Source organism: Streptomyces sp. A0958, assembly GCF_004795035.1.
Lineage (GTDB): Bacteria > Actinomycetota > Actinomycetes > Streptomycetales > Streptomycetaceae > Streptomyces.
Map to the genome: position 1 here is coordinate 1 of NZ_SSBK01000033.1, position 56,844 is coordinate 56,844.

At 71.4% G+C, this 56,844-nt stretch carries 49 protein-coding genes and 2 pseudogenes (1 of these 51 only partly in view); 28 read left to right on the forward strand and 23 right to left on the reverse strand.

Annotated elements, in window-relative coordinates; genetic code table 11:
* Positions 1-330: 330 nt before the first annotated feature.
* A complete protein-coding gene (locus tag E6P78_RS25825; protein ID WP_136206048.1) occupies positions 331-1,734 on the reverse strand; it encodes a hypothetical protein in 1,404 nt (467 codons plus the stop codon).
* Here E6P78_RS25825 and E6P78_RS25830 point away from each other — a divergent pair.
* Both E6P78_RS25830 and E6P78_RS25835 read left to right on the forward strand, forming a co-directional pair.
* Positions 1,733-2,572, forward strand: coding sequence for a radical SAM protein (locus tag E6P78_RS25830; RefSeq protein ID WP_240799378.1), 840 nt, complete (start codon positions 1,733-1,735; stop codon positions 2,570-2,572). The genes E6P78_RS25825 and E6P78_RS25830 overlap by 2 nt on opposite strands.
* Positions 2,573-2,704: 132 nt before the next feature.
* Positions 2,705-4,294: an alpha/beta hydrolase gene (locus tag E6P78_RS25835; RefSeq protein ID WP_136206049.1), complete on the forward strand. Its 1,590-nt coding sequence runs from the start codon at positions 2,705-2,707 to the stop codon at positions 4,292-4,294.
* 54 nt (positions 4,295-4,348) lie between these two features.
* Here the strand turns inward: E6P78_RS25835 and E6P78_RS25840 are convergent, their stop codons facing one another.
* Positions 4,349-4,921: an adenylosuccinate lyase gene (locus E6P78_RS25840; RefSeq protein ID WP_136206050.1), complete on the reverse strand. Its 573-nt coding sequence runs from the start codon at positions 4,919-4,921 to the stop codon at positions 4,349-4,351.
* 370 nt (positions 4,922-5,291) lie between these two features.
* On the opposite strand from E6P78_RS25840, the gene E6P78_RS25845 reads away from it, so the two are divergent.
* The 11 genes from E6P78_RS25845 (at position 5,292) to E6P78_RS25895 (ending at position 19,776) form a co-directional block, all read left to right on the forward strand.
* Complete coding sequence (locus tag E6P78_RS25845) at positions 5,292-7,073, forward strand: 3-hydroxyacyl-CoA dehydrogenase (protein ID WP_136206051.1); 1,782 nt, start codon at positions 5,292-5,294, stop codon at positions 7,071-7,073.
* 91 nt (positions 7,074-7,164) lie between these two features.
* The gene (locus E6P78_RS25850; protein WP_136206052.1) at positions 7,165-7,980 is read left to right on the forward strand and encodes a TetR family transcriptional regulator; all 816 of its coding nucleotides are present in this window, start codon (positions 7,165-7,167) and stop codon (positions 7,978-7,980) included.
* 54 nt (positions 7,981-8,034) lie between these two features.
* Positions 8,035-8,847 (forward strand): GNAT family N-acetyltransferase, encoded by an 813-nt coding sequence (locus E6P78_RS25855; RefSeq protein WP_168712702.1) that lies wholly within the window; start codon positions 8,035-8,037, stop codon positions 8,845-8,847.
* A 407-nt stretch (positions 8,848-9,254) separates the two neighbouring features.
* Positions 9,255-10,631, forward strand: coding sequence for a crotonyl-CoA carboxylase/reductase (ccrA, locus tag E6P78_RS25860; RefSeq protein ID WP_136206106.1), 1,377 nt, complete (start codon positions 9,255-9,257; stop codon positions 10,629-10,631).
* Position 10,632: 1 nt separating this feature from the next.
* Entirely contained in the window at positions 10,633-12,654 is a 2,022-nt protein-coding gene (locus E6P78_RS25865; protein WP_136206053.1) for a protein meaA, read from the forward strand.
* Positions 12,651-13,670: a CoA ester lyase gene (locus E6P78_RS25870; protein WP_136206054.1), complete on the forward strand. Its 1,020-nt coding sequence runs from the start codon at positions 12,651-12,653 to the stop codon at positions 13,668-13,670. The genes E6P78_RS25865 and E6P78_RS25870 overlap by 4 nt, the downstream gene beginning before the upstream one ends.
* A gap of 1 nt (position 13,671) precedes the next feature.
* A complete protein-coding gene (locus E6P78_RS25875) occupies positions 13,672-14,199 on the forward strand; it encodes a MaoC family dehydratase (protein WP_136206055.1) in 528 nt (175 codons plus the stop codon).
* A gap of 2 nt (positions 14,200-14,201) precedes the next feature.
* A complete protein-coding gene (locus tag E6P78_RS25880) occupies positions 14,202-15,407 on the forward strand; it encodes an acyl-CoA dehydrogenase family protein (protein WP_136206056.1) in 1,206 nt (401 codons plus the stop codon).
* Positions 15,408-15,588: 181 nt separating this feature from the next.
* On the forward strand, positions 15,589-16,236 hold the full coding sequence (locus E6P78_RS25885) for a phosphatidylserine decarboxylase (protein WP_136206057.1): 648 nt from the start codon (positions 15,589-15,591) through the stop codon (positions 16,234-16,236).
* Positions 16,237-16,258: 22 nt separating this feature from the next.
* Positions 16,259-17,077, forward strand: coding sequence for a CDP-diacylglycerol--serine O-phosphatidyltransferase (gene pssA, locus E6P78_RS25890; RefSeq protein ID WP_206307914.1), 819 nt, complete (start codon positions 16,259-16,261; stop codon positions 17,075-17,077).
* A gap of 320 nt (positions 17,078-17,397) precedes the next feature.
* The gene (locus E6P78_RS25895) at positions 17,398-19,776 is read left to right on the forward strand and encodes a discoidin domain-containing protein (protein ID WP_136206058.1); all 2,379 of its coding nucleotides are present in this window, start codon (positions 17,398-17,400) and stop codon (positions 19,774-19,776) included.
* 410 nt (positions 19,777-20,186) lie between these two features.
* Here E6P78_RS25895 and E6P78_RS25905 read toward each other — a convergent pair whose 3' ends face one another.
* Positions 20,187-21,302, reverse strand: a complete 1,116-nt coding sequence (locus tag E6P78_RS25905; RefSeq protein ID WP_136206060.1) for a glycerate kinase — start codon at positions 21,300-21,302, stop codon at positions 20,187-20,189.
* Between the two features lie 150 nt (positions 21,303-21,452).
* Between E6P78_RS25905 and E6P78_RS25910 the strand changes: the two are divergent.
* The 3 genes and pseudogenes from E6P78_RS25910 (at position 21,453) to E6P78_RS25920 (ending at position 22,910) form a co-directional block, all read left to right on the forward strand.
* Positions 21,453-21,943: pseudogene (locus E6P78_RS25910) on the forward strand (NUDIX hydrolase).
* A gap of 94 nt (positions 21,944-22,037) precedes the next feature.
* A pseudogene (locus tag E6P78_RS33615) lies at positions 22,038-22,237 on the forward strand (NAD-dependent deacetylase); the annotation flags it as partial.
* Positions 22,238-22,265: 28 nt separating this feature from the next.
* Entirely contained in the window at positions 22,266-22,910 is a 645-nt protein-coding gene (locus E6P78_RS25920; RefSeq protein ID WP_136206061.1) for a class I SAM-dependent methyltransferase, read from the forward strand.
* Here the strand turns inward: E6P78_RS25920 and E6P78_RS25925 are convergent, their stop codons facing one another.
* Positions 22,911-23,501 carry a CGNR zinc finger domain-containing protein gene (locus tag E6P78_RS25925; RefSeq protein ID WP_168712703.1) on the reverse strand — a complete coding sequence of 197 codons (591 nt, stop codon included), beginning with the start codon at positions 23,499-23,501 and terminating at the stop codon, positions 22,911-22,913.
* 86 nt (positions 23,502-23,587) lie between these two features.
* Here E6P78_RS25925 and E6P78_RS25930 point away from each other — a divergent pair, with 86 nt between their 5' ends.
* Together E6P78_RS25930 and E6P78_RS25935 are read left to right on the forward strand one after the other, a co-directional pair.
* Positions 23,588-24,514: an alpha/beta hydrolase gene (locus tag E6P78_RS25930; protein WP_136206062.1), complete on the forward strand. Its 927-nt coding sequence runs from the start codon at positions 23,588-23,590 to the stop codon at positions 24,512-24,514.
* Between the two features lie 236 nt (positions 24,515-24,750).
* Complete coding sequence (locus E6P78_RS25935; RefSeq protein WP_136206063.1) at positions 24,751-25,335, forward strand: TMEM165/GDT1 family protein; 585 nt, start codon at positions 24,751-24,753, stop codon at positions 25,333-25,335.
* A gap of 69 nt (positions 25,336-25,404) precedes the next feature.
* Here E6P78_RS25935 and E6P78_RS25940 read toward each other — a convergent pair whose 3' ends face one another.
* Together E6P78_RS25940 and E6P78_RS25945 are read right to left on the reverse strand one after the other, a co-directional pair.
* A complete protein-coding gene (locus E6P78_RS25940) occupies positions 25,405-25,905 on the reverse strand; it encodes a methylated-DNA--[protein]-cysteine S-methyltransferase (RefSeq protein ID WP_136206064.1) in 501 nt (166 codons plus the stop codon).
* Positions 25,902-27,389: an AlkA N-terminal domain-containing protein gene (locus E6P78_RS25945; RefSeq protein ID WP_136206065.1), complete on the reverse strand. Its 1,488-nt coding sequence runs from the start codon at positions 27,387-27,389 to the stop codon at positions 25,902-25,904. Before E6P78_RS25945 ends, E6P78_RS25940 begins: the two co-directional genes overlap by 4 nt.
* Positions 27,390-27,508: 119 nt before the next feature.
* Between E6P78_RS25945 and E6P78_RS25950 the strand changes: the two genes are divergently transcribed.
* Together E6P78_RS25950 and E6P78_RS25955 are read left to right on the forward strand one after the other, a co-directional pair.
* On the forward strand, positions 27,509-28,129 hold the full coding sequence (locus E6P78_RS25950) for a TetR/AcrR family transcriptional regulator (RefSeq protein ID WP_136206066.1): 621 nt from the start codon (positions 27,509-27,511) through the stop codon (positions 28,127-28,129).
* Positions 28,130-28,164: 35 nt separating this feature from the next.
* A complete protein-coding gene (locus tag E6P78_RS25955; RefSeq protein WP_136206067.1) occupies positions 28,165-29,823 on the forward strand; it encodes an acyl-CoA dehydrogenase family protein in 1,659 nt (552 codons plus the stop codon).
* Between the two features lie 40 nt (positions 29,824-29,863).
* Here the strand turns inward: E6P78_RS25955 and E6P78_RS25960 are convergent, their stop codons facing one another.
* Positions 29,864-31,303, reverse strand: coding sequence for an NAD(P)/FAD-dependent oxidoreductase (locus E6P78_RS25960; protein WP_136206068.1), 1,440 nt, complete (start codon positions 31,301-31,303; stop codon positions 29,864-29,866).
* A gap of 174 nt (positions 31,304-31,477) precedes the next feature.
* Here E6P78_RS25960 and E6P78_RS25965 point away from each other — a divergent pair, with 174 nt between their 5' ends.
* Positions 31,478-32,263: a nucleotidyltransferase domain-containing protein gene (locus E6P78_RS25965; protein WP_240799382.1), complete on the forward strand. Its 786-nt coding sequence runs from the start codon at positions 31,478-31,480 to the stop codon at positions 32,261-32,263.
* A 100-nt stretch (positions 32,264-32,363) separates the two neighbouring features.
* A complete protein-coding gene (locus E6P78_RS25970; RefSeq protein ID WP_136206070.1) occupies positions 32,364-32,759 on the forward strand; it encodes a VOC family protein in 396 nt (131 codons plus the stop codon).
* 149 nt (positions 32,760-32,908) lie between these two features.
* Here E6P78_RS25970 and E6P78_RS25975 read toward each other — a convergent pair whose 3' ends face one another.
* Together E6P78_RS25975 and E6P78_RS25980 are read right to left on the reverse strand one after the other, a co-directional pair.
* On the reverse strand, positions 32,909-33,736 hold the full coding sequence (locus E6P78_RS25975; RefSeq protein WP_136206071.1) for an inositol monophosphatase family protein: 828 nt from the start codon (positions 33,734-33,736) through the stop codon (positions 32,909-32,911).
* 129 nt (positions 33,737-33,865) lie between these two features.
* Positions 33,866-35,143 (reverse strand): glycoside hydrolase family 16 protein, encoded by a 1,278-nt coding sequence (locus tag E6P78_RS25980; RefSeq protein ID WP_136206072.1) that lies wholly within the window; start codon positions 35,141-35,143, stop codon positions 33,866-33,868.
* A gap of 593 nt (positions 35,144-35,736) precedes the next feature.
* Between E6P78_RS25980 and E6P78_RS25985 the strand changes: the two genes are divergently transcribed.
* Positions 35,737-36,801 carry a biotin/lipoate A/B protein ligase family protein gene (locus E6P78_RS25985; protein WP_136206109.1) on the forward strand — a complete coding sequence of 355 codons (1,065 nt, stop codon included), beginning with the start codon at positions 35,737-35,739 and terminating at the stop codon, positions 36,799-36,801.
* Here the strand turns inward: E6P78_RS25985 and E6P78_RS25990 are convergent.
* Positions 36,798-38,315: an amidase gene (locus E6P78_RS25990; RefSeq protein WP_136206073.1), complete on the reverse strand. Its 1,518-nt coding sequence runs from the start codon at positions 38,313-38,315 to the stop codon at positions 36,798-36,800. The two genes, E6P78_RS25985 and E6P78_RS25990, sit on opposite strands and share 4 nt — an antisense overlap.
* 126 nt (positions 38,316-38,441) lie before the next feature.
* Positions 38,442-38,804 carry a hypothetical protein gene (locus E6P78_RS25995; RefSeq protein ID WP_136206074.1) on the reverse strand — a complete coding sequence of 121 codons (363 nt, stop codon included), beginning with the start codon at positions 38,802-38,804 and terminating at the stop codon, positions 38,442-38,444.
* A 270-nt stretch (positions 38,805-39,074) separates the two neighbouring features.
* Between E6P78_RS25995 and E6P78_RS26000 the strand changes: the two genes are divergently transcribed.
* Positions 39,075-39,845, forward strand: a complete 771-nt coding sequence (locus E6P78_RS26000) for a hypothetical protein (RefSeq protein ID WP_136206075.1) — start codon at positions 39,075-39,077, stop codon at positions 39,843-39,845.
* Between the two features lie 114 nt (positions 39,846-39,959).
* On the opposite strand, the gene E6P78_RS26005 is transcribed toward E6P78_RS26000, so the two are convergent.
* From E6P78_RS26005 to E6P78_RS26030, 6 genes are all read right to left on the reverse strand, one after another.
* A complete protein-coding gene (locus tag E6P78_RS26005; protein ID WP_136206076.1) occupies positions 39,960-40,976 on the reverse strand; it encodes a TIGR03842 family LLM class F420-dependent oxidoreductase in 1,017 nt (338 codons plus the stop codon).
* Positions 40,977-40,997: 21 nt separating this feature from the next.
* Entirely contained in the window at positions 40,998-42,398 is a 1,401-nt protein-coding gene (gene hydA, locus E6P78_RS26010) for a dihydropyrimidinase (RefSeq protein WP_136206077.1), read from the reverse strand.
* An 80-nt stretch (positions 42,399-42,478) separates the two neighbouring features.
* Entirely contained in the window at positions 42,479-43,762 is a 1,284-nt protein-coding gene (locus E6P78_RS26015) for an aspartate aminotransferase family protein (RefSeq protein WP_136206078.1), read from the reverse strand.
* The gene (locus tag E6P78_RS26020; RefSeq protein ID WP_136206079.1) at positions 43,759-44,601 is read right to left on the reverse strand and encodes a nitrilase-related carbon-nitrogen hydrolase; all 843 of its coding nucleotides are present in this window, start codon (positions 44,599-44,601) and stop codon (positions 43,759-43,761) included. Before E6P78_RS26020 ends, E6P78_RS26015 begins: the two co-directional genes overlap by 4 nt.
* Before the next feature lie 163 nt (positions 44,602-44,764).
* Complete coding sequence (locus tag E6P78_RS26025) at positions 44,765-45,145, reverse strand: PPOX class F420-dependent oxidoreductase (protein WP_136206080.1); 381 nt, start codon at positions 45,143-45,145, stop codon at positions 44,765-44,767.
* Positions 45,146-45,182: 37 nt separating this feature from the next.
* Complete coding sequence (locus tag E6P78_RS26030; RefSeq protein ID WP_136206081.1) at positions 45,183-45,452, reverse strand: helix-turn-helix transcriptional regulator; 270 nt, start codon at positions 45,450-45,452, stop codon at positions 45,183-45,185.
* A gap of 41 nt (positions 45,453-45,493) precedes the next feature.
* Between E6P78_RS26030 and map the strand changes: the two genes are divergently transcribed.
* On the forward strand, positions 45,494-46,261 hold the full coding sequence (gene map, locus E6P78_RS26035) for a type I methionyl aminopeptidase (protein WP_136206082.1): 768 nt from the start codon (positions 45,494-45,496) through the stop codon (positions 46,259-46,261).
* A 79-nt stretch (positions 46,262-46,340) separates the two neighbouring features.
* Here map and E6P78_RS26040 read toward each other — a convergent pair whose 3' ends face one another.
* Genes E6P78_RS26040 through E6P78_RS26050 form a run of 3 tightly spaced genes read right to left on the reverse strand, consistent with a single transcriptional unit; the run spans position 46,341 to position 50,156 of the window.
* A complete protein-coding gene (locus E6P78_RS26040; protein WP_136206083.1) occupies positions 46,341-47,615 on the reverse strand; it encodes an acyltransferase in 1,275 nt (424 codons plus the stop codon).
* On the reverse strand, positions 47,612-49,786 hold the full coding sequence (locus E6P78_RS26045) for a bifunctional polysaccharide deacetylase/glycosyltransferase family 2 protein (RefSeq protein WP_136206084.1): 2,175 nt from the start codon (positions 49,784-49,786) through the stop codon (positions 47,612-47,614). Before E6P78_RS26045 ends, E6P78_RS26040 begins: the two co-directional genes overlap by 4 nt.
* Before the next feature lie 25 nt (positions 49,787-49,811).
* The gene (locus tag E6P78_RS26050; RefSeq protein ID WP_136206085.1) at positions 49,812-50,156 is read right to left on the reverse strand and encodes a hypothetical protein; all 345 of its coding nucleotides are present in this window, start codon (positions 50,154-50,156) and stop codon (positions 49,812-49,814) included.
* A 219-nt stretch (positions 50,157-50,375) separates the two neighbouring features.
* On the opposite strand from E6P78_RS26050, the gene E6P78_RS26055 reads away from it, so the two are divergent.
* Positions 50,376-51,422, forward strand: coding sequence for a glycosyl hydrolase (locus tag E6P78_RS26055; RefSeq protein WP_168712704.1), 1,047 nt, complete (start codon positions 50,376-50,378; stop codon positions 51,420-51,422).
* A 64-nt stretch (positions 51,423-51,486) separates the two neighbouring features.
* On the opposite strand, the gene E6P78_RS26060 is transcribed toward E6P78_RS26055, so the two are convergent.
* Entirely contained in the window at positions 51,487-51,900 is a 414-nt protein-coding gene (locus tag E6P78_RS26060; protein ID WP_168712705.1) for a hypothetical protein, read from the reverse strand.
* 174 nt (positions 51,901-52,074) lie between these two features.
* Between E6P78_RS26060 and E6P78_RS26065 the strand changes: the two genes are divergently transcribed.
* Entirely contained in the window at positions 52,075-53,490 is a 1,416-nt protein-coding gene (locus tag E6P78_RS26065) for a PQQ-binding-like beta-propeller repeat protein (RefSeq protein WP_346765612.1), read from the forward strand.
* 156 nt (positions 53,491-53,646) lie between these two features.
* Here the strand turns inward: E6P78_RS26065 and E6P78_RS26070 are convergent, their stop codons facing one another.
* Positions 53,647-54,453 carry a glycoside hydrolase family 75 protein gene (locus E6P78_RS26070; protein WP_136206088.1) on the reverse strand — a complete coding sequence of 269 codons (807 nt, stop codon included), beginning with the start codon at positions 54,451-54,453 and terminating at the stop codon, positions 53,647-53,649.
* An 83-nt stretch (positions 54,454-54,536) separates the two neighbouring features.
* Positions 54,537-56,345 (reverse strand): gamma-glutamyltransferase, encoded by a 1,809-nt coding sequence (ggt, locus tag E6P78_RS26075; protein WP_136206089.1) that lies wholly within the window; start codon positions 56,343-56,345, stop codon positions 54,537-54,539.
* Between the two features lie 104 nt (positions 56,346-56,449).
* On the opposite strand from ggt, the gene E6P78_RS26080 reads away from it, so the two are divergent.
* Positions 56,450-56,844: the 5' portion of a hypothetical protein gene (locus tag E6P78_RS26080; protein ID WP_136206090.1), read on the forward strand. The gene runs 349 nt beyond the window's last position; only the first 395 of its 744 coding nucleotides appear in the window; the start codon lies at positions 56,450-56,452; the stop codon falls past the right edge of the window.

Below are 56,844 nucleotides of genomic sequence, written 5' to 3' on the forward strand. Positions count from 1 at the left end.
ATCGCGATCCGGTCCGACAACCGCTCGTCCGTTTCCGGCTTGACCTGTCCAGGGCGTGGCATCCCGGCACCTCCTGAACAGGCACCCTACCAGCCGAGATCCTTAAGTCACTGGTATTGAGGCTAGGCCGCTCGTTGCCGGCAACCGCGTGCTTCGGCAGATCAGCGGCACGCGGCGCAGTCCATGTCTTGGATGGCTCGGGCTCGGGCGCTGCGGCCTTCGAATGCCGGGACGCCGGTGGTGGTCCTGGGCTGTCCTGGCTACAGGAGGCGGCTCCCGCCGCGACGATGACAACGGTCATCAGCACGACGGGAACGCGGAGGGCGCGCCTCACAGGCCACCATCGACGAGGGCGCACGCGCCGGGGTCGGCGCGGTTGAACGGAACGAAGGCGATCGCGTCGAACACCACGTTGTCGTCCCCGGTGCCGCCCTTCTGGATGTTGTCCATCTCGATCCGGCCGCCCCTCCAGAAGCTGAAGGTGCCCATCTCGAACCAGGTCTCCCCGCCCGCACTGCGCGTTCCCTGGTTGATATTGCAGTAGTCGGCCTGGGCGCCGGCCGTATTGTCGCCCGGGATGAAGTCGTACCGGACGGTCGCTTCCGCGCCATGACTGGGCAAGTGGACAAAGACCTTGAAGCGCTCGCCGGACTGGTCGCCGGAAGGCAGCGACGCCGGATGGACCTGCCACCGGCCGGTGACCTGATGGAAGACCTCCCCGTAGTCGTAGCTGTGCGTGAAGTACACGTGGCGGTCGAACCCCGCGCCGAGCTGGTGAAGGTCGATATTGGCGATGTAGGGAGTGGCACGGAAACTGCCGTCATTCCGCCGTGTGGTGATGTTGTCACCTACCTGGAGGGTGAACTTGCCGTCCTGGTACGCCTCGAAGTCTCCGCAATCGTAGGTGTTCTCGTGATCTCCGAGATCATCGACGATGATGGCCCTACTGTAGACGCTCGGGTAGTCGCTGCACGAGCCGTGATCGTACTTGCTCTGGAGTTCGGGTTCCCCCGATCCGAGCGAATAACTGAGTTTCTCGGTGCTGGAGTTACTGCTGCTCTGCGCGCCTATCCATTCCACGCCCTTGCCCCAGTAACACAGGTTGTTCCAGCTGGGGCAGGGGTCCGCCGCGGCCGGATCGCACGCATTGGACGAGTCGCAGAAGGTGTCGTACGGGGGAGTCTTGAGAGCACTCAACGGCATGTCGGGCTTGGCGTACGAGGCTTCGCCGTTCCAGGTCAGCTGCGGGACTTCTGCCCAGCCGAGGATCTTTTCCGGGTAGTTCCACTCGCCGGGGCGCGAGGCGTCGTCATAGCTGTAGCGCAGGAACGCCTTCCGGTCGGCGGGATAGCTCGGGTTAATCGGGTTGTTGAAGAAACCCAGGCCGCCGTTGACACTGCTGGTGTAGACACCGGAATTGTAGCCCCACAGCGCCATGTACCAGTTCTCGATGTAGGCCGAGCTGCCACTGTTGGCGCTCATGCCCATGTCCTTGAGCTGGTTCCACTTCTCGCCCAGGATACGCAGGCCCGCGGCGATGTTCGCCGCGTAGTCCGTAGTGACGGCGCCGGCGTGCAGGGTGTCCAGCGGATCGGGGTACGACCCGTCCATTCCGGTCGTGACCTGGGCGATGCCGTAGCCGCAGTCGGACAAACTCGCGTCGGGATAGCCGTGGATGCCGTTCTCGTTCCCGAACCAGTCGGACTTAGTGACATTACCCGAGTCACCGTTCATGGAGTGCCAGGACGCCTGCGTCTACTGCTTCGCCCGCAAGACCCACAGCTATCTCGACCTCGACACCGGGCTCGGCTTCGACTCGCAGATCGTCGTCAAGGTCAACGCCCCCGAGCTGGTCCGCCGCGAGATCGCCTCGCCGCGCTGGCACGGCGCGCACATCGCGATGGGCACCAACGTCGACTGCTACCAGCGGGCGGAGGGCCGCTACCGGCTGATGCCCGGCATCCTGACCGCCCTGCGCGACCACGCGAACCCCTTCTCCATCCTGACGAAGGGCACCCTGATCCTGCGCGACCTGGAGCTGCTGCGGCAGGCCGCCGAGGTCACGGAGGTCGGCGTCTCGGTCTCGGTGGGCTTCGTCGACCCCGAGCTGTGGCGGACCGTGGAGCCCGGCACGCCCTCGCCGGAGCGCCGCCTCGACGTCGTCCGCGCGCTGAGCGAGCACGGCATCGGCTGCGGGGTGCTGATGGCGCCGGTCATCCCCCACCTCGGCGACAGCCCCGACCAGCTGCGGGCGACGGTCCGGGCGATCGCCGCCGCCGGGGCGACCTCGGTGACCCCGCTCGTCCTGCATCTGCGGCCCGGCGCCCGGGAGTGGTTCATGGAGTGGCTGGGCCACCACCACCCGCACCTGGTGCGGCGCTACGAGCGGCTGTACGCGGACGGCGCCTACGCACCCACCTGGTACCAGCGCCGCATCACCCGGCACGTCCACGAGCTGGCGGCCGAGTACGGCATCGGGCCCTCGCACCGCGGCACCGCCCGCCACCTCCCCCGGCGCGAACCGCGGCCCCCGCTGGACGGCTCGGAGCCCACCCAGCTGACCCTGCTCTGAACCGGCGCCGCCCGAGCGCGGGGGCAAACGGGTCATCTCTCACCCCGACAGGTCCTTCCGTCCCCGAATGCGGGGAACATCCGGCGGGGGCTGCGTCCCGCGCAGCCGTGATCCCCCACCACGGGAGGCCATATGACGAACCGTCCAGGAATGCTGCTCGCCGTCGGGGCGACGGTCGCCGGTCTGGTGACCGCCGCCCCGTCCCCGGCGACGGCGGACACCGGCACGCCGCGCACCGCGCCGGTCGACTGGAAGGACTGCGCGACGAAGTCGTACCCGACGCTCCAGTGCGCGACGGTGCGCTCCCCGCTCGACCACGACGACCCGGCGGGCCGCATGGTCACCCTCGCCCTGACCCGGGTTCCGCACACCTCGAAGACCTTCCAGGGCCCGCTGCTGGTCAATCCGGGCGGCCCCGGCGGCAGCGGCCTGTCGATGGCCGGTTTCGTCGCCGCCTCGCTGCCGAAGGCGGTGGCCGCCCAGTACGACGTGATCGGGTTCGACCCGCGCGGCGTCGGGAAGAGCCGGCCGGCCCTGGACTGCCTGCCCGGGTACTTCGACCCGGTGCGACCCGACCCGGTGCCGCAGTCCCTCGGGGGCGAGCGGGTCAACCGGAACCGCGCCCGTGACTTCGCGGCCGCCTGCGGCGAGAAGTACCCGGACCTGCTCCCGTACATGGACACGGTGAGCGCGGCCAAGGACCTCGACGTGATCCGGCGTGCGACCGGCGCACGGCAGCTCAACTACTTCGGGTACTCCTACGGCACGTATCTCGGCGCGGTCTACGCCAAGCTGTTCCCGGACCGCGTCCGGCGCCTGGTCCTCGACTCGAACGTCGACCCGGACGGCGTCTGGTACGACGACAACCTCGCCCAGGACTACGCGTTCGACACCCGGCACAAGGCGTTCGCCGCCTGGGTCGCGAAGTACGACGGCACCTACCACCTCGGCAGCGACCCGGCGAGGGTCGAGGCCGCCTGGTACCGGATGCGGGACGCGGTGAAGAAGCGTCCGGCGGGCGGGAAGGTCGGCGCGGGCGAGCTGGACGACACCTTCCTGCCGGGCGGCTACTACAACGGCTACTGGCCGGTGCTGGCCGAGGCGTTCGCCGCCTATGCGAACGACAAGGACGAGAAGCCGCTGACCGAGGCGTTCGAGCGGTTCGCCGCGGTGGACGCGGACGGCGACAACGGGTACGCGGTCTACACCGCGGTGCAGTGCCGGGACGCCTCCTGGCCGCGCGACTGGAACGTCTGGCGCAGCGACACCTGGCGGGTGCACGGCAAGGCGCCGTTCATGGCCTGGGGCAACACCTGGTACAACGCGCCGTGCGCCGACTGGCCGGTGGAGCCGCTGAACCCGGTGCGGGTCTCCAACCACGAGCTGCCCCCGGTGCTGCTGTTCCAGGCGACCGACGACGCGGCGACCCCGTACGAGGGCGGCGTGACCCTGCACCGCAAGCTTCGCGGTTCGCGCCTGGTGGTCGAGCAGGGCGGCGCCAACCACGGCATCACACTGAGCGGCAACGCCTGCCTGGACCGGTACCTGGCGGACTACCTGGCCAAGGGCACCGTGCCCCGCGCCGGCCGCGGTGACGTGGACGCGGTCTGCGCGAAGACCCCCGATCCGGAGCCGGAGACCGCCAAGTCGGCCCGGCCGGCGCCCCGGCCGGCCGGGGACCGGGGCAGCGCCCTGCACGGGCTGCTGGGTTTCCGGGGCTGACCGACGGGACAGCCCCGAGGGGCGTGCGCGGAGAGACCGCGTGCGCCCCTTCGCTCATGGCGCCGGCAGCCGGCTGAGCGCGTCGCGGGCCGCGTCCGCCAGGCGGGGGCGAGGCAGCGCGGCCTCCAGGACCGGGCGGGCCCGGTCGTCGCCGAGGCTGCCCAGGCCCTCGACGCAGGCCAGCGCGACCCGCCAGTGCGGTTCGTCCGGGCCCAGCAGCCGGGACAGGGTGGTGACGAGGGCGGGTACGGACTCGGGGGCGCGCAGGGCGGTGAGCAGGCGGACCGGATGCAGGGCGTAGGCGGTGCGCAGGGAGTTGGTGGCGAGCGCGGCGGCGGCGCGCGGCGTGCGGGGGTCGCCGAGGCGGGCCAGGGCGTGGGCGGCGCCGACGCAGCGCTCGGGGTCGCGGTGGTTGAGCAGGAGCACGAGGGTTTCGAAGGCGCGGGGGTCGCCGCCGCAGCCCAGCCGGAACGCGGCGACCTCGCGTGCCCACAGGGGGCGTTCGTGCTCGACGAGCACCCGGGCCAGTTCCTCGTCGTCCTCGGTGGCGAGCAGTCGGCGGTAGGCCGCCGAGTCCCCCGCCTCTTCGGCCAGCCGGTGCGTCAGCGACCGGAACTCCTCATCCATGACCGTCAGCGTACCGGCGGACACGCAGCGTGCCGGCGGGGTCGGCGGATGTGAGGGGGGCCACAACCGGGCGGGGCTGGCGCGCTCGTTACTCGCCGGTTAAGCTCAGGTGAGCGGGACTTACCCCGCCGGCTCCGGTGGCCTGGTGACGCAGCCACCCGGAGTGTCGTCGGTTCGGCAGTTTTGCGAGACGTGACTCCGGGACAGAGTCCGTCGCCCCTTCCCGGTCCCGGCGCGTGCCCCACGCCCGGCGGCCGAGCACCACGACAGGCAACTCCCGCACACCATGCGCCGGTCGGGCCCATCGGCCCTTCTCATCGGCCGCGCGCCGTGCGTCCCCTCAGTCGTCACTCATCCCTGGAGTCCCGTGATGGACACCCCTCTCTCCACCATTGCCGTCGTCGGCCTCGGCACGATGGGCACCGGCATCGCCGAGGTCCTGGCCCGCTCCGGGCGCGAGGTCATCGGCATCGACGTCGACGACGCGGCCACCCGCCGGGCCGTCGCCTCCCTGGAGACGTCGACCGCCCGCGCCGTGGAGCGCGGGCGGATCACCGAGGAGGAGCGGCGCGACGCGCTCGCCCGCTTCCGCACCTTCTGCGACCTCCAGGCCGCCGCCGACGCGGAGCTGGTCATCGAGGTCGTGCCGGAGTCGTACGAGATCAAGCAGCAGGTCTTCCGGGAGCTCGACGCGATCGTCTCCCCCACCACCATCCTCGCGACCGGCACCAACGCCCTGTCGGTGACCCGGCTGGCTGCCGAGTCGCAGCACCCGGAGCGGGTGCTCGGCCTGCACTTCTTCAACCCGGCGCCCGCGATGAAGCTGGTCGAGGTGGTCTCCTCGGTGCTGACCGCGCCGCCGGCCGTCGCGGCCGTCACCGAACTCGCCCGCCGGCTGGGCAAGGAGCCGGTCTCGATCGGCGACCGGCCGGGGTTCGTCGCCGACGGTCTGCTCTTCGGCTACCTCAACCAGGCCGCCGCGATGTACGAGGCGAACTACGCCTCCCGCGAGGACATCGACGCGGCGATGAAGCTGGGCTGCGGTCTGCCGATGGGCCCGCTGGCCCTGCTGGACCTGATCGGCATCGACACGGCCCGCACGGTCCTGGAGGCGATGTACTCCGCCTCGCACGACCGGCTGCACGCCCCGGCGCCGATCCTCGGCCAGCTCGGCGCGGCCGGGCTGACCGGCCGCAAGGCGGGCCGCGGCTTCTACACGTACGCCGGGCCGGGCAGCCAGACCGTGGTGCCGGACGCGCTGACGCCCGCCCCCCGCGGCGGGGAGTCCGCCGGGCGCACCGTGCGGTCGGTGGGCGTCGCGGGCTCGGGGACGATGGCCTCGGGCATCGCGGAGGTCTTCGCGAAGGCCGGTTACGACGTGGTGCTCGCCGCCCGCGGCCAGGAGAAGGCGGACATCGCCAAGGGCCGGATCGCCAAGTCGCTGAACCGGTCGGTCACCAAGGGGCGGCTGACCGAGGAGGCGCGGGACGAGACGCTGGCCAGGATCTCGGCGGCCGGCTCGCTGGACGCCTTCGCCGGGGTGGACCTCGCCGTGGAGGCGGTCGCCGAGGACCTGGCGGTCAAGCAGCAGCTGTTCGCCACGCTCGACAAGGTGTGCCGGCCGGGCGCGGTGCTCGCCACCACCACCTCCTCGCTGCCGGTCGTGGCCATTGCCAGGGCCACCGGGCGGCCCGAGGACGTCATCGGGATGCACTTCTTCAACCCGGCGCCCGCGATGAAGCTGGTCGAGGTCGTGCGTACGGTGCTCACCGCCGACGACGTGCACGCGACGGTCCACGAGGTGTGCCTGAAGGTGCGCAAGCACCCGGTGGACTGCGGGGACCGGGCCGGTTTCATCGTGAACGCGCTGCTGTTCCCGTACCTCAACAACGCGATCAAGATGGTCGAGGAGCACTACGCGTCCCTCGACGACATCGACGCCGCGATGAAGCTGGGCGGCGGCTACCCGATGGGCCCGTTCGAACTGCTGGACGTGGTCGGCCTCGATGTCTCGCTGGCGATCGAGAAGGTGCTGCACAGCGAGTTCCGCGACCCGGGCCTGGCGCCGGCGCCGCTCCTGGAGCATCTGGTGGCCGCGGGCTGCCTCGGCCGCAAGACGGGGCGCGGCTTCCGCGAATATGCCCGGCGCTGATCAGGGGGCCGGCTGGGGCGGGTTGCTCGGCCCTCCGGGCGGCCCGCCCCCGCAGGCGCGCTCTCCTGCACCGATGCAGTACGTTCACAGCATGTCCCAGCCCGCCAGGTCCTCCCGTGTGTCCGCCGCGCCCGACGTGCCGGAAAGTGCCGCAGGCACCCGAGCCGCCGCCCAGCGGCTCAAAATGCGCCGTGAGCTGGCCGCCGCGGCGATGGAACTCTTCGCGACGAAGGGGTACGAAGCCACCACGGTCGACGAGATCGCGGGTGCGGCGGGCGTGGCCCGGCGGACCTTCTTCCGGCACTTCCGCTCCAAGGAAGAGGCGATCTTCCCGGACCACGACGACACCCTCGTGCGGGCCGAGGCGGTCCTCAACGCCGCCCCCGCGCACGAGCATCCGCTCGACACGGTGTGCCGGGGCATCAAGGAAGTCATGCGGATGTACGCGGCCAAGCCCGCCGTCTCCGTGGCCCGTTACAAGCTGACCCGCGAGGTGCCGACCCTGCGGCAGGCGGAGATCGCCTCGGTGGCCCGCTACGAGCGGCTGTTCACCCGTTATCTGCTGGGCCACTTCGACGAGCGCGACCACCACCCCGGCAACGACGACCCGCTGCTGGCCGAGGTCGCCGCGTCCGCCGTCGTCACCGCGCACAACCACGTGCTGCGCCGCTGGCTGCGGGCGGACGGGCAGGGCGATGTGGAGGCGCAGCTCGACCAGGCCTTCGCCATCGTCCGCGACACGTTCGGGACGGGGATCGGCGCGGGCCGGACAGCCGGGGCCGAGCCCGCGAAGCCGCCGGCCGCCTCGGTGCAGACCCAGGGCGAGGTGCTGGTCGCGGTGGCCCGTACGGACGCGCCCCTGGACGAAGTGATGCGGACGATCCAGCAGGCCCTGAAGGAGCGCTGAGCCGGGCCGGGAAACCCGGTTGCCGGGGCGGGGCCCCGGTGCTGGGGTGTGCGGATGAACGATCATGTGACATCCGACCGCGCCCGGCTCCTCGCCGTCTTCGACCGCGAGATGCGCGAGCACGCCCGGCCCGACGGCCCCGGCGTCCGCGTCGAACGCGCCGGTGACGTCGTACGGCAGGTGGGGGCCGCCCACGACTGGAACGGGGTGGTGTGGTCCTCGCCGGATCTGGACGCCTCCCGGGCGGACGCGGCGATCGCCTCCCAGGTGGCGCACTGCGAGCGGCTGGGCCGCGAGGAGTTCGAGTGGAAACTCTACGGGCACGACCGGCCCGACGACCTCGGGGCGCGGCTGCTGGCGGCCGGCTTCGAGGCGCGGGAGCCGGAGACCCTGCTCGTGGCGCCGGTGGCGGACCTGGCCGCGGCCGTACGGCTCCCGGAGGGGATCAGGCTGCGGGCCGTGCGCGACGAGGCCGATGTGGAGCTGATGGCGCGCGCCCATGAGCGGGCCTTCGGCTCCGACTGGTCGCGGCTGCGCCACCAGGTGCTGGCCCGGCTGAGGGAGGACCCGGCGCATTTCGTGGGGGTGCTGGCCATGGCGGGCGACGAGCCGGTGAGCTCGGCCCGGATGGAGCTGTACCCAGGCACGGGCTTCGCGGGGCTGTGGGGCGGGGGCACGGTGGCGGCGTGGCGCGGGCGGGGCGTCTACCGGGCGCTGGTGGCCTTCCGGGCGGGCGTGGCGGCGGAGCGCGGCTATCGGTATCTCCAGGTCGACGCGACCGAGGACAGCCGCCCCATTCTCCAGCGGCTCGGATTCACGGCGCTGACCACCACGACCCCGTACGTGTATCGCCCCGTCCGCCCCTGACCGAACAGACAGGGGCATACCGCCTCATACCACTCCCCCTGTTGCTCATGCGTGGCGGTCGACTGACAATTGAGGGAAATTACTGGCACCGAGTGCCTTGTCAGCTGTCACGCAGTGCCATACGTTGAAGGCGTCCGGGCGGCCGGCGTGCTGGGATCTCACGTACGCCGGCTGTCCCCGCAAGCCACGTGCCTGCGCGCCCGGGCGCCTGCGTCACCAGGCAACCCTTCTGCTCCACAGAGCAAGCAAGCACCACCCAGCCGAACCGACGGCACACCTCCAGACCCGTCCCCCCTGTTCTCAGGGACCCCTCAGCGTTCCCTCAACGCTTCCCCAAGCTCTCGACTTCGCTCGAGCAGGGGAGACCCCATCCGCCGGAGGCACCCGTGAAGGAAATCCTGGACGCGATCCAGTCACAGACCGAAGCGAAGAGCGGCTCCGCCGCGGTCACCGCCGCGGACTTCGCGGCGCTGCCCATCCCCGAGTCGTACCGCGCGGTCACCGTGCACAAGGACGAGGCGGAGATGTTCGCCGGGGTCGACAGCCGCGAGAAGGACCCGCGCAAGTCCCTCCACGTGGAGGACGTGCCGGTGCCCGAGCTCGGTCCGGGCGAGGCCCTGGTCGCGGTCATGGCCAGCTCGGTGAACTACAACTCCGTCTGGACCTCGATCTTCGAGCCGGTCTCGACCTTCGGCTTCCTGGAGCGGTACGGCAGGGTCAGCGAGCTCACCAAGCGCCACGATCTGCCCTACCACGTCATCGGCTCCGACCTGGCGGGCGTCGTCCTGCGCACCGGCCCCGGCGTCAACGCCTGGAAGCCCGGTGACGAGGTCGTCGCGCACTGCCTCTCGGTCGAACTGGAGTCCTCGGACGGCCACAACGACACGATGCTCGACCCGGAGCAGCGCATCTGGGGCTTCGAGACCAACTTCGGCGGCCTGGCAGAGCTCGCACTCGTCAAGTCCAACCAGCTGATGCCGAAGCCGGACCACCTCAGCTGGGAGGAGGCGGCGGCTCCCGGGCTCGTCAACTCCACCGCGTACCGCCAGCTCGTCTCGCGCAACGGCGCCGGCATGAAGCAGGGCGACAACGTGCTGATCTGGGGCGCGAGCGGCGGCCTCGGCTCCTACGCCACGCAGTTCGCGCTGGCCGGCGGCGCCAACCCGATCTGCGTCGTCTCCAGCGACCAGAAGGCGGAGATCTGCCGGAGGATGGGCGCCGAGGCGATCATCGACCGCAACGCCGAGGGCTACAGGTTCTGGAAGGACGAGCAGAACCAGGACCCGCGCGAGTGGAAGCGGTTCGGCAAGCGCATCCGCGAGCTGACCGGCGGCGAGGACGTGGACATCGTCTTCGAGCACCCGGGCCGCGAGACGTTCGGCGCGAGTGTCTACGTGACCCGCAAGGGCGGCACGATCGTCACCTGCGCCTCGACCTCGGGCTACACCCACGAGTACGACAACCGCTACCTGTGGATGTCGCTCAAGCGCATCATCGGCTCGCACTTCGCCAACTACCGCGAGGCGTGGGAGGCCAACCGCCTGATCGCCAAGGGGAAGATCCACCCGACGCTCTCCAAGGTCTACTCCCTGGACGACACCGGCCAGGCCGCGTACGACGTGCACCGCAACCTCCACCAGGGCAAGGTCGGCGTCCTGGCACTGGCGCCGCGCGAGGGCATGGGCGTGCGCGACGAGGAGACGCGCGAGAAGCACCTCGACGCCATCAACCTGTTCCGTGACGCGCCGGCGGAGCGGACCATCGAGCCCAGCCGGAACGTGTGACATGGGTGGCCGTCAGAAGGACCGCCCCTGGCTCATGCGGACGTACGCCGGGCACTCCACGGCCGAGGCGTCCAACGAGCTCTACCGGCGCAACCTCGCCAAGGGCCAGACGGGTCTGTCGGTCGCCTTCGACCTGCCGACCCAGACGGGGTACGACCCCGACCACATCCTGGCTCGCGGCGAGGTCGGCCGGGTCGGCGTGCCCGTGTCCCACCTCGGCGACATGCGCCGGCTGTTCCAGGACATCCCCCTGGAGCAGATGAACACCTCGATGACGATCAACGCCACCGCCATGTGGCTGCTGGCGCTCTACCAGGTCGTCGCAGAGGAGCAAGGACTTGATGGGGAGGCCCTCGGCAGACTCCAGGGCACCACGCAGAACGACATCGTCAAGGAGTACCTCTCGCGCGGGACGCACGTCTTCCCGCCCGGACCCTCCCTGCGGCTGACCACCGACATGATCACGTACACGGTCAACCACATCCCCAAGTGGAACCCGATCAACATCTGCAGCTACCACCTCCAGGAGGCGGGGGCCACCCCGGTCCAGGAGATCGCGTACGCGATGTCGACGGCCATCGCCGTCCTCGACGCGGTGCGCGACTCAGGGCAGGTGCCCGAGGAGAAGTTCGGGGCCGTGGTCGCGCGGATCTCGTTCTTCGTGAACGCGGGCGTCCGCTTCATCGAGGAGATGTGCAAGATGCGCGCCTTCGGCCGCATCTGGGACCGGGTCACCCGCGAGCGCTACGGCATCACGGAGGCCAAGCAGCGCCGGTTCCGCTACGGCGTCCAGGTCAACTCGCTCGGCCTGACGGAGGCGCAGCCGGAGAACAACGTCCAGCGCATCGTGCTGGAGATGCTGGCCGTGACCCTCTCCAAGGACGCCCGCGCCCGTGCCGTGCAACTGCCCGCCTGGAACGAGGCGCTGGGGCTCCCCCGGCCCTGGGACCAGCAGTGGTCGCTGCGCATCCAGCAGGTCCTGGCCCACGAGAGCGACCTGCTGGAGTACGAGGACATCTTCGCCGGCTCGCACGTCGTCGAGGCCAAGGTCGACGAGTTGGTCACCGACTCGCTCGCCGAGATGGACCGGATCGAGCGGATGGGCGGCGCCATGGCGGCCGTCGAGTCCGGCTACCTCAAGTCGGAGCTGGTCTCCTCGCACGCCGAGCGGCGGGCCCGGATCGAGGGCGGCGACGAGAAGATCGTCGGCGTCAACGTGTACGAGACGACCGAGCCCAACCCGCTCACCGCCGACCTCGACGGGGCGATCATGACGGTCGACCCGGCGAACGAGGCCAGGGTCGTCGCAGCCCTCCACGAGTGGCGCGACAACCGCGACGAGCCCCGCGCCACCGAGGCGCTGGCCGCGCTGAAGAAGGCCGCGGCAGGCACCGAGAACCTGATGGAGGCGACCGTCGAGTGCGCCCGCGCCGGGGTCACCACCGGCGAGTGGTCCTGGGCGCTGCGGGACGTCTTCGGCGAGTTCCGGGCACCGACCGGGGTGTCGTCCGCCCCGGTCGCGGTGACGGCCGAGGAGGGCTCGCCGCTGGCCCTCGTACGCGAGAAGGCCGCGCGGACCGCGGACGACCTGGGTGTCGGCCGGCTGCGTCTGCTGGTCGGCAAGCCCGGCCTGGACGGGCACTCCAACGGCGCCGAGCAGATCGCGGTGCGCGCCCGTGACGCGGGCTTCGAGGTCGTCTACCAGGGCATCCGCCTCACGCCCGAACAGATCGTCTCGGCCGCCGTCGCCGAGGACGTGCACTGCGTCGGCCTGTCCATCCTGTCCGGCTCGCACGCCGAGCTGGTGCCGGACGTGCTGACCCGGCTGCGCCGCACCGGCGCCGGCGACATCCCGGTGATCGCCGGCGGCATCATCCCCCCGGCCGATGCCGAGGCGCTGATCAGGGCGGGTGTCGCCGCCGTGTTCACCCCGAAGGACTTCGGTATCACGGAGATCATCGGCCGTATCGTCGACGAGATCCGGAAAGCGAACAAGCTCGACCCTCTGGAGGTCCCCGCATGACTGCCGCCAACCGCCCGCCCGTCTCCCACCACGACCCTCAAGAGACGTCCCTGCGGGACGGCACCTCCCGCCTGCGCCCGCGCCGCTCGTGTCTGGCCGTGCCCGGCTCGAACCCGCGGTTCCTGGAGAAGGCCCAGGGCCTCCCGGCCGACCAGGTGTTCCTGGACCTGGAGGACGCCTGCGCCCCGCTCGCCAAGGAGGGCGCCCGCCACACCATCGTCGACGCGCTGAACAACGGCGACTGGACGGGCAAGACCCGGGTCGTGCGGGTCAACGACTGGACGACGCACTGGACGTACCGCGACGTCATCACGGTCGTCGAGGGCGCGGGGCAGAACCTCGACTGCATCATGCTGCCGAAGGTGCAGGACGCCCAGCAGGTCGTCGCGCTGGACCTGCTGCTCACCCAGATCGAGAAGACGATGGGCTTCGAGGTCGGGAGGATCGGCATCGAGGCGCAGATCGAGAACGCCAAGGGCCTCGTCAACATCGACGAGATCGGCGCCGCGTCGCCCCGTCTGGAGACGCTGATCTTCGGCCCGGCCGACTTCATGGCGTCGATCAACATGAAGACGCTGGTCGTCGGCCAGCAGCCGCCCGGCTACCCGGCGGACGCCTACCACTACATCCTGATGCGCATCCTGATGGCGGCCCGTACGCACGACCTCCAGGCGATCGACGGCCCCTTCCTGCAGATCCGCGACGTGGACGCCTACCGAGAGGTCGCCGGCCGCGCCGCGGCGCTCGGCTTCGACGGCAAGTGGGTGCTGCACCCGGGTCAGGTCGACGCGGCGAACGAGGTGTTCTCGCCCTCGCAGGAGGACTACGACCACGCCGAGCTGATCCTGGACGCCTACGACTGGTGCACCTCCGAGGAGGGCGGCAAGAAGGGCTCGGCGATGCTCGGCGACGAGATGATCGACGAGGCCAGCCGCAAGATGGCCCTGGTCGTCGCGGGCAAGGGCCGGGCGGCCGGCATGCAGCGCACCTCCAAGTTCGAAGCGCCGGAGGCCTGATATGCAGTTCGGACGCACTTACGAGGAATTCGAGGTCGGTGCGGTCTACAAGCACTGGCCCGGAAAGACCGTCACCGAATACGACGACCACCTCTTCTGCCTGCTGACCATGAATCATCACCCGCTGCACATGGACAGCAACTACGCGGAGAAGACCACCGATTTCGGCAGGAACGTCGTCGTCGGCAACTACATCTACTCGCTGCTGCTCGGCATGTCGGTGCCGGACGTCTCCGGAAAGGCCATCGCCAACCTGGAGGTCGAGTCGCTGAAGCACGTCGCGCCGACCTTCCACGGCGACACCGTCTACGGCGAGACGACCGTCCTGGACAAGACCCCGTCGAGGTCCAAGAGCGACCGCGGAATCGTTTATGTGGAGACCAAGGGCTACAAGCAGGACGGCACGCTGGTCTGCGTGTTCCGCCGCAAGGTCATGGTCCCCACCGGGACGTACATCAAGGAGCGGGGCGGGGAGCAGCCCGGCCGCCCGGAGCTGAACCAGCCTTCGCAGAAGAACGTGGAGAAGTAGCCATGACGCGACTCGCCCAGACGGCCGGCCTCAGCGACGTCCAGCAGGAGATCCTCTCCACGGTCCGGGATTTCGTCGACAAGGAGATCATTCCGGTCGCGACCCAGCTGGAGCACCGCGACGAGTACCCGGCCGAGATCGTGGAAGGGCTCAAGGAACTCGGCCTGTTCGGGCTGATGATTCCCGAGGAGTACGGCGGTCTGGGCGAGTCGCTGCTCACCTACGCACTGTGCGTGGAGGAGATCGCCCGGGGCTGGATGAGCGTGTCGGGCATCATCAACACCCACTTCATCGTGGCCTACATGCTCAAGCAGCACGGCACCCAGGAGCAGAAGGACACCTTCCTGCCCCGGATGGCGCTGGGCGAGGTGCGGGGCGCGTTCTCGATGTCCGAGCCGGCGCTGGGTTCGGACGTCTCGGCGATCAGCTCCAAGGGCGTCAGGGACGGCGAGGAGTACGTCCTGAACGGCCAGAAGATGTGGCTGACGAACGGCGGCACGTCCTCACTGGTCGCCGTCCTGTGCCGGAGTGACGAAGGACACCCCGAGGGCACGGCCCCGCACAAGTCGATGACCACGTTCCTGGTGGAGAAGGAGCCCGGCTTCGGCGAGGTCCGGCCCGGGCTCACCATCCCCGGCAAGATCGACAAGATGGGTTACAAGGGGGTCGACACCACCGAGCTCATCATGGACGGACTGCGCATTCCGGCCAATCGTGTACTCGGCGGCACCACCGGCCGAGGGTTTTACCAAATGATGGACGGGGTGGAGGTCGGCCGCGTGAATGTGGCGGCCCGTGGCTGCGGCGTCGCACAGCGTGCGTTTGAACTGGGCGTTTCCTACGCACAGCAGCGCGAGACCTTCGGAAAGCCCATCGCGCAGCACCAGGCCATCCAGTTCAAGCTGGCCGAAATGGCCACCAAGGTCGAGGCCGCCCATGCGATGATGGTAAACGCAGCGCGCAAAAAGGACTCCGGGGAGCGAAACGACCTGGAGGCAGGGATGGCGAAGTACCTCGCCTCCGAGTACTGCAAGGAAGTCGTCGAGGACGCCTTCCGTATCCACGGCGGCTACGGCTTCTCCAAGGAGTACGAGATCGAGCGCCTCTACCGGGAGGCCCCGATGCTGCTTATCGGCGAAGGTACCGCCGAGATCCAGAAAATGATCATCGGGCGCCGACTCCTCGAGGAGTACCGTTTCCAGGGTTGATTGTCCCTTTCGCGGCGATTTAACCGCGAAGAAGATCACACCCTGTCATCCTCAACCGGTGCCTTCCAGACGTCCGACTCGGCTGCTGGCTTGCCCAGTTGCGGCCAGCAACCGATAACATCGCCGGAACAGCCGCCGTCCCCCGTTGCCAGCGCGGCCTCATCCGCTACGAAGGTCATCCATGCCCGACAGCCATACCTCTGCCTCACGCGGCGGGGTCCGCATCGCACGCGGAGCTTCGCCGTGGCTCCTGCCGACCGTCGCCACCGCCGCCCTCAGCCTGACCCGCGCCCGCCGGTCCGGACGCTGGGCGGCGGTCGCCGTGCCCACCACCGCGCTCGCGGCGGGCATGCTCTGGTTCTTCCGCGACCCGGAGCGCGAGATCACCCGGGGTCGCGTCATCTCACCGGCCGACGGCGTGGTGCAGAGCATCATGCCGTGGAAGGACGGACGCACCCGCGTCGCGATCTTCATGAGCCCGCTGAACGTCCACGTCAACCGCGCGCCGCTGGCCGGCACGGTGACGTCGGTCGAGCACGTGCCCGGTGGCTTCGTCCCCGCGTTCAACAAGGAGAGCGAGAACAACGAGCGCGTTGTCTGGCACTTCGACACCGAACTGGGTGACATCGAGATGGTGCAGATCGCGGGTGCTGTCGCCCGTCGCATCGTCCCCTACATCCCGCAGGGCACGAAGGTGGAGCGGGGCGAGCGCATCGGGCTGATCCGTTTCGGCTCGCGCGTCGACATCTACCTTCCGGAAGGTGTGGACGTCGCGGTCGAGGTCGGCCAGGCCACCACCGCGGGGGTGACTCGCATTGACCGTGATTGATCCCGATACACAGGCCGGCTGGGTGCCGGAGGCCGAGGACGGGGACGACGCCGAGGACATGCCGCTCTCGATGCGGCTGTCGATAGCGGACACCCTCACCCTCGGTAACGCCACGTGCGGGTTCATGGCCGTGTACTTCACCACCACGGGCATCCTCATCCCGCACCTCACGGGCAGCGACGAGAGCGGCATGGCGCGCCACTCCGCTGCCACCGCCGTGATCCTCATGCTCATGGCAGCGGTCTTCGACCTGTTCGACGGGCTCGTGGCCCGCAAGCTGCGTTCCTCGCCGATGGGCGCCGAGCTGGACAACCTCTCGGACCTCATCAGCTTCGGGCTCGCCCCGGCGTACTTCGTCCTCGTGTACGGCATGGTCGCGGACGACGCACACCAGCGGGTCTCGGCGCTCGCGGCGATCGTGGTGCTGCTGGCGGTGGTGCTCAGGCTTGCGCGGTTCTCCTGCGTGACCATGAAGGACGGCATGTTCCAGGGCATGCCGAGCCCCTTCGGAGCGCTCACGGTCATCTCGATCGTGCTCCTGGAGCTGCCCTTCGTTCCCACGCTGCTCGCGATCATCGGGGTGGCGTGGCTGATGGTCAGCCGGGTCGAGTACCCGAAGCCGCGGGGCGTCCTCGCGGTGGCGATGCTCGGCTGGATCGTGGCCGCGATGGGGCTCCTGGCGGCGTGGGCGTTCGACGCCCCCGGCGGCCAGCTGCTCCTGCAGACCGGCTGCGCGCTCCAGGTGGTCCTGGGTGCGGTCATCCCGCTCTTCGCGACCGCCCGCCGCGTGAACACCTTCCGCGACAACCGGCGCGAGGCACGGGCGGCGCAGCTGCCGTAACCCCGCCGTACGACGGACACGAGGGCCCGGATGCCGACAGGCATCCGGGCCCTCGTGCGTTGCGGGCCGCAGTGCCTTCCGAGCCCTCATGCGTTCCGGCGATGCCGGCGCCCCGAGCCGTAAGCGCTTGCGCCTCTCGGGAAGGACAGGCCGGTGATTCCCCCTCAACCCCCGCACAGCACACATTTTTCACAGGTTTACGTCACTAATTTTAGTTGTCAGAGCGAATTCTTGCGCAGCGCCGTGGACTTCCTTGCGAAGGTACTCCTAGCCTGTGGGACGTCCGAAGAGCCCCCACGAGCCGCAAGGACGACTTCGACGTGACTTCACCACCCCGACGCCCCCTGCTCAGGCGGTCCATGTCCGCCTCGCTCTCCCTGGCACTCGCCGCGTTCGGCACAGCAGCCGCCGTGGTTCTGTCCAGCGCACCGGCCGCCCAGGCGGCCGGTGTGCCCGCCCCCTCGCCGCTCGCGGTTCCCGGCCGCGGCGCGACCGTCCCGTTCACGGAACAGGAGGCCGAGTACGCGGCCACCAACGGCACACTGATCGGCCCGAACCGCCTCTACGGCACGCTGCCCTCCGAGGCCTCGGGCCGGCAGGCCGTGACGCTGGACGCGGTCGGTGAGTACGTGGAGTTCACGCTCACCGCACCGGCCAACGCGATGTCCTTCCGGTACTCGCTGCCGGACAACGCCGCCGGCACGGGCCGGGACGCCTCGATCGACGTACGGGTGAACGGCGCCTCGCCCAAGGCGGTGCCGGTCACTTCCAAGTACGGCTGGTACTACGGCGGCTACCCGTTCAACAACAACCCGGGCGACACGAACCCGCACCACTTCTACGACGAGGCCCGGACCATGTTCGGGTCGACCCTCCCGGCCGGTACGAAGGTCCGGCTCCAGGTCTCCTCGACCTCGGCCTCACCGTCGTTCACCATCGACCTGGCGGACTTCGAGCAGGTGGCCGCGCCCACCGCGAAGCCCTCGGGCGCGCTCGACGTCGTCGCCGACTTCGGGGCCGACCCCACCGGGGCCGCCGACTCGACCGCCAAGATCCAGGCGGCCGTCGACGCGGGCAAGGCGCAGGGCAAGGAGGTCTACATCCCGCAGGGCACCTTCCAGGTCCGCGACCACATCATCGTGGACAAGGTGACACTGCGCGGCGCCGGTCCCTGGTACTCCGTGCTGACCGGGCGCGACCCGTCGAACCGGAGCAAGGCAGTCGGCGTCTACGGCAAGTACGCCGGGGACGGCGGCAGCAGCAACGTCACGCTCAAGGACTTCGCCATCATCGGCGACATCCGGGAGCGGGAGGACAACGACCAGGTCAACGCCATCGGCGGGGCCCTGTCGAACTCGACCGTCGACAACGTCTGGATGCAGCACACCAAGTGCGGCGCCTGGATGGACGGCCCGATGGACAACTTCACCATCAAGAACAGCCGCATCCTGGACCAGACCGCCGACGGCGTGAACTTCCACTACGGCGTCACCAACTCCACGGTCACCAACACCTTCGTCCGCAACACGGGTGACGACGGTCTGGCGATGTGGGCGGAGAACATCCCGAACGTGAAGAACAAGTTCACGTTCAACACCGTGATCCTTCCGATCCTCGCCAACAACATCGTCACGTACGGCGGCAAGGACATCACCATCTCCGACAACGTCATGGCGGACACCATCTCCAACGGTGGCGGCCTGCACATCGCCAACCGCTATCCCGGCGTCAACTCCGGTCAGGGCACGGCCGTCTCCGGCACCACCACAGCGGCCCGCAACACCCTGATCCGGACCGGGAACAGCGACTACAACTGGAACTTCGGGGTCGGCGCGATCTGGTTCAGCGGGCTCAACGAACCGATCAACGCCACGGTCAACATCTCCGACTCGGAGATACTCGACAGCTCCTACGCCGCGATCCACCTCATCGAGGGCTCGTCCAACGGGCTGCACTTCGACAACATCAGGATCGACGGCGCGGGTACCTACGCGCTCCAGATCCAGGCGCCGGGCACGGCCACGTTCAACAACGTCGTGGCCACGCACATCGCGCAGTCCAACCCGATCCACAACTGCGTCGGCAGCGGCTTCCAGATCACCCGGGGCTCCGGGAACTCCGGCTGGTACGCCGACCCGCCGGCCTGCACCGGCGTCTGGCCGGCCCCGGTGTGGACCAACGGCGGTGTGCCGGGCGGCGGCAGCGGCCCGACCGACCCCACGGACCCGCCGACCGACCCGACCGGCCCGACGGACCCCCCGACCGACCCGCCGGCCGAGACGGGCAACCTCGCCCAGGGCCGTAACGTCACCGAGTCCGGCCACGCGGACGTGTACGGCGCGTCCAACGCGGTCGACGGCAACGCGGACACCTACTGGGAGAGCACCAACAACGCCTTCCCGCAGACCATCACCGTGGACCTCGGCGCCGCGAAGGCCGTCAAGCGGCTGGTCCTGAAGCTGCCCCCGGCAGCCGCCTGGGCCACCCGCACGCAGACGCTCAGCGTGTCCGGCAGCACCGACAACAACACCTACGGCTCGCTGAAGGGCTCCGCGGGCTACACCTTCAACCCGTCGAGCGGCAACAAGGCGACCGTCACCCTGCCCGGCACGTCGGCCCGCTATCTGCGGCTGACGTTCACCGCCAACACCGGCTGGCCGGCCGCGCAGCTCTCGGAACTGGAGGCCTACACCAGCTGACCGGCACACGGAGGACCGGCGGGCGGCACGCGCGATGCGTGCCGCCCGTCGGCCATCCGCGCAAGAAGGTCCATCCGACGGTGTAGGACCTCGCCGCCGCGGCCTCGGCCGGCCGAACCACCTTCGGACCGCCGGGGATCTTGTCGTCCGGCTTCATGATCACGCTCTCCCGGGTGGAGGGCGCGGCCGGGTCCGAGAAGTGCGGGCGCAGAGCGGGGGCGGGGCGCCTGCGGCGGGCTTGTCCCCTACCCGCCCCTTGCCTTAACCGGCTCCTCAATCGTCGGAGTGGCTTGCAGATCACCGCGCGGGGCAACTGCCGGCCTCGCCGGCGTTTGGGGCGCGGGGTCTGGCGGAGCCCCGGTTTCGGGAAGGGGCGGGTGGGGGAACGCCTCAGCGCGTAGGGGAACGCCTCAGCGCAAAAAGTCCCGCGCGATCGACTCCGCGACCCGTTCCAGCAGCGGGCCCGCCTGGGCCATGCACACCGCCGGGTCCGGCTCCAGCTCCGTCAGGGCGTACGCGCGGCGGATGCCCGCGCGCCCCAGCGCCTCGGGGGCCAGCGCCAGGCGGCCGCAGACCGCGACGACGTCGATGCCCGCCGCGCGGGCCGCCGCAGCGACACCGGCCGGGGCCTTGCCGTGGAGGGTCTGGGCGTCGAGGGAGCCCTCACCGGTGATGACGAACGTGGCCCGCTCCAGCGCCGGCGCGAAGCCGAGGACATCGAGCATGACCTCGATCCCGGGCCGGAACCGCGCACCGAGTGCGACGAGCGCCCCGTACCCGATGCCGCCCGCCGCCCCGGCGCCCGGCGACTCAGCCTGCTCCGGCCCCAGCAGGGAGGCGTAGTGGGCGAGCGCCGCGTCGAGCACCGCGATGTCCGCCTCGGTGGCACCCTTCTGGCGCCCGTAGACCTCGGGCGCGCCCTTCGGGCCGGTCAGCGGGTTGTCGACGTCGCTGGCGAGGATCAGGTCGATCCCCTTCAGCCTCGGGTCGAGCCCGGAGAAATCCGCATCGGCGAGGTCGGCGAGGCCGCCGCCGCCCGGACCGACCGGCTTGCCGTCCGCGTCGAGGAAGCGCGCGCCGAGCGCGGCCAGCATGCCGGCCCCGCCGTCCGTGGTCGCACTGCCGCCGACCCCGAAGACGATGGTCCGCGCCCCGGCTTCGACCGCGGCGAGCAGCAGTTCGCCGGAGCCGTACGTGGTGGCCGTGAGCGGCGCGAACACGCCCTCGGGCAGGTGCTGGAGGCCGGACGCCTCGGCCATCTCGACCACCGCGGTGGTGCCGCGCACCGCATAGGCGGCGGTCACCGGGTCGCCCAGCGGGCCGGTCACGCGCGCCTCGCGGCGTTCGAAGCCGGCGGCCACCGCCGCGGCCACCGTGCCGTCGCCGCCGTCCGCCACGGGCAGGGTCTCCACCCGCACGTCGGGGACGACGCGCCGCAGCCCGGCCGTCACCCGCTCGGCGACCTGCACGGCCGTGAGCGAGCCCTTGAACTTGTCCGCCGCGACGAGCACGCGTGCGGTCTCCATCACTGCTCCGTCCGTCACCTTGATTCCCTTTGCTTTCGAACAGGCAGTCGCGCCGCCCCGACCCTATCCGCAGCACCCCCTCCCTGCCCATGGGGTGTCCGTGCCCTGGACCCGCCCCGCCACCCGGTGCCTCGCCGCTACGCTGCCTGCGTGACCACTCATGACTACGCCACGTACATCGCCGGTCTCCCCAAGGTCCTCGTGGGCGCGGCCTGCGTCTTCCGCGACGCCTCGGGGGGGTCCTGGTCGTCGAACCGAACTACCGGGAGCACTGGACGCTGCCCGGCGGCACGGTCGAGTCGGCGGACGGGGAGAGCCCGCGGCAGGGTGCGCGGCGCGAGTCGCTGGAGGAGATCGGCCTCGACGTGGAGCCGGGCCGGCTCCTCGCCATCGACTGGGCGCGGGGCAGCGGCCGGCCGCCGATCGTGGCCTACGTGTACGACGGCGGCGTCCTGGACGAGGAGCAGCTGAAGGCGATCCGGCTCCAGGAGCCGGAGCTGCTGTCGTGGAAGCTCGTGGAGCCGGCGGAGCTCGACCGCTACCTGACCGGTGCGCGCGGCCGGCGGGTGCACGCGGCGCTGAGGGCGCTGGAGTCCGGCGCGGGCGCCGTGGAGCTGGAGGACGGCCGCCCGGTCGGCTGAGGGCGGGCCGCCCGCCGGTCCCGGTCAGCCGTGTTGGTCCCGTGGCCCGGTCTCCGCCGCCGCTCCTGGCAGATGCGTCGCACCACGGCGGCGTGGAACGACGCTCCAGGCCCAGCCCGCCGCCGCGCCGGCCTGGATGGCGGCCGAGCACGGGGCGCGGCTGATCGTGGTGAACGCCGAGCCGACCCCGCCGACGCGTTGGCGCGGGAGACGATCAGGGAACCGATCGGTACGGCGCTGCCCGCGCTGCTCGACCGCCTGGCGAAGGAGGCGGGGGTGAGGGCCGGGGCGTGAAGCCCGGGCCGCCGGTACGGTCCGGTGCATGACCACCGCATCCTCCCTCCGGGCCACCCGGGCCTCGTACGACACCGTCGCCGCCGATTACGCCTCCCTGCTCGCCGACGAGCTGGCGGCCAAGCCGCTGGACCGCGCGATGCTCGGCGCCTTCGCCGAGCAGGTGGGCGCCGACGGCGGTGGCCCGGTCGTCGATCTCGGCTGCGGGCCGGGCCGGGTGACCGCGCATCTGCGGGACCTCGGGCTGTCCGCGTACGGGATCGACCTGTCGCCGGGCATGGTCGCGGAGGCCCGGCGGCGCCACCCGGGGCTCCGGTTCGAGGTGGGAACGATGAGCGCCCTGGACCTGGCGGACGGCTCGCTGCGCGGGGCCGTCGCCTGGTATTCGCTCGTCCACACCCCGCCGGAGGAACTGGGGCCTTACGTGGCCGAGTTCCACCGGGTCCTGTCCCCCGGCGGCCATCTGCTGCTGGCCTTCAAGGCGGGCGGCGGCGAGGGGGTCCGGCTGGAGCACGCGTACGGGCATCCCGTGGACCTCGATGTGTACCGCTTCGTCCCCGAGCGGGTGGCCGGGCTGCTCGTGCGGGCCGGTTTCGAGGTGCGGGCCCGGCTGGTACGGGCGGCGGACCCGGCGGAGCGCACCCCGCAGGCCTTCCTGCTCGCGCAGCGCTGACTACGCGCCCTCCCCCGCGGCCTCGCCCTTGTGGCGCTGGTAGTAGCGGGCCACCCGTGCGCGGTTGCCGCAGCGTGCGGCCGAGCACCAGCGGCGGCGCGGGTGGGCCGGCAGGAACAGCATCGTGCACTCGTCCGCCTCGCACTCCCGGACCTTGCGGATGTCCGGGTCCGCGAGCAGGCCGGCCACCTCCGCGGCGAGCGCGGCGGCCACCCGCACTCCGAGGGCGCCCGGGCGGCGGTCCTCGACCACGACGGCGTCGCCGTCCCAGGTGGCGTACCGGACGGCGGGGGCGGCGAGCTGGGCCTCGTTGAGCCCGCGCAGGGCGGAGGCCGGCGGACGCTCACCGCGCCGGACCGCCGCGACGGCGGACGCGGCATGCGCCCGGACCTCGCGCACCGCCGCGACATCGTCCGAGGTCGCCTTCCCGGCCCCGGCGGCGGGGAGCCGCTCCTCTTCGAGCGCCAGCCAGGTCCGCAGGCCCGCCGCGTCGGCCAGGTGGTCGTCCGGTGTGCCCTGCGCCGCGTACGGAAGCGTGTTCAGCAGGTCCAGGGCAAGCGGCTCACCGGTCAGGGGCTCGGAACCATTCATGCAACTAACGCTAACTCACCCCATTGACACATTAGAAGCCTCCGTCGTAGAACTAATGCAACAAGTCGCCGAGGAGGCATGTGAATATGGAGCTCAACACCGTTCCCCAGATCCGTCACCGGCACGTCGAGGTCGACGGCGTCCGTGTCTTCTACCGCGAGTCGGTCCCCGCCGGGCCCGAGCGGGACGCCCCGGTGCTGCTGTTGCTGCACGGCTTCCCGTCCGCCTCGCACCAGTTCCGCCGGCTGATGGACGCCCTCGGCTCGCACTACCGCCTCATCGCCCCGGACTACCCCGGCTTCGGCCACAGCGACGCCCCCGCCTCCTCCACCACGGGCGGCCCGTTCACGTACACCTTCGACCGGCTCGCGGACATCATGGAGGGCTTCGTCCGCCGGGTCGGGCTGTCCCGCTTCGTGATGTACACCTTCGACTTCGGCGCACCGGTCGGTTTCCGGCTCGCCACCCGCCACCCCGAGTGGATCGCCGGTCTGGTCGTCCAGAACGCCAACGCGTACGAGGAGGGGCTGTCGGAGCAGGCCCGCGCGTTCATCGCGCTGCGCCCGGACCAGCCCGGCGACGCCGACACCGTACGGTCACTGCTGACGCTGTCCGCGACCCGCGCCCAGTACGAGGGCGGCACCGCCGATCCCGAGCTGGTCGCGCCCGACGGCTGGACCCTGGACCAGCACTTCCTGGACCTGCCCGGACGGACCCAGCCGCAGCTGGACCTCGCGTTCGACTACCACTCCAATGTCGCGCTCTATCCGCGGTGGCAGGACTGGCTGCGCACGCACACCCCGCCGGCGCTCGTCGTCTGGGGCACCGGCGACATGTTCTTCCCCGAGCCCGGCGCCCGCGCCTATCTGCGGGACCTTCCGGACGCCGAACTGCACCTCTTCGACACCGGGCACTTCGCCCTGGAGGACCACCTGCCCCGGATCGCCCCGCTGATCGCCGGCTTCCTGGACCGCACCTGGCCGGACGACCGCGACCCGGCCGGCGTGCGGTAGTGTGGACGGCTGCGAAGGGGAGTAGCCCCGCAAACCGGTCGTCGACACACTGGAACCTCCGGGTTCCCGGTGGCCGGGCTCGTGGATCATCACGGGTGGGCGAGACCTTCGGTCAGGTATGACACGCCCACGCCCTGTGGGCGGTGCCGTCGTGCCGGGCCGAGTGGTCCTCCGAAAAGCCCGAGCGGCACTTCGCGGGAGACCCGGGGCCCGGCTCCAACAGAAAGCCACCCGGAATGCATCTCGACCCCCTGGCGATCATCACCGCTTTCGGGCTGATCTTCCTCGCCGAGCTCCCCGACAAGACGATGTTCGCGTCGCTGGCCATGGGCACGCGCATGCGCCCGCTCTACGTCTGGTTCGGCACGTCGTCCGCGTTCATCGTCCATGTCGCCATCGCGGTCGGGGCGGGCGGGCTGATCGGCCTGCTGCCCGACTGGATCGTCAAGCTCGTCTCGGCCTGCCTCTTCGCCTTCGGCGCCTTCATGCTGCTGCGCGCGAACGCCGACGACGAGGACGACGACGAGGGCCCGAAGACGGTGACCGGGTTCTGGCCGGTGTACTCGACGGCGTTCATGGCGGTGTTCATCAGCGAGTGGGGCGACCTCACCCAGATCACCACCGCCAACCTGGCGGCGAGCAACGGCGCCTGGTCCACCGCGATCGGCTCCGCCGCCGCCCTGATGTCCGTGTCGGCGCTGGCACTGCTCGCAGGCCGGTTCATCGCGAAGCGCGTACCGCTCAAGACCGTTCAGCGCATCGGCGGGCTGTGCATGCTGGGGCTGGCGATCTGGACGGTGATCGAGATCTTCGTCGGCTGACGGGAACGGAACGTACGACGAGGGCTCCGCGCGTGGTCGCGTGGAGTCCTTCGCCGTACGCCACCGCCCTCAGAACAACGCGGGCGTGCTGTCCTGCGTACCGTTCTCGAAGGCCAGCAGCCGTTGCTTGCGGTCCAGGCCGCCGCCGTAGCCGGTGAGGCCGCCCGACGTCCCGATCACCCGGTGGCAGGGCACGATGATGCCGACCGGGTTCTTGCCGTTGGCCAGGCCCACCGCCCGGGAGGCGCCGGGCTTGCCGAGGTTGTCGGCGAGTTCCCCGTACGAGCGGGTCTCGCCGTACGGGATGAGCCGGAGCTGCGCCCAGACGCTGCGCTGGAAGGGGGTGCCGTCCAGGCGCAGCGGCAGGTCGAACTCCCTCAGTTCACCGGCGAAGTAGGCGTCGAGCTGGCGGACCGCCTCGGTGAAGGGGCGCGGGTCCGGTTCCCCGAAGGTCTCCTCGGGGGGCCGGTGGCGCTGGCCGGTCATGTAGAGGCCGGCGAGGACGCCGTCGGTGGCGACGAGGGTCAGCGGGCCGTAGGGGCTGTCGGCCACGGTGTGCTGCCGGTTCACGGGGCACCCCCTTCCGCGGGGAGGTGGTTGATGGGGTGGTCGTCGACCGTCCACAGGTACTGGACGGCGTAGGCGCGCCAGGGGCGCCAGCCGGCCGCCCGGGCGGTGAGGGCGGCCGGAGTGGAGGGCAGGCCGAGGTGCTGTGCGGCCCTACGGATGCCGAGGTCCGTCGGCAGGAACGCGTCCGGGTCGCCGAGCGCGCGCATCGCGATGACCTCGACGGTCCAGGGGCCGAACCCGGGCAGCGCGGCCAGCTGCGCCCGCGCCCGCTCCCAGTCGGAGTCGGGGCCCAGCCGGAGCGAACCGTCCGCCAGGGCCTGGACGAGAGTGGTCAGCGTCCGGCGGCGGCTGCGCGGCAGGGCCAGCTGCTCGGGATCGAGGCCGGCCAGGGCCTCCGGGCCAGGGAAAAGGTGGGTGAGACCGCCCTCCGGGTCGTCCACGGGCGTGCCGTGGGCGGTGACCAGCCGGGCGGCGTGCGTCCGGGCGGCGGCCGTGGACACCTGCTGGCCGAGCACGGCCCGTACGGCGAACTCCGCGCCGTCCACGGTCCTCGGCACCCGGCGGCCCGGTGCCTCGCCGACCAGCGGGGCGAGCAGGGGGTCGGTGCGCAGTTGCTCGTCCACGGCGACCGGGTCGGCGTCGAGGTCGAGCAGCCAGCGGCACCGGCTGATGGCCAGGGTCAGGTCGCGAGGGTCCGTGAGCGAGAGGCGGCAGGCGATGTGGTCGGGGCGCGGGGTGAGCGCGACGATGCCGTGGCCGTGCGGCAGGGCGAGGGTGCGCCGGTAGGACCCATCACGCCACTCCTCGACGCCCGGGACGGCGGTCGCGGCGAGGTGGCCGAAGAGGTTGCTGGGATTGAGCGGGGCCCGGTAGGGGAGCCGCAACGCTATGACACCGGGTGTGGCGGGCGCCCGATTCGACCGGGCGGCCAGGCCGCGCAGCTCGCCGGGGGCGAGGGCGAAGACCTCGCGGACGGTGTCGTTGAAGCTGCGGATCGAGGAGAACCCGGCGGCGAAGGCGACCTCGGCCATGGGCAGCCCGGTCGTCTCGATCAGCACCCGCGCGGTCTGCGCCCGCTGCGCCCGGGCCAGCGCGAGCGGCCCCGCCCCCAGCTCGGCGAGCAGCTGCCGTTCGATCTGGCGGGCCGAGTACCCGAGCCGGGCGGCGAGCCCCGGCACGCCTTCCCGGTCGACCACACCGTCCCGGATCAGCCGCATCGCCCGGGCCACGGAGTCGGCCCGGACGTTCCACTCCGGCGACCCCGGGCTGGTGTCGGGCCGGCACCGCTTGCAGGCCCGGAACCCGGCCTGCTGGCAGGCGGCCGCACTCGGGTAGAACGTCATGTTCTCGGCCTTCGGCGGCACGACGGGGCAGCTCGGGCGGCAGTAGATCCGGGTGGTCAGGACGGCCGTGAAGAACCAGCCGTCGAAGCGGGCGTCCTTGGACCGGACCGCCCGGACGCAGCGCTCGGTGTCGGTGTGCATGGTTCAAGCATGGGTCACGGGCGGGGCCGGGGCTGGCGGAAATCCGACATGGGCGTCGGGCTGCCCTCGGGCGCGTCCGGGCCCTGGCGGGAAACTCTGAATGGTGGTTCACTTCTTTCATGGCCTACCGCAAGACCCCAGCCGAGATCAGCCGGCTCGAAGCCGCCAGGGAGCACCTTGTCGCCTGCGCCACCTCGGTGGTCACGGAGGTGGGCTGGTCCCAGGCGTCCGTGACGGCCGTCGCCGACTCGGCCGGCATGGCAGCCGGCTCCGTCTACCAGCACTTCGCGTCCAAGACGGCGCTGGCCGTCGAGGTGTTCCGGCGCGCCGCCGGTCGCGAGGTGGAGGTTCTGGGCGAGGTGCTGCGCGAGCCGGGGACGCCGGTCGACCGACTGGCCCGGGGCATCGAGGTCTTCGCCCGCCGCGCGCTGGAGAACCGCGGACTGGCCTACGCACTGCTCGCCGCCCCCGCCGATCCGGCGGTCGGCGCCGAACGCCTCGACTTCCGGCGCCGCTACCGGGCGCTGTTCGCCGAGGTCGTCCACGAGGGCATCGAGGGCGGCCTGCTGCCGGCCCAGAACGGCGAGATCACCGCGGCCGCGCTCACCGGGGCGGTCGGCGAGGTCCTTGTCGACCCGCTCGCCGCCGGCGACGGGAAGACCACCGAGGCCCTGCTCACCGAACTCGTCGCCATGGCCCTGCGCTGCGCGGGCGCACCGCCCGCCGCTCAGCGCCCCTGACCGATCCGCGTATCCCTTCCACCCGGAGGTTTCCCGTGCAGACGACCGCCGCCCCCAGCAGCAACCCGACCGCCGAGACCCACGAAGTGACCAACCAGACACCGCCGTTGACCGGGCACGACGTGGCCGACGACGCCGTCCTGCTGGAGGGCCTGCGCCGTGAGGGGGCCGAGTGGCACACCGAGGACCTGCACCGCCTGGGCCGTCTCGTCGGCGGCGCGGAGGCCCAGGAGTGGGCCGACCGGGCCAACCTCAACGAACCCGTGCTGCGCACCCACGACCGCTTCGGCCACCGCGTGGACGAGGTCGACTTCCACCCCGCCTACCACCACCTGATGGACGCCTCGGTGAGCGCGGGCCTGGCCGGTGCCGCCTGGGCCGACGAGCGCCCCGGCGCCCATGTGGCGCGGGCGGCCGGCTTCATGGTGATGTCGACGCTGGAGGCGGGCCACCTGTGCCCGGTCTCCATGACGTACGCCGTCGTCCCGGCCCTGCGGCACGCGCCGGACCTGGCCAGGACGTACGAGCCGCTGCTCACGAGCCGGATGTACGAACCGGGCCTGCGCGCTCCCGCCGGCAAGGCGGGGCTGCTCGCCGGGATGGGCATGACGGAGAAGCAGGGCGGCACCGACGTGCGCGCCAACACCACCACGGCCACCGAGGCGGGCGACGGAACCTGGCGGCTGCGCGGGCACAAGTGGTTCACCAGCGCCCCGATGAACGACCTCTTCCTGGTGCTCGCCCAGGCACCGGGCGGCCTCTCCTGCTTCCTCGTGCCGCGCGTGCTGCCGGACGGCAGCCGCAACACCTTCCGCATCCAGCGGCTCAAGGACAAGCTCGGCAACCGCTCCAACGCCAGCGGCGAGCCCGAGTTCGACGACACCGTGGCCTGGCTGGTCGGCGCCGAGGGCAAGGGCGTGCGCACCATCATCGAGATGGTGACGATGACGCGCCTGGACTGCGTCCTCGGCTCGGCCGCCGGCATCCGGGCCGCGCTCGCCCAGGCGGCCCACCACGCCCGCCACCGCTCGGTGTTCGGCGCCCGGCTGATCGACCAGCCGCTGATGCGCAACGTGCTCGGTGACCTCTCGGTGGAGTCCGAGGCCGCCACCACCCTCGCGCTGCGGCTGGCCGGTGCCGCCGACCGGGCCCAGCGGGGCGACGCCGGGGAGCGCGCGTTCCTGCGGCTGGCCACGGCCGTCGGCAAGTACTGGGTGTGCAAGCGGCAGCCCGTGGCCGTGGCCGAGGCGCTGGAATGCCTCGGCGGCAACGGATACGTCGAGGACTCGGGGATGCCGCGCATGTACCGGGAGGCGCCGCTCAACGGCATCTGGGAGGGCTCGGGCAATGTGAACGCCCTGGACCTGCTGCGGGCGCTGGCCCGCGAGCCGGAGTCCCTGGAGGCCTTCCGTGCCGAGATCGAGGCCGCCTCGGGGGCGGACCGCCGGCTCGACACCGCCTGGCAGGAACTGCGCGGCGAGCTCGTCCTGACCGAGGACGCCCCGCTGCGGGCCCGCCGGCTCATCGAACGCGCGGCGCTGGTCCTCCAGGGCTCACTGCTGGTCCGGCACGCGCCGACGGCCGTCGCCGACGCGTTCTGCGCCTCCCGGCTGGCCGGCGACCGGGGGCTCGCCTTCGGCACCCTCGCACCGGACACCGACTTCGCGGGGCTGCTGGAGCGCCTGCCCGCCTGACCGGGTGCGCGGGCCCCTCCTCCGGCCGCCGCCGAGTCGGTCAGCGGCGGCGGCCGGAGGAGGGGCCCGATTCCCGCAGCCGGCGCCAGACCGCCTTCGCCGCGTGGTGTCCGGACATGCCGTGCACCCCCGGGCCGGGCGGGGTCGCCGAGGAGCAGAGGAAGACGGCCGGGTGGGCGGTCGCGTACGGAACGCGGGCGAGCTTGGGGCGGATCACGGTCTGCAGGCCCGCGAAGGCGCCGCAGGCGATGTCCCCGTCCACGTAGTTCGCGTTGCGCTCGGCGATTCCGGGCGGGCCCGCCACCGCGCGGGCGAGCACCACATCGCGGAAGCCGGGGGCGAACCGCTCCAGTTGGCGTTCGATGACCTCGGTGGCGTCGCCCTCCCAGCCGGCCGGGACGTGTCCGTACACCCAGAACACGTGCTTGCCCTCGGGGGCGCGGGTGGGGTCGACGAGGCTGGGCTGAGCGGTGATCAGGAACGGGACGCTGGGGTCGCGGCCCTCGACCGCCGCGTGCAGGGCGGCGTCGATCTCGCCGGCCGTGGGCCCGATGTGCACGGTACCGGCCCTGCGGGCCTCCTCCGCGGTCCAGGGCACCGGGCCGGAGAGCGCGTAGTCGATCTTGAAGCAGGAGGCGCCGTAGCGGTAGTCCCGGTAGGCGCGGCCGAGTCCGGCGATCCGGGCGAGCGCGGCCGGTGAGGTGTCGAAGACGTAGGCACGGGCCGGCGGCAGTTCGTCGAGGCGCCTGACCTCCGTGCCGGTCCTGATGGTGCCGCCCAGCTCCCGCAGGTACGAGGCGAGGGCGTCGGAGATGGCCTGGGAGCCGCCGCGTGGCACCGGCCAGCCCTTCTCGTGCGCGGCCAGCGCGAAGAGCAGGGCGATGCCGCCGGTCGCGAGGCCGCTGGTGGGCGCGATGGCGTGGGCGGCGAGGCCGGCGAGCATGCCGCGCGCCTTCTCGCCCCGGAAGCGGCGGGAGAGCAGTGTGGCGGGCTGGATCGCGTCGAGCCCGAACCGCGCCCAGCGGTACGGGTCGCGGGGCAGCCCGTCCCACGGGGTGCGCAGGAAGTCCCGGGCGAGGGTGTCCCAGTGGCCGAGGTAGGGGGCGAGGAGCCGGCGGTAGGCGCCCGCGTCCTCGGGGCCGAGCGACATGGCCGTCTCCCCCACCGAACCGGCGAGCACGGCGGCGGAACCGTCCGGGAAGGGGTGGGCGAGCGCCAGTCGCGGCTGGAGCCATTCCAGGCCGTGCCGGGCGAGCGGCATCTCCTCGAAGGCGGGTGAGCCTATGGCCAGGGGGTGGACGGCGGAGCAGGGGTCGTGCCGGAAGCCGGGGAGCGTCAGCTCCTCCGTACGGGCCCCGCCGCCCACCGCGGGCCCGGCCTCGAAGACCTCCACGGCGAAGCCGCGCCGGGCCAGTTCGACTGCGGCGGTCAGTCCGTTGGGGCCCGCGCCCACGACGACCGCATCGAGCATCGACGGCACCTTCGGACTCCTTTGTCAGCCGACGGTCGGAACACCCAGGATATTCGCAGGCGCCGACGTTCCGGGGGCGGGTAGTGTCCCCGTCCGATGACGGCCGAGAACCCCGCACCCCCACCGCTGTCCGCCGCCCCCGTACGGCCGGACGGTTCCGGAGCACGCCACCGCATCGGCGAGATGGCCGACCGGCTCACGAAGGTGCCCGGCATCCGGGCCGTCGCACTCGGCGGCAGCCGCGCCCGTGGCACCCACCGCCCCGACTCCGACTGGGACCTGGGCCTCTACTACCGCGGCACCCCGGACACCGCCGCCCTGGCCGCCCTGGCGGCGGCGTTCCAGGGCTCCCCGGTCGAGGTGGCCAGGCCGGGCGGGTGGGGTCCGTGGGTGAACGGCGGGGCCTGGCTGCGGGTGGACGGAGTCCAGGTCGACTGGATTCTGCGCGACCTGGACCGGGTCGAGGCGGTCTGGGCGGGCTGCCGGGAGGGGCGCTACGAGGTGGGAATCCAGCCGGGCCATCCGCTGGGCTTCTGGTCCCCCGCGTACCCGGGCGAGGTCGCCCTCGGCCGCGTACTCTCCGATCCAGCCGGGGAGTTGACGGGCCTTCAGGGCGAGACGGCCACTTACCCGGAGCCGTTGCGCAAGGCGCTCGCGGACGCGGCCTGGGAGGCGGACTTCTCGGTCGTGGCGGCCCGCAAGTCGGCCCCGGCCGGTGACCGCCTCCACGTCTCGCTCTGCCTGTCCCGCGCCTTCGGCGTCCTCGCCCAGTCGCTGCACGCCCACCACCGCACCTGGTGCCTCAACGAGAAGGGCGCCCTGGCAGCAGCGGCCGCCCTCCCGGACACCCCGGCACACTTCGCGGACCGGGCGGGCGAGGCGCTGCGGGGCCTGGACGCGGCGGCGGTGGAGACGGCCGCGGAGCTCGTACGGGAGGTGCGCGAGGTGCTGCGGACGCCGTCGGGCTGACCCGGGGCGTGCGGGCGGGACTTCGCGGACGCCTCCCAGAGGCACAGCGCCTGAGGGCTGTCCCGCGATTCCGGGCGGGACAGCCCTTAGACTCCCGGGCATGATCGCCGAACTGCAGTGCGTGGTGCTCGACTGCCCCGATCCCCTGCGTCTCGCCGAGTTCTACCGCGCGCTGCTCGGCGGGCGGGTGAACCAGGTGGACCGCCGGTGGGCACTCGACGACGACTGGGCGACTCTGCACACCCCCGCCGGTACGGTGCCCGCGTTCCAGCGCGTGGCGGATCACCGGCCGCCGCGATGGCCCGATCCGGAGCACCCCCAGCAGTTCCACCTCGACTTCGGGGTTCCCGATCTGCGCGCGGCCGGGGCCGAGGTGGTGGCGGCGGGCGCGGCCGTACTCGACGACGGGGCCGGGACCGACCGGCCCTGGCGCGTCTACGCCGATCCGGCAGGGCACCCGTTCTGCCTGGTCGAGCACGGCCCGAGCCCCGCCTGAGCGAAGCTGGGTCCCGCTGGACGGCCGTGCCGCAGCGGGCCGGCGGCTCCCGGAGGGTGTCGCGCTCGCGGCGTTCGGTCCGCAGGCCCGCGAAGCGCCTCGCCGCGCTCACCCGCGAGCCGCTGGAGCCGTGACGGGCGCCCCGCCGCTCAGGCCCCCGCGCGCAGTGCGGCCAGGATACGGTCGGCCGTCGCACGGTCGCGGGCGGCCGTGAAGGGCAGGTCGTTGCCGCCGGCGACGCGGAAGGGCGCACCGGACAGCGTGGCCTGGGCACCGCCCGCCTCCGCGACCAGCAGGAGCCCCGCCGCGTGGTCCCAGGCGTACTCCCAGCTGAAGGCGAGGCCGTCGACCTCGCCCCGGGCCACGGCGAGGTATTCGAGGCCCGCAGAACCGCAGGGCCGGGCGGCGAAGCCCTCGGCGCGCAGGCCGAGCAGGGCCCGCTTCTGCTCGTCGGAGGTGTAGTCGGGGTGCGACATCGCGATGCGCAGCACCGCGTCGGGCGCGGGCGAGCCGGCGCGTATCGCGGTGCCGTCGACAGTCGCGCCCCGCCCCCGCACGGCGACGGCCATCTCGTCCAGGGCGGGGGCGTACGTCCAGGAGGCCAGCACCTCGCCGCGGTGGGCGAGGGCCACCAGGGTGCAGAAGCCCGGCTCGCCGCGGACGAACTGGCGGGTGCCGTCGACCGGGTCGACGATCCACACCGGCGCGTCGCCGCCCAGCGCCTCGTACACCTTCGGGTCGGCGTGGACGGCCTCCTCGCCGACGACCGCCGAGCCGGGCAGGAGCCGGCTCAGGGACGCGGTGAGGTGTTCCTCGGCGCGCCGGTCCGCGGTCGTCACGAGGTCGTGCGGTCCGTTCTTCTCGATGACGTCGTCGTCGGCGAGCTGCCGGTAGCGGGGCATGATCTCGGCGGCGGCCGCTGCGCGGACCGCGGCCTCGACCTGGGTCAGGTCACCGGCGAGGAAGTCATCGATCATGCCCCCAGCTAAGCATGTGCGTCCGGGACGCGGGCGACCCGGTCGGGGTCGGGCCGGCCCCGTGCACCGCCTGGACGCGCACGGCCCCTCGACGCGGGGGCGCCGGGGGGCCGTGTACGAGCCGGTCGGTCAGCCGTTCACCGTCCACTTCTGGTTGGCCGTGCCCGCGCAGGTCCAGATCTGGAGGCGGGTGGAGTTGGCCGAGCTGTTCCCCGTGACGTCCAGGCACTTGTTCGCCTGGGGGTTGACGATGTCGCGCGCCGCGCTGATGGCCCACTTCTGCGCGGCCGAGCCGTTGCAGTCCCAGAGCTGGACCCGGGTGCCGTCGGCCGTGCCGCCGGAGGCCACGTCGAGGCACTTGCCCAGCGCCCGGATGGTGCCGTCCGCGCCCACGGTCCAACGCTGGGCCTCGGTGCCGTTGCAGTCGTAGAGCTGGACCGGGGTGCCGTTGGCGTTGTTCGCCGCGGCGACGTCCATGCACTTGCCGGCCAGGCCCGTGATCCGGCCGCCCGTCCCGGTCTGGCTGTCGCTGGTGGTGACGCGGACGTGGTCCACGACGAGTTGCTGGGGGAAGGCGGTGTTGCCGTCCGGGTCGCCGGGCCAGTAGCCGCCGACCGCGAGGTTCAGGATGAGGAAGAAGGGCTTGTTGAAGGCCCAGGTGTTGCCGCCGGTGTCGGCGGGGGTGCGGTGCTGGTAGACGTTGCCGTCGACGGACCATGTGATGGAGTCGGGGGCCCAGTCGACGGCGAAGGTGTGGAAGTCGTCGGCGAAGGCCTTGCCGCCCGGCAGGGTGTAGCCGGCGCCGATGCCCCCGGAGCCGGAGTAGCCGGGGCCGTGCAGGGTGCCGTGGACGGTGGAGGGCTCGAAGCCGACGTTCTCCATGATGTCGATCTCACCGGAGTTGGGCCAGCCGACCTGTCCGATGTCGTTGCCCAGCATCCAGAACGCGGGCCACATGCCCTGTCCGCGCGGGATCTTCATCCGCGCCTCGACGTGACCGTACTGCTGGGTGAATTTGCCCGAGGTGTTCAGCCGCGCCGAGGTGTACTGACAGGTTCCGTACCAGCACTGGTAGTTGGACGGGTTCTCCTTGCGTGCGGTGATCACCAGGTGGCCCTGGCCGTCCAGCGCGGCGTTCTTGTTCCCGGACGTGTAGTACTGCCGCTCGTGGTTGTCGACGTTGTCGCCGGTCTCGATCTGCCACTCGCTGCCGTCCACGGCCGAGCCGGCCGCGCCGTCGAACTCGTCGGAGAACGTCGTCGTGGCGGCCGCTGCCGTCTGCGACATCGGGGCGGCGGTCGCGGGGGCGGGGCCGCCGCCGCCCACCAGGCCGGCCGTGGCCAGGGCGAGAGCGAGTGCCGGGAGTACGGAGCGCAGCAGGCGCCGCGAAAGACGTGGGGAGTCCATGACTCTCCCTTCCGGTGCGTGAGGGGGAGGAAGGGGAACGCTGCCGCGCACACAAAGATCATGCACATGACAGATACAGCAGACGCAAAAGGCGCGGAAGACTTGGTTCGCTACGTGATTTAAGAAGTGAAAGAAGTCGGTGTCAAGGCTTTGGTCCGGTCCATTGGCCCCACGGCTCCAAAACGCCCTCCGGGGTGCGCAAACCGTCGCGTACGCCACGGCACGTACCGGACAGGAGTCGAAGCGAACACGGGCCGGCGGACGGCACAGGCCCGCAGGCGTTGACGTCATGGCGGCCCCGATGACCACGGACAGGACCGTTGCCGTGACGTCCAGTTCGGCGCTGACGTGCGAGCGCCGGTCTTGTCCGCGCTCCGGCGCCGGCACCAGGTCGTCCGGACGGTCCCGCCACGACCTCGCAATACCGCCGTATCAAACGGCCCGGACAGATCATGATTTGTACGGAACCATCTGTTGCCGGGCGCTGGGCCGGTCCCGGTGCGGTCGGCGGACTAAACCGCGTGCCGGTGGCGTTGTGCCTGGTCGGAGCCCTTGCGTGGGCAAGCGGACCGGGCGGAAGTGGAGGCATGGCTGTGCACGGTGAGTACAAGGTCCCCGGCGGCAAGCTCGTCGTGGTGGACCTGGAGGTCGAGGGCGGCGCACTGCGCGACGTCCGGGTGGCGGGTGACTTCTTCCTGGAGCCGGACGAGGCGATCCTCGCGATCGACGCGGCGCTGGAGGGTGCCCCGGCGACCACCGACACGGTGGCCCTGGCGGCCAGGATCGACGCGGCGCTTCCCGAGTCGACGGTGATGCTCGGCCTCACTTCGGAGGGCGTCGCCGTCGCCGTACGCCGCGCGCTGGCGCACGCCACGGAGTGGAGCGACTACGACTGGCAGCTCATCCACGACGCCCCGCAGTCGCCCGCCCTGCACATGGCGCTGGACGAGGTCATCACGGCGGAGGTCGCGGCGGGCCGGCGGCCGCCGACGCTGCGGGTGTGGGAGTGGGACTCCCCCGCCGTGATCATCGGCAGCTTCCAGTCCCTGCGCAACGAGGTCGACGCCGAGGGAGTGGAGCGCCACGGCGTCACGGTCGTCCGGCGCGTGTCCGGGGGCGGTGCGATGTTCGCGGAGCCGAGCAGCACCATCACGTACTCCCTCGCCGTCCCCCAGTCGCTGGTCTCCGGGCTGTCCTTCGCCGACAGCTACGCGTATCTGGACGACTGGGTGCTGGAGGCCCTGGGCGACATGGGCATCAAGGCCTGGTACCAGCCGCTCAACGACATCGCGACCGAGGTCGGGAAGATCGCCGGGGCGGCGCAGAAGCGCGTGGTGGGCCCGGACGGAGGTCCTGACGCGGTGCTGCACCACGTGACGATGTCGTACGACATCGACGCCGACAAGATGCTCGACGTGCTGCGCATCGGCAAGGAGAAGATGTCCGACAAGGGCACGAAGAGCGCCAAGAAGCGCGTCGACCCCTTGCGCCGGCAGACCGGTCTGCCCCGCCAGGCCGTCATCGAGCGGATGATCGAGTCCTTCCGCAACCGGCACGGACTGACCCGGGGGAAGGTGACCCCCGAGGAGCTGGCCAGGGCCGAGGAACTCGTCCGCACCAAGTTCACCACCGACGAGTGGACCGCTCGGGTGCCCTAAAGGATCGGCGGCCGGTGTTCGTACCAGCGCCGGTCGGCCTCCAGCTGGGCGGCCAGCGAGACGAGCCGTTCCTCGCTGCGGGCGGGGCCGAGGAGCTGGGCGCCGACCGGGAGGCCGTCCGGGGTGAAGCCCGCCGGGACGTTGACGCCGGGCCAGCCCAGCACGTTCCACGGCCAGGCGTACGGGCACGCCTCGGTCATCGCCACATCGGTGCGCCATGCGCTCAACCCGTCGAACCTGCCGATACGGGGAGGCGGCAGCGCGGTCGTCGGGGTGAGCAGCACATCGAAGCCGGCCCCGGAGCGCCCCCGGTGGAACAGAGCGCCGATCCGCCGGTGCTGGTGCACCTCCCGCGCCCTGGCCGCCCGCACCACCCGGCCGCCGAGCCGGGTGCCGGTGCGCAGCGCGCTGCGGGTGCGCGCGTCCAGGAGCGCCGGTTCGGGGTGCAGGGCCGCGAGTTCGGCGATCCCTGCGGTGGCGCGGGGCACGAAGCCGAGGCCGATGAGTCCGTAGCGCGGCCGGGCCTCCTCGACGTGGTGGCCGAGCCGGGCCAGCGCCTCCGCGATCTCGGTGACCGCACGGCGCACGTCCGGGTGGGGCATGGTGCCGGTGAGGGTGAGCGGGGGGCGCCAGGCGAGGGCGATGCGCAGCCGGCCCGGGTCGCGGCGGGCGGCGGCCGAGGCGTCGACGGGGGGCGGGCGGTGCGGGTCGTCGGGGTGCGGCCCCGCGACCGCGTCCAGCAGCAGGGCGGCGTCCGCGACGGTCCTGGCCAGCGGGCCGTTGACGGTCAGGCCCTGGAACGCGTCGCTGTGCGGGTGCACGGAGATCCGGCCGCGCTGCGGTTTGATGCCGACGAGGTGGGTCCAGGCGGCGGGGATACGGACCGAGCCCGCCCCGTCCGAGCCGAGGGCGGCGGGCACGAGGCCGGCGGCGACGGCGGCCGCCGAACCCCCGGAGGAGCCGCCCGGGGTGTGGTCGGTGTGCCACGGGTTGCGGGTGGCGCCGAACGCGGCCCCCTCGGTGAACGGCCACTGGCCCAGTTCGCAGGAGTTGGTCTTGCCGACGATCACGGCCCCGGCCGCGCGCAGCCTGCGTACGGCCTCGCTGTCGGCGGTCGCGGCGATCCGGTCCCCGGCGCAGCCGAAGTGGGTGGGCATCCCGGCGACGTCGGTGTCGTCCTTGACCGCGACGGGCACCCCGAGCAGCGGCAGCCGCTCCCCCGCCGCGAGCCGGCGGTCCGCCTCGGCCGCTTCGGCGAGTGCGGCCTCGGCGCGCAGGTGCCGGAAGGCGTTGAGGGTGCCCTGGCTCGCCTCGATCCGCTTCAGCGCCGCGGAGACCAGCTGGGTGGCGGTGACCCGCCCGTCCGCGAGGGCCCGCGCGCTGTCGGCGAGACCGGGCGGGGGCTCGGTCTGCGCCGGCGTGGCGTCCGGCCCTGGACTGTGCGGCCCGGGGACGGCCCGTCCTGCGCCGTCCGGTGCCGCATCGTCCGTTCGGGTGGTCTCCGCTGAGGACATGGGCCGTTCGCCTCCCTCGTACCGTCAGGTGCGTGCACCGGCACCGGTCCGCCACTTGTCCGAGTACGGACTTACTGGAGGGTAACGAGTGGAGGCGATCCCCTCAACCGCTCGGCCGGACGCTGCCTACGGCCGGACGCTGATCTCCCCGATTCCGGTGCCGAGACCCGCGCAGTGCGCGGTCGACTGGCCGGACTGGCCCGGGTTGAGGGTGACGTGCTCGCCGTCCACGTCCGGGGACCAGCCGCAGACGAGGTGCACCCAGAAGGTCTGCGTCGTGCCGCCGTTGTTCCGGCACAGCGCGTAGCCGGTGTGGTCGTCGACGGCGTGCTTGCCCGTCTCGCAGGACAGGCCGGGCGGCGTCGCGGCGGGGGCGGCTGCCGAGGCGGCGGTGGCGAGGGCGCCCGCCACCGCGAGGGCGGTGCTCAGGCCGGTGACGGCGGCGGCGCGCAGCACGGCTCGGGTCAGGCTCCCCTGGGACTTCTTCATGGTGTCCTTCCGGTTGTGACCGCCCGTGACCGGTGTGGGAGGCCGCGAGCGGTCGCGTTCGATACGGGTGCGCGGGCGGCGGTGCCGGAGCAGCCGCCCACGGCTTCCCTAACCGGGGCCCCCGGAAAACGTCACGCTGTGTGTACGCCGGTGGACGGCCGGCCGGATGCGTGCACGCCGAAGGGGCGGCGCCCCCGCCCCCGGCGTACGCTCGATTTGTTCGAACGCAGTCACCCGAACAGTCCCGCCACGACCCTTCGAGGAGGCGACGTGACCGGCTCCCACCTCGGCACACGCCCGGCCGCATGGGCTGCGGCGATCCTGATCGGCGCCACCGGCACCGGCGTACTCGGCGGTGTGGCCCACGCCGAGGACATCGACAACCTCACCGCCCAGCAGATCGCCGACCGCTCCCGCGACGCGCTGCTCGGCGCGCACTCGCTGCACGTGACCACGCGCGGTGACCTCGGCCGGGGAAACAGGCCCATGTCCCTGGACCTCACCGTGGACCGGGACGGCAACTGCAACGGTTCGGTGGACCTGGGCCGGAGTCAGGGCTCGGTGCTGATCGTCAAACGCGGCGACGACGTGTGGCTCAAGCCGGACGCGGACTTCTGGAAGAACCAGGTGCCCAACGGCGGTTCGGCCTTCGCCGCGATCCTGGGCGACCGCTATCTGAAGGGCCCGGCCGACAACCCGCGGCTGCGCGCCCTGACCAGGACGTGCGACCTCAACACCTTCCAGAAGCTCGTCAGCGACAACGCGAACGACGACACGGGCACCCTCAACAAGGGCCCGAGGACCACCCTCGGCAAGGCGTCCGTCGTGCCGCTGACCAGGACGCGCGGCAACACGACACTGACCGTGGACGTGGCGGCGACCGGGAAGCCCTATCCGCTGCGGCTCGCCCTGCACGGCGACGGCGCGGACGCGGTCGTGAACCTCTCGGCCTTCGACGAGCCGGTGCCCAGGACCACGCCCTCGCGGAGCGAATCGTTCGACGTCAGCGCCCTGCTGAGCCGCTCGTCCTCCCCGGTGTGACGCCTTCGCCGCCCGTGAGGAGCACGTACAGCGCCGGCGAGGACGGGCCGGCCCGGAGCAGCAGGGAGTGGTTGACGAGCCGGTTGTCGTCGGGGGCGGCGCCGGACGTGGCCGTCAGTCGGTGAGGGCGGGGATGACGGTGGAGCCGTAGGCGTCGATGGTCGCCTCGCGGGCGTCGTGCATGTTGTAGACGGCGAACTGGTCGACGCCCAGTTCCCTGAGGTGCCTCAGCTTCTCGATGTGGGCGGCGGCCGGGCCGAGCAGGCAGAAGCGGTCCACGATGGCGTCGGGGACGAAGTCGGTGGACGGGTTCCCGGCGCGGCCGTGGTGGCTGTAGTCGTAGCCCTGCCGGCCCTTGATGTACGCGGTCAGCTCGTCCGGGACGAGGCCGGAGTGCTCACCGTACCGGGCGACGAGGTCGGCGACGTGGTTGCCGACCATCCCGCCGAACCAGCGGCACTGGTCCCGGGCGTGGGCGAGGGCCTGCGGTGAGTCGTCCGCGGTGACGTAGGCGGGGGCGGCGACGCAGATCGTCACGGCGTCCGGGTCGCGTCCGGCCCCGGCCGCCGCGTCCCGTACCGCCTTGATCATCCACTCGGTGAGGTAGGGGTCCGCGAGCTGGAGGATGAAGCCGTCGGCCTTCTGCCCGGCGAGCGCGAGGGCCTTGGGACCGTACGCGGCCATCCAGACCGGGAGCCGGCCGTCCTTGACCCACGGGAGCCGGACCGGCTGCCCGTCGACGACCGCCTCGCGTCCTTCGGCGAGGTCGCGGATGACGTCGATGGCCTCGCCGAGCCGGGTCAGGGTGTTGGGGCGGCGCCCGGCGACGCGCATCGCCGAGTCGCCCCGGCCGATGCCGCACACGGTCCGGTTGCCGTACATGTCGTTGAGGGTGGCGAAGGTGGAGGCGGTGACCTCCCAGGTGCGGGTGCCCGGGTTGGTGACCATGGGGCCGACGGTGAGGCGGTCGGTGTGTTCGAGGATGCTGCTGTAGATGACGAACGGCTCCTGCCAGAGCACCGCCGAGTCGAAGGTCCAGCCGTGGCGGAACCCGTTGCGTTCGGCGCGGCGCATCAGGCCGACGACGGCCGATGCGGGCGGGTCCGTCTGGAGGACGAGTCCGAAGTCCATGCCGTCTGCTCCTAGTTGCTCCTAGTCCAGGTACTGACAGGTGGCGCGCGGGGTGTAGATGCCGTGGCCGGCGCGGCCGGTGTACGTACGGCGGTCGATGACGACCTCACCGCGCGAGAGCACGGTCTCCACCTGGCCGGTGAGCCGCTTTCCCTCGTACGCCGAGTAGTCGACGTTCATGTGGTGGGTGGCGGCGGACACGGTCTGTTCGGCCGCCGGGTCGTAGACGACGATGTCGGCGTCCGCGCCGGGCGCGATCGTGCCCTTCTTCGGGTAGAGGCCGAACATCCGGGCCGGGGACGCGCAGGCGATCTCGACCCAGCGGCGGCGCGAGATGTGGCCGTCGACGACGGCCTGGTGCAGGAGGTCCATGCGGTTCTCGACGCCCGGCATGCCGTTGGGGATCTTCGAGAAGTCGCCGCGGCCCATCTCCTTCTGGCCGGAGAAGCAGAAGGGGCAGTGGTCGGTGGAGACGACCTGGAGTTCGTTGTTGCGCAGCCCGCGCCAGAGGACTTCCTGGTGTTCCTTCGGCCGCAATGGGGTGGAGCAGACGTATTTGGCGCCCTCGAAGTCCGGCTCGGCGAGGTTGTCGGTGGACAGGAAGAGGTACTGCGGGCAGGTCTCGCCGAAGACGGGCAGTCCCTTGTGGCGGGCGCCGGCGATCTCGGCGACGGCCTCGTCGGCGGAGACGTGCACGACGTACAGCGGCGAACCGGCGACGCGGGCCAGCTGGATCGCACGGTGCGTGGCCTCGGCCTCCAGCGCCACCTTCCGTACGTCTCCGTGGTGGCGCGGATCGGTGCGGCCGGCGGCGAGCGCCTGTTCCACCAGGACGTCGATGGCGATGCCGTTCTCCGCGTGCATCATGATCAGGCCGCCGTTGGACGAGGCCCGCTGCATGGCGCGCAGGATCTGTCCGTCGTCGCTGTAGAACACCCCCGGGTAGGCCATGAAGAGTTTGAACGAGGTGATGCCTTCCGCCACCAGGAGGTCCATCTCCCTGAGCGAGGACTCGTTCACGTCGGCGAGGATCATGTGGAACGCGTAGTCGATGGCGCACTTGCCGTCCGCCTTGGCGTACCAGGCGTCGAGACCTTCGCGCAGCGAGCGGCCCACCGACTGGATGGCGAAGTCCACGATGGTGGTGGTGCCGCCCCAGGCCGCGGCGCGGGTGCCGGTCTCGAAGGTGTCGGACGCGTAGGTACCGCCGAACGGCATCTCCATGTGGGTGTGCGCGTCGACGCCGCCCGGGATGACGTACTTGCCGGTGGCGTCGATGGTGCGGTCGGCGCTCCAGCCGGTCGCCTCGTCGGTGCCGTGGGCGGCGAGCGCGGCGACGCGGCCGCCGTCGACGAGTACGTCCGCGTGCATCTCGTCCGACGCGGTGACGACCAGGCCACCGCGGATGACGGTACGGCTCATGGGTACCCCTCCTCACTGTGCTGAAGATGCTTCGGGGTGCGGAGCCGGGCCCGGCCCCGCACCCACGCCGTTGTCAGCCGTCAGCCCGCCGTGCGCAGCGCCTCGGCGAGGATCTCCGCGCCCTCCTCGGCCTCCGGGATCGCGAGCGAGAGGGGCGGTGCGATGCGCAGCACGCTGGTGTTGTGGCCACCGCCCTTGCCGATGAGCAGGCCGCCCTCGCGGGCCGCCTCCAGTACGGCCGCGGCTGCCTCGGGGTCGGCCTCGTCGGTGCCGGGTTTCACCAGCTCGACGCCGATCATCAGGCCCCGACCGCGCACCTCCCGTACCCGGTCCGAGGAGGCGCCGATCGCCCGCAGCCGCTCGATGAGCAGGCCGCCGACCCGGCGGGCGTTGCCCTGGAGGTCGTGTTCGAGGAGGTAGGAGAGGTTGGCGAGGCCGGCCGCCATGGTGACGGGGGAACCGCCGAACGTCGAGATGGAGTTGGCGTCCAGGCAGTTCATGACCTCGGCACGGGCGACGACACCGCCGATCGACATGCCGTTGCCGATGCCCTTGGCGAAGGTGAGGATGTCGGGCGGGCCGTTCTCGCCGTGGGCCTGCCAGCCCCAGAAGTGTTCGCCGGAGCGCCCCCAGCCGGTCTGCACCTCGTCGGAGATCCACAGGATGCCGTGCCGGTCGAGGACTTCGCGGAACGCGGCGTACAGGCCGTCGGGCGGGGAGGTGAAGCCGCCGACGCCCTGGATGGGTTCGGCGATCAGGGCGGCCGGGGTCCTGGTGTGGCCGAGCAGGTCCTCCAGGTCCGCGACGCAGGCGGCGATGAACTCCGCGTCGCTCAGGTGCGCGTAGGGGCCGCGGGTGCGGACGCCGCCGTGCACGTACAGGGTCTGGAGCGGCGACAGGCTGGTGGGCGACCAGGCGTTGTTGCCGGTGATGGAGACCGCGGAGAAGGACCGGCCGTGGTAGCTGTTGCGCATCGCGAGGATCTGGTTGGACCTGCGGTACGTGGTGGCCAGGAGCAGCGCCGTGTCGTTGGCCTCGGTGCCGGAGGTGGTGAAGAAGACCCGGGCGTCGGGGATGCCGGAGAGCGCGGCGATGCGCTCGGCCAGCTCGATCATCGGGCGGTTCAGGTAGAGCGTGGAGGAGTGGATGATGCGCCCGGCCTGCTCGCTGACCGCCTTGGTGACCTCGGACAGGGCGTGGGCGGTCATGGTGGTGAGGATGCCGCCGAAGAAGTCGAGGTAGCGCTTGCCGTCGGCGTCCCAGACGTGGCGCCCCTCGCCGTGGGTGATCTCCAGCGGGTGGCGGTAGTAGAGCGCCAGCCAGTCGGGGCTGACGGCGAGGTGGCGGTGGTGGAGGCTGCTCACGGCTCGACCAGCCCCTCGTACGCGTCGGGTCGGCGGTCCCGGTAGAACGCCCACTGCTGACGGACCTCTTCGATGAGCCCGAAGTCCAGGTCGCGCACGAGGAGTTCCTCCTCCTTGTCGCTTGCGACGTCGCCGACGAACCGGCCGCGCGGGTCCACGAAGTAGCTGGTGCCGTAGAAGTCGTTGTCGCCGTACTCCTCCTGGCCGACGCGGTTGATCGCGGCGATGAAGTACTCGTTGGCGACGGCGGACGCGGGTTGTTCGAGCTGCCAGAGGTAGGCGGAGAGGCCGCGCGAGGTGGCGGACGGGTTGTAGACCAACTGGGCGCCGTTCAGTCCCAGTTGGCGCCACCCCTCGGGGAAGTGGCGGTCGTAGCAGATGTAGACGCCGACCTTGCCGACCGCGGTGTCGAAGACGGGCCAGCCGGCGTTGCCGGGTTTGAAGTAGTACTTCTCCCAGAAGCCCTTGACCTGCGGGATGTGGTGCTTGCGGTACTTGCCGAGGTACGAGCCGTCCGCGTCGATCACGGCAGCGGTGTTGTAGTAGAAGCCGGACTGTTCCAGCTCGAAGACCGGAACGACGATCACCATGCCGGTCTCGCGGGCCAGTTCCCGCATCCGGCTCACGGTCGGGCCGTCCGGCACCGCCTCGGCCCAGCGGTAGTGCTCGGGCTCCTGGACCTGGCAGAAGTAGGGGGCGTTGAACACTTCCTGGAAGCCGATGATCCGCGCCCCTTGCCGGGCGGCCTCGCGGGCGTGCTCCTCATGCTTGGCGATCATGGATTCGGTGTCGCCGGTCCAGGTCGCCTGGACGAGTGCGGCGCGTACGACGTGGGACATGAGCTGCTCCTTCGACGCGGCGTCAGAGAGCCTCTTCGTGCTTCTACGCCCGTAGACACGTGCGTAGGGGAGAACGTAAGCCCCGTCACACAGCGGGGCAAGACCATCGCCGTGAACCAGCTGAGTCGATCATGTTTCACACCCGTGCGGGCCAGTGCAGGGCTCAGAAGGTGATGGCGATCCCTGTGTGCGGGCGCTTGCCGAGCCGAACGATCATCGCCGGGTAGTCGAGCAGCCAGTACTTCCAGGTGTACTTGCGGCCGATGGCGCGGCGCACGGCGGCCGTCCCGCGCTCGTCGAGCAGCCTGCCGGTGCCCTCGGCGCTCGCGGCGCCCTCCTCGGTCCGGCCGCGCACATCGCAGACGGTCACCCGGACCCGGCTGTCGTTGCGCAGCCGCTTGACCTTCCAGGAATCGCTCTTGGTCCAGACGAGCAGTTCGTCGCCGTCGGCCGCCGCCCAGACCGGGGTGGCCACGGGCGTGCCGTCCTTCCGGTACGTGGTGAGGCTGACGTACTCGCTGCGGGAGAAGTCCTGGAGGCTCATGGCCCCAGCGTAGGCGCGGGGGCGCGCACCCCCAGCGCTAACCGGCCAGAGGTACGGTCGCCGGCGCCGGGGCGCAGCGCAGCAGCAGCTCGTCCATGGAGAGGCCGAGCGCGCCGGCCACGGCGGCGACGGTGAAGAACGCGGGGGTGGGAGCGCGGCCGGTCTCGATCTTCCGCAGCGTCTCGGCGGAGATCCCGGCACGGGCGGCGATGTCGGTCATGCTGCGGCCACCGCGCGCCTCGCGGAGCAGCAGGCCGAGCCGTTCGCCGCGCAGGCGTTCTTCCGGGGTCAGGGGGGTTCGCACCATGCCGTCATTCTAATACCGCTCGGACCGGTATAGTAATTGGCATGGTGCAACTCAAGACGGACACATCCATCGAAGCCATGCGCGCGACCGGCCGGGTCGTGGCACAGATGCTGACGGCCACCCGGGAGGCGGCGGCGGTCGGCGTCTCCCTGCGTGAACTCGACGAGGTGGCGCGCGGGGTGCTGCGCGAGGCGGGCGCCGGCTCGCCGTTCCTGGGCTACCGGCCGCACTTCGCCCCGATCCCCTTCCCTGCGGTGATCTGCGCGTCGGTCAACGACGCGATCGTGCACGGCATCCCGACGGACTACCGGCTGCGCGACGGCGACCTGGTGAGCATCGACGCGGGCGCGAAGCTGGACGGCTGGGCCGGTGACTCGGCGATCAGTTTCACCGTCGGCAGGGCCCGCCCGGCCGACACCCGGCTCGTCGACACGGCGTACGCGGCCCTCGACGCGGGCATCGCGGCGGCCACCGTGGGCAACCGGATCGGGGACATCGCGTACGCCATCGGCACGGTCTGCCGGACCGCCGGCTACGGCATCCCCGAGGGGTTCGGCGGGCATGGCGTGGGCCGCGAGATGCACGAGGACCCGGGCGTGCCCAACGAGGGGCGGCCGGGGCGCGGCATGCCGCTGCGGCACGGGATGGTGCTGGCCATCGAGCCGATGCTGATCGCCGGCGGGGTGGACACCTACCGGACGGACCGGGACGGCTGGACCCTGCGTACGACCGACGGCAGCCGGGCCGCGCACGCCGAGCACACCGTGGCGATCACGGACGACGGCCCCCGCATCCTGACCGCGATCTGAGCGCGCCGGTTGTGCTGACCCGTGACGTTGCCTGCCCCGGCCCTGATCGGCAAGAGGCCCCCTACGGGACAGCCCTCAGCTAGCGGACCCGGCGGCGGCCCCGGCCCTGGGAGCGGCGCGGGTAGGGGAAGAGCCGCGGGCGGCGCTTGGCGGCCACGTCCTCGATCCAGCCGAAGAGCAGGATCGCCAGGCAGATCAGCGGAACGGCGACCACCAGCGGGGTCCAGCGGCTTCCCAGCAGCCACTGCGCGTGCTGGTAGAGGAAGGTGTTGCTCCACAGCGGGTCGATCAACGGCTCGGTCAGCACCAGCGCGACGGAGTGCCACAGGTAGACGGTCACCGCGCGGGAGTTGAGCAGGCTGATCACGCCGTTGAACCGCTCCAGCGGCTTGGGCCACTGCTCCCAGGAGGGGCTCAGGTGGAGCAGCAGCAGCACCGCGCCGAACGACCAGATCGCCTGGGCGACCGGTACCGCTTCCAGGTCGTGCCCGAGCCGGGGGTTGTCCACCGGCGACCGCAGTAGCCACCAGTAGCCGAAGACGAGCACCAGCGGTGCGAGGGACGGCACGATGTACTGCGGGATCTTGCGGAGCAGCCCCTGCCCGTGGGCCATGCCGAGCAGCCAGCAGGAGCCGAAGGTGGTGAAGTCGGTGGCGGCTTCCATCAGCCGGCCGCCCTGGTCGACCAGGCCGGAGTTGAGGAAGAACGCGAGCGCCAGCGGCACCATCAGGGTGACCCAGGGCAGCTTCCGCAGCGCCTTGAGCATGAGCGGCGACAGCAGTACGTACCAGAGGTAGGCGCGCAGGTACCACAGCGGCACACAGATCTGTTCGGCCCAGGAACTCGGCAGGTGCCCGCCGAAGGTGTGCAGCGAGGCCCCGAACGGCGGCTCACTGAACGGCAGGACCCAGTAGGCCAGATCACCCCACCACCAGTTGGGGTGGCTGGGATCAGGCCGCCAGCCCTCCAGGAGCATCAGCGGCACCACGACCGCGCCGAACAGCCACATCGGCGGCAGCAGACGGCGCAACCGGCCCCGGACCACGCTCAGCGCGGGCCGCTTCAGGGATCGCACCATCAGCGACCCGGCCAGCGCGAACATGACACCCATGGAGGGGAAGACGACCGGCAGCCAGGTCCAGCCGAAGTTGTGGTAGATCACCACGCGGACCAGGGCGAGCGCCCGCAGCAGGTCGAGGTAGCGGTCGCGGACGGGCTTCCGCGCGGGCGTCTGGGCGGCCTCTTCGGGCTGCGGCGCACGTTGCGCGGGGACCGCGGCGGAGTCCGCCACGCGCAGGGCGACGGTGTCCGAGGAGTTCTGGGTGCCGAAGGCACCTGGTTCCGCGATACTCATGAAGACGTCGCCCCTGTCGTGACATCGAGACCCACTTCACCGGTGCGCCGCAGCTTCTGCCAGCGCAACCGGCCCCCGGTCAGAGCGGTGATGGCGGACTGCAGCAGCACCATGTACATGAGCACCCGGTAGACCACCTGCTGGGCCGGCAGCGTGATCAGATGCCACGCCTTCTCCTTGTCCAGGCGGAAGGACCACCAGGCGCAGACGGCCTGCAGTGCCATCACCGCGAACCAGGCGGCCAGGGTCTTGTACGCGTCGACGAAGACCACGCCGTAGACCATGCCGATGTCGATGGCGGGCGCGAGCAGGGGGGTGACCACCATGAACAGGGCGACAAACGGCAGACCCACCCGGCCGAAGTGGCCGGCCGTGCCGCGCTCCAGCACCGCGTGCCGGTGCTTCCACATCGCCTGCATGGTGCCGTAGCTCCAGCGGTACCGCTGCGACCACAGCTGCTTCATGCTGTCGGGCGCCTCTGTCCAGGCACGCGCGTTCTCGGCGTAGACGACCTTCCAGCCGGCCCGGTGCAGGGCCATGGTCACGTCGGTGTCCTCGGCGAGCGTGTCGTCGCTCATCCCGCCCGCCTGCTCCAACGCCGTACGCCGGAAGGCGCCCACGGCACCCGGGATGGTCGGCATGCAGTTGAGGACGTCGTACATCCTGCGGTCGAGATTGAAGCCCATCACGTACTCGATGTGCTGCCAGGCGCCGATCAGCGTGTCGCGGTTTCCGACCTTGGCGTTGCCGGCCACCGCGCCGACGCGGGGGTTGCCGAAGGGCTGCACCAGCTCCCGGACGGTGGCGGGTTCGAAGACCGTGTCGCCGTCCATCATGACGATCAGGTCGTACGAGGCGGCGGCCACACCGGTGTTGAGGGCGGCCGGCTTGCCGCTGTTCGGCTGCCGGATCAGCCGGACCATCGGCAGGTCGAGCTCCTCGACGATGGCGGCCGTGTCGTCGGTGGAACCGTCATCGACCACGATCACTTCGATGGGATGTTCGCTTCTGGCCAGTGAGAGCAGGGTGTTGGTGATGCACTCCTGCTCGTTGTACGCGGGTACGACCACGGTGACCGGTTCGGTGACCGGGTCACCCCAGGAGAAGCCCCGCCTGCGGACACGCCGCACGTGGACGGCCGAGAGCACCAGCATCAGCACGAACCGCGCCATGACCAGCACGCCGACGACCGCGAGCAGGCCGACCAGCCACGGCAGCAGCCCCACCGAGAACGTGGTGCACCACAGGAACGCCTTGCCGACCCACAGGTTGTAGCTGGTGACCTTGGTGTTGGCGGAGCCGGTGCCGAGCGCCTCGCCGGTGGTCTTGAAGGTGTAACCCTGGGCCTTGAGCTTCTCGATGATGATCGGCAGCGCCGCCAGCGTCTGCGCCCGGTCGCCGCCCGCGTCGTGCAGCAGGATCATCTGGCCCTGGCCGGGGAGGTCGGGCATGGCGGCCTTGACGATGGAGTCGACGCCGGGGCGCTTCCAGTCGTCGGTGTCCTTGTCGATGAAGACGGTCAGGTACCCCTCGGACCCGGCCTGCTTGGTCACCGGCCACGACCAGTCGTCGAGCGCGTCCGCGGTGGAGGAGTAGGGCGGGCGGAAAAGGCTGGAGTGGATGCCGGCGACACCGGCCAGGGCGAGCTGGGTCTCGCCCAGTTCCCAGGTGAGCCGGGTGCCGGAGTGCAGCGCGAGGTCAGGGTGGGTGAAGGTGTGCAGACCGATCTCGTGGCCGTCGGCCACGATCCGGCGGATCAGCGCCGGGTTGCGCGTGACCATCGAGCCGGTGACGAAGAAGTCGGCGCGGACGTTCTCCTCCTTCAGCACCTTGAGGATCTTCGGCGTCCACTTTGCGGAGGGCCCGTCGTCGAAGGAGAGGACGACGGTCTTGTCCGGGATCGTGTAGTTAACCGGTTTGTCGCTCTTGTCGCCGCGTGCGTCGACGACCGGGCCGCCCTCCAGCACTCCGGTCGGGACGGTGCTCTTGTCCACCGAGACGGCTATGTGGTCGTCGTGGAAGGCCTCGTTGTTCGCCATGCCCCGGAGCACCATCAGCGCGAGCAGGGTCGCCAGTACGGTCACCGGCAGAAAGAACCGCAGCGGAGGTGCGGCGAGCCGGCGCGGCCGTGCGATGGATTGCCGGGGGCGCTGATGGCGGGGACGGGACATGGACTTCCTGATCGGTCGCGTCTGGCTACTGCGCGGTGGCCGACGCGGTGGCGTCGGAAGTGGTCACCGGGGCGGTGGCGTCGGAAGTGGCCGCCGGGGCGGTGGCGTCCTTCCCGGACTTGGTGATGCCGGGAGCCGCAGGCAGCGGCGCGTTCAGGTACTGGTTGGGCGGTTTGGTGTCCGCGGTGCCGGGGACGGTGAGCGCGGGCGCCTGCGACTGGGTTCCGACCAGGCCGGAGACCATCGCCACCACGCACCCGGTGCAGAGGATGCCCACCAGCCAGCCGAAACCACGCAGCCGACGGCCACGCTGACCGGTCTGGTCCACGAAGACGGGAGCCGGCTCGACCGCCGTGGAGGTTCTGGTCATCGACAGCCTCGAGCTTCTTTCATCGTGGTGCAACTGCCAGCTCGGCGGCGCCGAAAGTGTTGAGTAGTGCAGAAAATGATCAATATGCGAGTAAGGGGAAATTATCCGACCCGTTCCCGATCACGCACGAACATTAGTATGGAGATTCGGTGAATGTCACGCGGGTCTCGTACAGTTCCGGCTACGTCACTTGCATCCCGCCCGAACGGACCTTCACGCATGGCCCCTCCCCGCAGCCGCAGCCGCAGCCGCAGCCGCAGCCGCAGCCGCAGCCGCAGCCGCCTGATGGTCGCGGCGATCCTCATGGTCGTCGTCTCGCTCTTGGTGGATGCCTGCGGCGGCGCGGGAAGCGGGGGCGGCACCAAGGCGGGTACGGCCACCGCCCCGGCCGCGCACTACCGGGTATCGTCCCTGCTCAAGCCGTCCGGCCACGCGCTGGGCGTCGTCGATGCCAAGACGCCCTGGCAGTACGGCATCGTCGAGACCTTCACAGAAGAGGCCGGACGGGCCCCCGACATCCGCGAGTACTACAGTTCCTGGGGCGACGACTTCGACACGGAGGGCAACGCCTTCCTGTGGCAGCACGGCCAGCTGCCCATGATGGCGCTGGTGCCCACCGACGCCTCGCTCGCCGACATCGCCAAGGGCGAGGACGACGCCTACATCCGCAAGCTTGCGGACCAGGTCGCCGCCTACGACGGCCCGTTGGCCCTCTCCTTCGCCGGCGAGATGAACGGCCCGTGGAACTCCTGGGGGCCCGAGCACACCGAGCCCGCCGACTTCGTCGCGTCCTGGAAGCACGTGCACGACGTCTTCTCCGCGCGAGGCGTCACCAACGTGATCTGGGTGTGGACCCCGCACGTGGTCGACTCGGGCACGCCCGCCAAGCTGCGCCCCTATTACCCGGGCGACGCCTATGTCGACTGGGTCGGCCTCATCGGCTACTACGGGCCGATCGACGGCGCCGCCTTCTCCAGTCTGTTCACCCCCACCCTGCACCGGATCGCGGACTTCTCCAGCAAGTCGGTGCTGATCGCGGAGACCGGGGTGGCGGAGAGCGACCAGAAGGAGGCGCACATCCGTGACCTGTTCCAGGGCGCCGCGAAAGCCGGCGTCATCGGGCTCGTCTGGTACGACCAGCGCAAGGACTGGCCGGGCGGCAAACAGCTGATGGACTGGCGGATCAGCACCTCGCAGGGCGCGCTGGCCGCGTTCCAGGTGGAATCGGCCCGGAACAGCTTCGGTCATTCGTTCAAGAACGGCTGACCCAGGGCGTGCAGGGCAAGGGGCACAACTCAGCCCGTACATAACGGAACAGATCAGGGCGCATTCACTGCGGTTGGCGCACGCGGATGCCCGACCAGGGGAGATCACGGAGATGCCGACGGAATCGTCGCCGGGCCAAGGGGCTCCGCAGGAGGAGGACGGCTGGGCCTTCCCGCCCCGCAGGTCTCCTGCCGCCCCGTACCCGTACGGGGACCAGCACACGTACGGGTACGGGGACCAGCAGCCGTACGAGGACCAGCAACCGTACCGGCAGCAGCAACCGTACGAGGACCAGCAACCGTACCGGGAGCAGCAACCGTACGGGGGCCAGCACCCGTACGAGCAGCAGCAACCGTACGAGGACCAGCAACCGTACGAGCAGCAGCACCCATACGGAGACCAGCAGCCGTACCGGCAGCAGCAACCGTACGAGGACCGGCAACGGTACGAGGACCAGCAACCGTACGAGCAGCAGCACCCGTACGAGCAGCAGCAGCGGCAGACGGAGCCGGCCGCGACGTGGGAGAGCCGGCCGCCGACCCAGTCGTACGACCAGCAGCCGGCCCAGTCGTATGGCGGGCCCTCCGGCACGCGGTGGGACACCACCGTCCCTCTGCGGTTCCCGGAGCCCTCCGCCGGAGCCCACGAGTCCATCGACGAGCCGGGTCGCCGGACACCTCCGCACACCCGCCGCGGCGGCGAACCGGCGGACCAGGAGTCCGGATACCCGTCGGCGTCGACGAACCCGTCGGCTTCGGCCGCCGTCCGCGGCCGGACGGCCCTCCGTTCCCCCGAGCCTGTCGCCGCGCAGCCGCGGTCCCCTGCGGGCGCGGGCGGCAAACGGGCCGGGAAGACCAGGTGGGTGGGAAGGGTGGTGCTCGCCCTCGTTGTTCTCGCCGCCGGAGGGACCGCCGCCGTGGTGCTCAAGCAGCAGGACGCCGCGGCCGTCGCCTCGGAGAAGCTGACGCAGGCGTGGCAGATACCGGCGCCCGCCGCCGACGACACACTGATCGGCAGTTGGCTCACCGACAAGCTGCTCGTCCGGGCCGGCAGCCGAGGCGGCCTGCGGGCCTACGACCTCACCGACGGAAAGCAGGTGTGGAGAGCCGCGGGCGCCGGCAGCGGTGCCAAGCGCGACACCGTCCCCTGCGCGATGTCGCCGACGCTCAGCGCCGAGGGCATCGGCACCGTCGCCTTCGGCGAGGACGCCAGTACCTGCACCCGGCTGGCCGGTCTCGATGCGTCCACCGGCAAGATCCTCTGGTCCATGCCGCTGACCAGCGGCAAACACCCCACGGCGGTGACCGCCTCGACGTACGTGCAGGGCAAGGTCGCCACCATCGTCAGCGAGAGCTTCCTCGGCGGTGTCGACGTCCGCACCGGAAGCCGCGTATGGGGCTACAAGGCTCGCGGACACTACTGCAACGCCTACGACTGGGGCGCCGACGGCGTCGTGCTGGTGGACGACTACTGCCTCGACCGGAAGACCCGGTTCACCCTCACCGCGTACGACGGCAGGACCGGGAAGGTGATCTGGCGGAAGTCCGAGAGCGCCCACTCGGACGTGACGCACATCCTGTCCGGCAAACCACTGGTCGCCGCCGTCCACACGGCGCGCCAGGACGCCGTACGGGTTCTCGGCACCACCGGGACCGGCCGCAAACTGGCCGTCGGTGACGACGAGCTCATGCCCGGCAACAACACCGGCGCCGACCACTCCGCACAGCTCCACGGCAACGTCCTGGTCACCCCTGCCTTGGCCTCCGGCAGCCCGGTGATCGACGGCTACGACACCACCACCGGCGCCAAACTCTGGACCCTCCGCTCCGCCGCGCTCGCCGTCGCCGCCTCCGGCGCGGACGACAAGGTGCACGCCGTCACCACGTCGGGCTCCCCGCAGCTCATCACCATCGACCCCCGCACCGGTCGCACCACCCCGGTCGCGGGCCTGTCGGCGGGGGCCGGCAAATGGAACTTCACCTCCGGCACGGCGTACGTCACCCCGGACGGCGGCGTACTGGAACTCAACGCCCTCGGCTCGAACGGCGGCGTGCGGCTCTACCGGTAGGGCCCCGCCGGTCAGGGCGAGGTGCTACCGGGAGTGGTCGGCACGGTGATCCGCGCGGAGGTACAGGGCGCCGCTGCCCGCGCCTCCCACTCCTCGCGCGGCAACCCGAACAGCACGCTGTCGTACCGCTCGCCCGCCGTCAGCACCGCGCCCCGGTCAGTGCACGAACTCCTCGGCGAGGGCCTGCCCCGCGGCCACGGCGGCGTCGTGGTCCTCGATCGGTGACACCTCGGAGTCCTTGAACAGGATGTACGTGACCCCGGAGCCGGTGCCGCCGCTCCTCGGGTCCGGGTCGATACCGAGCGACTTCGCCGTGGCGTACGAGGCCTCGCCGATGATCCGCTCCGGGCCGACGTCACCGACGACGGCGTACTCCACCTTGTCACCGTGGATGACGGCGACGACCCCGCCGCCCTTGATCCCGGCCGCCGCGTAGTCCCAGACGTCGCTGCGGCCCGGCACGACGACGTAGGGCAGTTTCTCCGCGTTCAGCGGCTTGTCGTCCGAGGTGTGGAACGCGGTGTCGCCGTGGAAGGACGGGTCGGTGCCCGCGTTGCAGGCGGCGGTCACCTGTCCGTCGCAGTCGATGTCCATGTCCGCCTTCCAGAACACGGCACCGTGCGCACCACAGACCGAGACCGTCGCCGAAGCCCCTTCATCTTTGCGGTACTTGCCGTTCGACACCTGCGTACAGGCGGACACCTTGGCCAGCAGGTCGGCCGCGCCGACCGGACCTCCCCGGCCGCGGGCCGGGGAGGGTGCGGAACGGTGCGCCCGGGGAGGCGCCTGGTGGACCCGCGCGACCAGCGCGAGGCGCACGGCCGTCAGGGCCGGGCGCGGCGCCGGCGCGGGCGCGGCGAGGGCGGGGTCCGAGCCCGCCGCCACGGCCAGGGTGGCGGGGTCCGGTGTGCCCGCCGTGAGCAGCGCGGCACCGGAGGCCGTGACGAGGGCAAGCGTTCGCATACGCACTGTGGGGGCGCCCTTCTGGCGAGGAGATGTTCCTTACGGCCTGAGCCGCCGTGCGCCCCCCTGTCGGGTTCGGGCGGTCAGGGCCGCCCGCTCGGCCTCACCACCATCGCCGAGCCGCCGCCGCGCCGCTCCTTCTCCGCGGCGGCGAGCCACCGTCCGTCGGGCAGCCGCTGCACACCGGTCGCCGCCCCGATCTCCGGGTTGAGGGTGAAGACGTGGCCCAGGGACTCCAGCCGGGCCCGCAACGGGCTGTTCCACAGCGCCGGTTCGAGTTCGGTGGCCGCCGTGTTGCGCTGGCTGGCGCGGGGCGCCGCGATGGCGTCCACCAGCGGGAGCCCCCGGTCGACCTTGCCGATCAGCGACTGGAGCACGGTGGTGATGATGGTGGCGCCGCCCGGTGAGCCGAGGGCGAGCACCGGCTGCCCGTGCCGGAGCACGATGGTCGGCGAGATGGACGAGCGCGGGCGCTTGCCCGGTCCCGGGAGGTTCGGGTCGTGGACGGCCGGGTCGGCCGGTGCGAAGGAGAAGTCCGTCAGCTCGTTGTTGAGCAGGTAGCCGCGCCCCGGGACCGTGATGCCGCTGCCGCCGGTCTGCTCGATGGTCAGGGTGTAGGCGACGACGTTGCCCCACTTGTCGGCGGTCGTCAGGTGGGTGGTGTTCTCGCCCTCGTACGTGGTCGGCGCGGCCTTGCCGGTGGACCGGCAGTCGCCCGGGTGGCGCGGGTCGCCCGGCGCGAGCGGGCTGACGAGCACCGCGTCGTCCTTGATCAGGCACTCCCGGGAGTCCGCGAACCGTCGGCTCAGCAGGCCCTTGGTCGGCACGTCCTCGAACGCCGGGTCACCGACCCAGCGCCCCCGGTCGGCGAACGCGATGCGGCTCGCCTCGATGTAGCGGTGGAGGTACCGCTCCTCGCTCACCCGCGAAAGGCTTGTGGACTGGAGGATGTTGAGGGCCTCGCCCACCGTCGTACCGCCGGAGGAGGACGGCGCCATGCCGTACACGTCGAGCCCCCGGTAGTTCACCTTCGTGGGCGCCTGCCGCAGCGCGCGGTAGGCGCGCAGGTCCTTCGCGGTGAGGCCGCCGGGCCGCACCACCCGGTCGGACGCGGGGTCGACGGGCGGATTGCGTACGGTCCGTACGACCTCGTCGGCCAGCTTGCCCCGGTAGAGCTCGTCGACGCCGTTGCGGCCGACCTCCTCGTACGTACGCGCGAGGTCCGGGTTCTTGAAGACCGAGCCGACCACCGGCAGCTTCCCGCCGGGCAGGAACAGCTTCCGGGTGGCCGGGAAGTCGCGGAACCTGTCCTCGTTGCCCGCCGTCTGCGAGCGGAACGTTTCATCTACGACGAAGCCGTCCCGGGCCAGCCGTTCGGCGGGCTTGAGGACCTGCCGCAGCGAGGTGCTTCCCCAGGCGTCCAGCGCCGCGTCCCAGGTGGCGGGCGTGCCGGGGGTACCGACGCCGAGCCCGCTGGTCACCGCGTCATCGAAGGCGAGCGGTTTGCCGTTCTCCAGGAAGAGGGAGGAGTCCGCGCTGCGCGGGGCGGTCTCGCGGCCGTCGATGGTCTGGACGGTCCGGGTGCGGGCGTCGTAGTAGACGAAGTAGCCACCGCCGCCGAGTCCCGCCGAGTACGGCTCGGTCACCCCGAGCGCGGCGGCGGTCGCCACCGCGGCGTCCACCGCGTTGCCGCCCTTGCGCAACACCTCGATGCCGGCGGCCGTGGCGTCCGCGTCGACGCTGGAGACCGCGCCCCCGTATCCCACCGCGACGGGCGACTTGGGCGGTGGTGCGGCCGGGTGGGCGGACGAGGCCGGGGCGGCGGCCCCGACCGACACGACAGCGGCGAGAATCGCCGACAACGACACATTCCGCCTGACGGAACGTCGCATACGCACCTCCGGTGAAGGATCGTCCGCGCAGGGTAACGCCGCCCCTGCCGCCCCGTCAGGACCGCCTCGAACTTGAGGCCGAATGCCCGCTAACATGCCCGCCCATGACTGACGACGTACGCAATATCGTGCTGGGCGTGATAGCCGCCGGTATCAGCGCAGCCCTCGGCTGGCTCGCGCGCTCCTACCTCTGGCGTCGCAAGCTCCGCCGCAAGCAGGCGTTCTTCGGTCTGCCGGGGAACTCCGAGTGCCTGCTCGTCGTCAACCGGGACGCGGGCGGCGAGGGCTCCGTCCACCGCCACGACGTCTTCGCCCTGCTGGAACTGTCCGCACTGATCAAGGACTGCTCGGCGCACGCCCAGATCCTGTCCCACGACATCGCTCAGCAGGGAATCGGCGAGCGGACCGAGTTCTGCGTGGGCGGACCGGTGTCGAACCGCCGCATGGCCGCGCACCTGCACTCACTGCTCCCCGGGGTGCGGATCAACACGGACCCGGA

Bases quoted from the DNA above. Each gene is read 5' to 3' on its own strand.
- E6P78_RS25830 (WP_240799378.1), top strand. From the start codon at position 1,733: ATGGAGTGCCAGGACGCCTGCGTCTACTGCTTCGCCCGCAAGACCCAC.
- E6P78_RS25825 (WP_136206048.1), bottom strand. From the start codon at position 1,734: ATGAACGGTGACTCGGGTAATGTCACTAAGTCCGACTGGTTCGGGAAC.
- E6P78_RS25835 (WP_136206049.1), top strand. From the start codon at position 2,705: ATGACGAACCGTCCAGGAATGCTGCTCGCCGTCGGGGCGACGGTCGCC.
- E6P78_RS25840 (WP_136206050.1), bottom strand. From the start codon at position 4,921: ATGGATGAGGAGTTCCGGTCGCTGACGCACCGGCTGGCCGAAGAGGCG.
- E6P78_RS25845 (WP_136206051.1), top strand. From the start codon at position 5,292: ATGGACACCCCTCTCTCCACCATTGCCGTCGTCGGCCTCGGCACGATG.
- E6P78_RS25850 (WP_136206052.1), top strand. From the start codon at position 7,165: ATGTCCCAGCCCGCCAGGTCCTCCCGTGTGTCCGCCGCGCCCGACGTG.
- E6P78_RS25855 (WP_168712702.1), top strand. From the start codon at position 8,035: ATGAACGATCATGTGACATCCGACCGCGCCCGGCTCCTCGCCGTCTTC.
- E6P78_RS25865 (WP_136206053.1), top strand. From the start codon at position 10,633: ATGGGTGGCCGTCAGAAGGACCGCCCCTGGCTCATGCGGACGTACGCC.
- E6P78_RS25870 (WP_136206054.1), top strand. From the start codon at position 12,651: ATGACTGCCGCCAACCGCCCGCCCGTCTCCCACCACGACCCTCAAGAG.
- E6P78_RS25875 (WP_136206055.1), top strand. From the start codon at position 13,672: ATGCAGTTCGGACGCACTTACGAGGAATTCGAGGTCGGTGCGGTCTAC.
- E6P78_RS25880 (WP_136206056.1), top strand. From the start codon at position 14,202: ATGACGCGACTCGCCCAGACGGCCGGCCTCAGCGACGTCCAGCAGGAG.
- E6P78_RS25885 (WP_136206057.1), top strand. From the start codon at position 15,589: ATGCCCGACAGCCATACCTCTGCCTCACGCGGCGGGGTCCGCATCGCA.
- E6P78_RS25905 (WP_136206060.1), bottom strand. From the start codon at position 21,302: ATGGAGACCGCACGCGTGCTCGTCGCGGCGGACAAGTTCAAGGGCTCG.
- E6P78_RS25920 (WP_136206061.1), top strand. From the start codon at position 22,266: ATGACCACCGCATCCTCCCTCCGGGCCACCCGGGCCTCGTACGACACC.
- E6P78_RS25925 (WP_168712703.1), bottom strand. From the start codon at position 23,501: ATGAATGGTTCCGAGCCCCTGACCGGTGAGCCGCTTGCCCTGGACCTG.
- E6P78_RS25930 (WP_136206062.1), top strand. From the start codon at position 23,588: ATGGAGCTCAACACCGTTCCCCAGATCCGTCACCGGCACGTCGAGGTC.
- E6P78_RS25935 (WP_136206063.1), top strand. From the start codon at position 24,751: ATGCATCTCGACCCCCTGGCGATCATCACCGCTTTCGGGCTGATCTTC.
- E6P78_RS25945 (WP_136206065.1), bottom strand. From the start codon at position 27,389: ATGCACACCGACACCGAGCGCTGCGTCCGGGCGGTCCGGTCCAAGGAC.
- E6P78_RS25950 (WP_136206066.1), top strand. From the start codon at position 27,509: ATGGCCTACCGCAAGACCCCAGCCGAGATCAGCCGGCTCGAAGCCGCC.
- E6P78_RS25965 (WP_240799382.1), top strand. From the start codon at position 31,478: ATGGCCGACCGGCTCACGAAGGTGCCCGGCATCCGGGCCGTCGCACTC.
- E6P78_RS25970 (WP_136206070.1), top strand. From the start codon at position 32,364: ATGATCGCCGAACTGCAGTGCGTGGTGCTCGACTGCCCCGATCCCCTG.
- E6P78_RS25975 (WP_136206071.1), bottom strand. From the start codon at position 33,736: ATGATCGATGACTTCCTCGCCGGTGACCTGACCCAGGTCGAGGCCGCG.
- E6P78_RS25980 (WP_136206072.1), bottom strand. From the start codon at position 35,143: ATGGACTCCCCACGTCTTTCGCGGCGCCTGCTGCGCTCCGTACTCCCG.
- E6P78_RS25990 (WP_136206073.1), bottom strand. From the start codon at position 38,315: ATGTCCTCAGCGGAGACCACCCGAACGGACGATGCGGCACCGGACGGC.
- E6P78_RS25995 (WP_136206074.1), bottom strand. From the start codon at position 38,804: ATGAAGAAGTCCCAGGGGAGCCTGACCCGAGCCGTGCTGCGCGCCGCC.
- E6P78_RS26005 (WP_136206076.1), bottom strand. From the start codon at position 40,976: ATGGACTTCGGACTCGTCCTCCAGACGGACCCGCCCGCATCGGCCGTC.
- hydA (WP_136206077.1), bottom strand. From the start codon at position 42,398: ATGAGCCGTACCGTCATCCGCGGTGGCCTGGTCGTCACCGCGTCGGAC.
- E6P78_RS26020 (WP_136206079.1), bottom strand. From the start codon at position 44,601: ATGTCCCACGTCGTACGCGCCGCACTCGTCCAGGCGACCTGGACCGGC.
- E6P78_RS26025 (WP_136206080.1), bottom strand. From the start codon at position 45,145: ATGAGCCTCCAGGACTTCTCCCGCAGCGAGTACGTCAGCCTCACCACG.
- E6P78_RS26030 (WP_136206081.1), bottom strand. From the start codon at position 45,452: ATGGTGCGAACCCCCCTGACCCCGGAAGAACGCCTGCGCGGCGAACGG.
- map (WP_136206082.1), top strand. From the start codon at position 45,494: ATGGTGCAACTCAAGACGGACACATCCATCGAAGCCATGCGCGCGACC.
- E6P78_RS26040 (WP_136206083.1), bottom strand. From the start codon at position 47,615: ATGAGTATCGCGGAACCAGGTGCCTTCGGCACCCAGAACTCCTCGGAC.
- E6P78_RS26045 (WP_136206084.1), bottom strand. From the start codon at position 49,786: ATGTCCCGTCCCCGCCATCAGCGCCCCCGGCAATCCATCGCACGGCCG.
- E6P78_RS26050 (WP_136206085.1), bottom strand. From the start codon at position 50,156: ATGACCAGAACCTCCACGGCGGTCGAGCCGGCTCCCGTCTTCGTGGAC.
- E6P78_RS26055 (WP_168712704.1), top strand. From the start codon at position 50,376: ATGGCCCCTCCCCGCAGCCGCAGCCGCAGCCGCAGCCGCAGCCGCAGC.
- E6P78_RS26070 (WP_136206088.1), bottom strand. From the start codon at position 54,453: ATGCGAACGCTTGCCCTCGTCACGGCCTCCGGTGCCGCGCTGCTCACG.
- ggt (WP_136206089.1), bottom strand. From the start codon at position 56,345: ATGCGACGTTCCGTCAGGCGGAATGTGTCGTTGTCGGCGATTCTCGCC.